A 57671-nucleotide genomic window follows, 5' to 3' on the forward strand; every position below is an offset into this window, starting at 1 on the left:
AGTGCTTCGCCATCTCCGGCAGGTTCGTCTGCCGGTTGATCGCGAGCCCCCCGCCGAGCAGCAGCGTGCCCTGCTTCTTCCGCGAAGGCAGCGGCAGCACGTCCCACCGAAGATCGTGACCGCGGAACTCGTTCATGAAGTAGTACGTCGTCAGAATCATCGCGACGCGTTCCTTCTTGAATAAGCTCTCCGCCAAATACGAGCTTCCGTGCGAATAGATCGGCGACACCTTATATTTGTACATCAAGTCGGCGCAAAACTGCAGCGCTTCGACGTTGTTCGGCTCCGACAGAACGGAAGCGGTCCCGCCCTCTTCGATGAAGCGTCCGTCGTTCTGCAGCAAGAACACCGGCCAACGGTTCGGGGACGCCGAAAAGCAGAAGCCGTACCGGTCGATAATGTCGCTGCCCTCTCGCTTCACCGTGCCGCGCTCCGCGAGCTCCAGCAGATCGGACCAATCGTCCATCGATTCCAGCCGATCCGCGGCGCCGTCCGAAAGCAGCCGCTCGTTGTAACAGATGACGACCGGGGAGAAGACGAACGGCGTCGCGACGATCTCGCCGCCGACGGCGAACATGTCGAATACCTTCCGGTAGCTGTCCCGCTCGACGTCGATCCGATCGGGCACGTAAGGCATCAAGAGATCCAGACGATCCTTCTCGATCAGATGCCGAATATGGAGCTCCGAGAGGATGAACACGTCGGGTCCGAAGCCGTATTCGATCAGATTGACGATATTGTCCACGTATTCCGTCTCCGGCAGCAGCAGCAGCTCCACCCGGACGTACGGATGCGATTCTTCGTACATGGCGATCAACTTGCGGATGATGTCGATTTCGTACGAGGTGGAAAACCAAGCGACGGTCAACGTCTCCCGTCGAATATCCTCCCCGGGAATGCGCACCCGATTGCCCTTGCCCGCGATCTTCTCGATCAAGCCTTCGTCGACGAGCGCGGCCAACACCTTGCGCACCGAGACGCGACTGATCTCGTACTTCTCGCTAAGCGTATTCTCGGGCAGGATGAACTCGCCCGGACGGAGGCCGCCGGTAAGAATCTCGTTCCGCAGCTCCTGCAGCAATCGGTTATACCGATCTTCAAAGCTATTGGTTCTCTTCAGCAAGCCGACCGGCTCCCCTCTCCGCCGCAAGTCAAGGTAGACAGCACGTATACAAGTCTAGTTGGGATTATTGTAGCATATATCCAGTCATTGGTCATCCGTTCCCGCAGTATTCCCTTTCAACCATCGATCCAGGAAAACGTACGCCGCCTCCCGCACCGTGGGAGGGAAGTCGTGACCGGAGTTGCCGAACAGAAACTCCAGCCGATGCTCCGCGTCGAGCGCGCGATACAGCGCGCCGAGCTCCGTCAGCGCTTCCGCCGCCGGACGCCAATGCGGGAAAATCTTGTCCGCCATGCCGTTCCAATTAAAGAACGGGGTCGGCGCGGCCAACGCGGCGATCTCGTGGTATTCGAACGGAACGAAGCCGGCAGCCAAGGAATCGCTAATCTTCGGCAGGTGGGAAAACCAATCGCGCTGCCCCCATCGATTCGGGTCGGGGTCCCCCGCGAACGTCGCGAAGCCACAGCTCGAGACGACCGCTTTCACACGGCGGTCGACGCCGGCGAGGAAGAAGGCGTTGTACCCGCCGAGCGAATGGCCGATCGCGCCGATGCGCGACGCATCGACGTACGGCAGAGCGGTTAGCACGTCAAGGCTCTGCCGATGGTCGTGGAGCATCTTCCCGACCGCCGTGGACGACGGATGCGCGGCATAGAACGGGGCGGTGCGGAACGCTTCTTCGCCTTCGTAAATCCGCTCCCCCATGGAAATCGTATCGGGCGCCAGGACGACGTACCCGCGTCTGACGAGCTCGAGACCGTACGCTCGGTTCTCGCGCGCGGCCGAAGACGCGACGTCGTCTTTGCCCGAGGCATGCGTCGGATGCAGCGCCAACACGGCGGGCAGCTTCCGCGCCGGCGACGGGTCGCCGCCCGGGATCAGCAAATACGCGGGCACCTTGTCGCCGAAGCCGGTCGCGTATCGCAGACGGACGCGCACGTGATCCGCCACCTGCACCGTCTCCAGCACCTCCGGCTCCGGATCGACCGGCTCCGGCACGAATCCGATATACTCTTGCCACGCCGCCTCGATCTCCGCCCGCCGCTTCGCCCACGCCGCCGCAGCGTCCGTGTCCATGCCCGAAGTCAGCGGCGGCACCTGACCCGCATGAAGCTCCGAAATTTTATATTTCACGAGATCCCTCCTCCGATACCTCTCCGTCTCGTTCCAAGGCAAAGCTCCAGAGATGCGAGCCGGCCCCGAAAAACAGCCGCCCTCCGGCGACGGCGAGGCCGGACGTCGCGGGGACGGGCGGTTCGGCCAACTTGACCGGCGCGTCCGAATCGGGATCGAGCCGGAACAGCGCCCGGCTAAGCGCGCCGTACACAAGTCCGTCCTCCAAGGCCGTCAGCCCGACGCGCACCGGCGTCCCCCAGGCGGACAAGTCGGTTTCCGCGACGACCGTCTCCGCATCCGGATCGAAGACGAAATACGAGGACCCCGACGTCATCCCATGGATGCGGCCCAAGCGGTCGGCGTAAACCCAGACGATCTCCCGCGCTTCGACGGGCGACCAAACCCGATCGACCGTCAGGCCGTCCCAGCGCAGTCGATATAGCTTCGCGCGCGTCTCCCGCGGCTCCGCGCCGCCCGGCGTCTCGACGCTCGTGCCGCCGAACACCGCGCCGCCTTTCCCTTCGGCTAGGCAAATCGTGCTCTGGTACGGCACGATCCGCTCGTGCGTCAACAGCGTGTCCACCCCCGTCGCCACGTTATAGACGCATAGCCCTCCGCCAACGGCTCCGTAGCCGGGGTAGCCCCCGTACAGCACATGCTCGCCGTCCGAGTGCGCGAGCATGCAGCGGGGGCGATGCACCTCTTTATGGCTGACGGCGATGCGCGGGTTGCGCGGCTCCCCTTCTTCCGAGACCGGCAGCCTCGTATCGAACAGATGAAGGTGCCCGCCCGGGTACGCGGCGCCGGCCAGCACAGGGCCGACGGAGGCGTACGCGCACAGATTGCCGCCGCCGCCGAACTGGATCGCTTTCCCTCCGAAGCTCCGAAGGCGCTCCTCCGCCGGATCGTACCGGAAGAAGTGAAGCGGATGGTTGCTCGTTCCGTACACGCGACCGTCCGGTCCCGCGGCGAGCGGGGACAGCTGGGCGCCGCCGCACTCGTAGCGGAGCGGAATCGTCCGCACGCCGGCGCCGTCCGCCGCGCGCAGCGTCAGCTCCCGCTCGGCCAGGTCATGCTTCTCGACCCGCCACGCGCCGGAGAGCTGGCGGTGCAGTCGGAAGAACGCCGCCCCGGAATACAGGGAGGGCGGGACGTCCCGCCAATCGACCGGCACCGCCCGCCCGCCTTGGAATCGCATCCAGCGATAACGCTCCGGCGTTTCTTCCTCCCTCAGGTCGGAGAACGCCCAATGCCCGAACACGGCGCCGTCCGCCGAAGCGTGGACGACCCCCATGCCGCGCGTCCGTTCGTCCTCCGGCACGAGCTGAACCGCGAGGCCGTCGGCCGGACGGTACGCGACGATGCCCTTGCGCTCCGTGCCGATGCCCGCATATACCCAACCCTCCGCATCCGCCGCGAGGTGGCTCGGGTATTTTTCCGTCTTGTCCAAGCTGCCGAATTTGGCGACGCGGCGCTCCGAGGGATGGTACGCGAACAGCCGGCAATGCGGGTAGGCCGCGAAGTAAATGGTCCCGTCCGCCGACTCCGCGAAGCTGAAGCCGACCAGCTCCCCCGCCGCGCCGACGTCCTCGGCGTGCAAGAACATGCCCTCGAACGGATCGAACGCCAGAAACTGAGTGCCGGCGCCCGTATAGAAGGTGCCGTCCGAACCGGCGAAACAAATATAAGGGTATTCCTCGTTGCCGTTCGGAAACGGCACTTGCGCGCAGCGTTCCGTCGCAGGGTCGACGACGAGCAGAAACCCTCGCGCCAAGACGACGACGCGCTCGTCGCCGTCTAGGTTTCTGCAGACCGCCGCCGTCCGCGATTCTACCGCCGGCGCGGGAACGCCATGATCCGTAAATTGCTGCCGCATGCGCACCATCCCGTTTTCCATGAGTTATTTCCGATAATACTCCGCGACCTTGCGCACGCCGCGAACGATATCTTCGACGTCCGCATCCGAATAAAACTCTTTGACCGGAATTTGCACGGCCGTCTCCAAAATTTCTTCCGCGACCGGGCAGTGGCCCGGCGCGTAAGAGCGATCCGTCAGATCGAAAGGAAAGTGGCTGTTCAAATATGCCTGCCTCCGTTGGAACAACGGCTGCATGTAGACGACTTGCGGAATGTATCCCGCGCGGTTCGGGATGCCTTCCGCCGCCAGCGCCTCGCAGAACTGCTCCCGCGTGCAGGTGAAGGCCGACAGATCGAGCCTCATCATATAAAACCAATAGGTGCAATCCCCGCCCTCGGTCACCTGATGGACATGAATGCCGGGCGCGCCGCGCAGCCCTTCGCTGATGCGGTCGCCGATCGCTTGACGCCGTTCGCAAATCCAGCGCAGCTTCTTCAGCTGCGCGATGCCGACCGCGCCTTGCAGTTCGGTCATCCGATAGTTCGGAGCGACGTAATGCAGCTCGCGCTGCACTTCCGTCCCGAACCGATGATAGTTCTTATCGGCGAAGCCGTGCGTCCGGTAATAATCCGTCCGCTCGCCGGAATTGATTGTCACCATGCCGCCGTCGCCGGTCGAAATATGCTTGAAGTCGTTCGTGCTGAAGGCGCCGTAATCGCCGAACGTACCGGCGTAACGCCCTTTATATTTGGTCAGGTACGACTGGGCGCAATCCTCGATCACCTTCAGCCCGTGCCGCTTCGCGATGTCCAGGATCGCATCCATGTCGCACGGGTTGCCCGCCAGGTGGACGACGACGATGGCCTTCGTCCGCGGCGTAATGCACGCCTCGATCGAGGCGGGATCCATGTTGTACGTGTGCGGGTCGAGATCGGCGAATACCGGGATAGCGTTCTGGTACAAAATTCCGACCAACGTTCCCTGGTCCGTGATCGGGCTCGTGATGACCTCGTCGCCGACGGTGACGCCCGCCGCGCCGAGCGCCACATGAATCGCCGCGGTTCCGGACGAGGTCGCGACGCTGTATTTGACGCCATAAATCTCGTTAAAGTCCTCAAGAAACTTCTTCACTTTGCCGCCGAAATGATAGAACAACGTCTCTTGCTCCAGCGCCTCGAGAAGCTCGCGCGCTTCCTCGACGCCGAACCGCTTGCCTGCGCTGAACGCCGTCGACTTCGTCTTCGGCCCGCCGAAGAGCGCCAGCTCCTCTGCCTTCGTTCCCATTCCCGTACCCCTTCCGGCCTTCAGCCTTGGTGTAATCCGGATGCCGCAGCGGTCTGCTGCCGCGATTCCGTCGCAAACTCGACTTGGACGCGTACGCATGGAAGACCGAACCGCTCGACGGTCTGCGCGGCCGTCTCCCCGGCCGACAGCGGGCGATACGCGGCGATCGGCAGCGGCGCGCCCTCGACGACCAATCGGCCGTCCGCCCCGAAGCCGGCCACGCGCCGCTCCCGCTTCGCGCGAACCCAATCGTTGATCTCCGCTCCGGTCCAGAAGACGAAGCCTTGCCGCTTCGCCTCGCGCGCCGTGTCCGCCATCGCCCGGCGAACGGCGGGCTGCTCGTAGATATGCTTCTGATGATACAGGAAATGCGCGACGCCGCGCACCTCTTTCACCTTAGCCAAGAACGGAGCGATGACCGTCGTGTCCGACAGGCTCGGATGCATCAAGTCCTGCGTCAAAAACCCGATCTCCAACACGTTGTACAGCCGGTTCTTCTCGTCCGACCAACCGATCGGGAAATACGGATGGCTCGTGCCGAACGGAAAGCCGACGTTCCCTTTCTTGCTCGGCCCGCGGGTTTGATCGGACGCGATGCCGGCCGCCTCGCACCAGCGAAACAGCTCGCCCCAGCCCTCGAACCGGGTGTAGTGGTTCTTGTTGGAGACGGCGCCGCGCAGACCGGTGGCCGACTTGAACCAAGCGAACTGCCGGTCGAATTCGGCCTGCGACCAGATCCCGCGCTCCATCTCCAGCGCGTTATAGTGAAACGCGAGCTCATGGCCCGCTTCCATGATTTTCGGATACAGCGCTGCGGAAAACCCCGGTTCGATCATGCACCACGTCGAGCGCACGCCGCATTCGGCCAACGCCTCGAGCGTCGCTTCGGCCGAAGCGTCGATGTTGAAGTCGCTGTCATGCGAAATCATAGCCACCGCTTCGATCCCCTCGGGCCAGTAATCGACGAACGGCACCGTCAACCCTGCTTCCGCAGCCCCGGCGAGCAGACGCTGCAGCAGCGCCTCGCGCCAATAATCGGCGTACGGATGCTCGAAATACGGCATGCCGGTCGCGGTAAACGCACGGTCGGCCTCCCAATCCATCTGGCATTGATCGTCCGCCTTCAGAATGCCTTCATCGACCGCCCCCGTCCCGTCCTGCGCCGGGATGCCGTCCTCGTAAACCGGCCGCTCGCCTTGCTGCAGCCGCACGATCACGGACGGAATATCCACGGCCCACCGGACGATGGAGCCGGCGCCGACGCGGAACGTCTGAAGCAGCGGACCCGCTTCGCTGACGTCCTCTCGGCTTGCGAGAACGGAGCCTTCCTCCCGGCAAGAAACGGCCGCGGAACGTTCTCCCGGCGCCGGCCGTCCCCAAGGACGCCCCCGGAAATATCGCATCGGACGGCCGCCCGGCGTCTCGCCGGGCAGCGTCGCGTAGCCGATCGGCACTTCCGGCAGCTGCCGGCAGCCGAGCCGCGCCGCCAAGTACGGCAAGCCCGCGAACGAGATGACGATGCCGCCGCGCTCCGCGAAGTCCCACAGCTTCCCTTCGGATTCCGCTCCACCCGTGACGGCCGCGATCACGATATCGAAGCCGCCGGCGCCGATGTCGTCCGCCGAACCGATACGGGTAAACGGGATGCCCGCGTACGTCAGGAGCTCTTGGATATAGAGTTGAAATACGTTGGCTTGATGTCGATGAATTCGTTCCGTCGCCGTTGAATCGAGGTAAATGCCGATTTGAGCCATTTTCATAGAATGAACGCACCTTTACTCTTCGTTGTAGTGACCGTCGAAAGCAAATCGGGCTATGGTTCATAGCCCGATCCGTATGCCGTTATTCCCAGCGGCGATCCGTATACCCGCGTTCCTTGAACACCGCGTTGTACTCTTCGATGATCTGAGCGCCGCCGCGCGCGAGGTATTCCTCGACCATAGCGTCCCAGTCGGAAATCGGGCGTTGGCCGACGATCATCTTCGTCTGCTCGTTCATGAGGAACTGCGTCAGCTCCGCGCCCTTCTGCGCTTCCGTCTCGGAGACGACGCCTACGTTCGGCTGGAAGTATTGCTTATAGTCCTTGCTCAGCTTCACGAGGTCGGTCGTCGCCTGAATCAGCTTCGGCTCCGTGTACGCCGCCTCGAACTCCGGATCTTGGTCCGGGAGCACCCACGCCGTGTTGTCTTGGAAGTAAAGGAACGGCTGGGTTCCCTTCTCCGGCTCGAGCACCTTGCGTTTGCCGTCCGCGACTTCGTAACCGACGCCTTCGCCGCCGTAGAACCAGTCGTGGTCCGGGTTCGACTTGTTCTGCTCCGCCATCGGGTAGAATTGACGGGAGAACTCATGCATGTCGAGAATTTTCTTCAGCTTCTCCGGATCGTCCTTCAGCTTCGCGTTGAAGGCGTTGAATCGAGCGTAGCCCTTGCCGGCGACGAGTCCCTGGGAGCCGTCCGGCGCAAGGAACGGAGGCAGCACCGCGAATTCCGCTTTCGGCGCGATCTCCAGCAAGCTCGTCATGTAGTCTTGGGACATGCCGCGCGGCGCGACCAAGAACAAGCCCGCTTTGCCGGAATAAAACTCGTTGTTCGTATCCGCCCAGTTGAGCACCGCGAAGTCCGGCGTCATTGCCTTCTCTTGATTCAGCTTATGGAAAAATTCGATCAGTTCCTTGCGGCCTTCCGAGATGATGCCAGGGATATAATTGCCGTTCTCGTCTTGGTGGTAATAAGAATCGAACTGCCAGTAAGGACCCATGGCAAAGTTCGGGTTGATGTTCTGCCCGATCGCCATGCCGTACGTGTCGTCCTTGCCGTTCTGGTCCGGGTCGTCCTTCGTGAAGGCGATGAGCGCGGCGGCCAACTCTTCGTAGCTCGTCGGAACGGCCAGACCCAGATTGTCGAGCCAATCTTTGCGGATGAAGTAGGAGCTCGACTCCGTCGGCGACCAGGACGGGATCCCGTAGATTTTGCCGTCGATCGTGAACGGCGCCCACAGCGCTTCCGGAATCGCCTTCAACGACGGATACTGGTCGATATAATCGTTAAGCGCCAGAAACGCGCCTTGCTTCGCCCAGCGGGGGAAGTTGTCGGAACGGCTCGCTTCGAAGCCGATCATGTCCGGCATCGAACCGGTGGAGACGACGGCGCTCAGCTTCTCGGGATACGTCTCTGCCGGCACCTTCTCCACGAAATAATCCACGTTGAATTTCTCGTTCAGCTTCTTCAAGCCCTCGCCGTCGTTCGGCGCCGGGTTGCCGTAGATGTACGTCATGCCGGTAATCTTATGAACCTTCTCCGGCTCCGCCTTAGGCTCTTCCGCCGGGGTCTTCGCCTCCCCTTGCGGCGCCGTCTCTGTCCCGGTCGGTTTCTCTTCGCCGGCGCTCCCGCCGGAGCATGCCGTCGCCAGCGTCATCGCCGCGGCTACCATCGAGAGGAGTAAAGCCTTCTTTTTCATTGTCGAACCCTCCATTTTTTTGTACTTCCCCGACTTTCTTCGTTTCGTCCGATTCTTCATGTTCTACCCATTGCCATGCCGTGCGCCCAATTCAACGAACGGGTCAGCCCTTCACTGAACCGAGCATCACCCCCTTGGCGAAGTGCTTTTGCAGGAACGGGTAGACGATGAGAATCGGCAGCGTGGCCAGCAAAATCGCGGCCATCTGAATCGTAACCGGCGGCGGCGGATTTTCCAGAAGCATCATCGCCTCGTTGCCCAGCGCCGCGGTCGCTTCGTTCATGATCACGATCTGACGAAGCACGACCTGGATCGGCCATTTGGCCGAATCGTTCAAATACAAGACGCCCTCGAAGTACTTGTTCCAGTGCCCCACCGCGTAAAACAACCCGAAAGCCGCAAGCGAAGGTTTGGAAAGCGGGAGAATGATGCTCGTGAAAATGCGCAATTCGTTCGCCCCGTCGATGAGGCCGGCTTCCGTCAGCTCGCTTGGAATGCTTAAGAAAAACTGCCGCATGACGATCAAGTTGAAGGAGCTGATCGCGCTCGGAACGATGAGCGCCCAGATCGAGTTCATCAAGCCGGTTTCCTTGACGATAAGGAACGTCGGGATCATGCCCGCGTTAAACAATAAGGTGAAAATGACGAGCAGCAAAATGACGCGCTGTCCCGTAACGTTCCTCGTGAGCCCGTACGCCATCGTCGCCGTGAGCAACAGGTTGACGGCTGTGCCGAGGACGGTCACATAGCCGGTCACCCCCAACGATCTGACGAAGCTCCGGGAAGCGAGGATCGTCTGGTACGCATCCGTCACCCAATGCGTGGGCCACAGGATGAAGTCTTTCTCCAGGACGTCCCGCAGCGACGAGAACGAAACGGAGAAGATGTGCACGAACGGGAACAGCATCAGCACCGCGATGACGGCGAGGAGCAGCGCGTTGACGCCGTCGACGACTTTATCTAGCATCGACCGATTATACATGGAAGGAACTCACCCGACCCTCTCTGATGTTTAGTACAGCCCCTCTTCGCCGAAACGCTTGGCGATGTGGTTGGCGAACACGACCAGGACCAAGCCGACTACGCCTTTGAACATGCCCACCGCGGTGGCGAAGCTGACATCGCCTTGCTGAATCCCTTTGAAATACACGTAGGTATCGAGGACGTTGCCGGTATCCATATTGAACGGATTGAGCATCAGGAAAATTTGTTCGAACCCGAGGTCGAGCACGTTCCCCAGCCGGATGATGAACAGGACGACGATGACGCTGCGAATGGCGGGAAGCGTCACGTGCCACAGCTGCTTCCACCGGTTGGCCCCGTCGATGACGGCCGCTTCGTAGAGGCTCGGGTTCACGCCGGCGAGGGCGGCCAAGAAAATAATCGTGCCCCACCCGGATTCTTTCCAGATGATCTGCAGCGTAATGAGCGGCTTGAAGAACGCCGGATCGGTCAAGAACGGAATCGCTTCGAGCCCGAACCACGAACCGAGCACCGTATTGACGAGACCCTCGCCGCGAAGAAACACGGTGAAGATGCCGGCGACGACGACCCAAGACAAGAAGTGCGGCAGGTACACCATGGACTGAACGAAGCGCTTGTACGCTTCGTTCCGCACCTCGTTCAGCATGAGCGCAAGCACGATCGATACGGGGAAGGCGACGAAAATTTGCAGAAGCGCGATATTAATCGTGTTCCACAGCACCCTTACGACTTCATCGTCTTCGAAAATGCGGGAGAAGTGGGCCATCCCGACCCACTCGCTCGCCCATAAGCCGCCGAACGGGTTGAAATCTTTGAAGGCGATTACAAGCCCGCCCATCGGGAGATACCGGTAAACCAAAAAGTATAAAATGCCCGGCAGCAGCAGCAGATGTACGTAACGCTCCTTCCATAGCCGCTGACCGATTTTCTTCCACGCGCTCCGCGGCTTCATGCCTCCCTGGATCGGGACCGTCGCTCGTACCATGGCGTGTCCAGCACTCCTCGCTTATGTCATATGGTTTTATAGTGAACATGTATATTACCTGTATATTAAGTTACGATTTCCCGGTTTGTCAATCGTTCGGCAAGAGAAAATATTGCACCCCTTCAAGCGTGTAAGCGGATCCATGTCGAAAGCCGCTCCGGGTCCCTGACGACCGTCGGAACCGGAACGGAGGACGGCTTACCTCAGCCGCTCCGCCGTACCCTCCTCGTCGATCCGAACGCGATCGTCGCCCGCCGAAACGATGACTCCCGCTTCTTCCCAAGCGACCTCCAACGCAAGCGCCGCTTCGCTGCCGACGCTCGGCGCAAGCAGCGTCGCAAGGCGCGCCCGACCGTCCCGGTTCGGTCGCAGCCGTACCTTGAGGTATAAGCCGTATTCCTCCGCGCCGGGGTAGGACGCAACGATCGTCTCGCAATCGCCTTCCGCCAGCAGCCGGCCTTCGACAGCCGCCTTGGCCCCCCGAACGGCGAACGCCGTTCCGCGAAGGCGCTCGCCTTCCGCCAATGGGCGCCCGTCCTGTATGAACGCGGCGGCCGAATGAAACAGAAGCTCCGCTTCGTCTTCGGCTCGGTGCAAGCGGATATCGTCCAAGACGACGTAATACGAGTCCGACACATGGACGATCGTCCGACGCCACCCTCGCAAGGCGCCCTCGTACGCGTCGGACGCCTCGCCCGCGGCGAAGGCGAAGCCCGGCGAGACGTCCCAGGCGGTCAGCCGCCCGCCACCGCGCCTGGATTGCCCCTTGCCGTTCACGAGCAGTCCGTTATGCCCGATCGTTCCGTTCGTATACTCGTGACGCGGACCGGGCCGATAATCTTGGTACCCGGGATCGGTCAAGAGCCACTCCCCGGCTACGTTCAAGATGAAATGGTTCTGGTCGTAATGATTATGATCGCGACTGGACGGGCTCGACGTGAATGCCAGCGCATGATCCCGCTCGCCCCACCCGCTGCGCAGCGCCGCCCATCCAATCCGAGGGAACATCCTCGACGCGCGGCCCGCGAAGAAGACGTCGGGGGAAGCCCCCTTCGGGAGCTCGGGCGCGTGCAACAGGTTCAGCAGGACGGCCGGCTTCGTAGCTTCGAAGCGTTCCACATACCCCATCGCGGCTTCGTGACCCGCATTCGCCGCGAGCAGCGACATGAGGTACGATAAATCCAGCGTCGCGTGACAATCCGACAAATTCGCGAACGTCGCTTCCCCGCCGGCCGCCTGGAAATAAAAGAACAGCTCCGGCACGACCTCCGTCAAGTACCGATGGTCGAGGAGGGATGCGTCCCCGGTCGCCTTCTTCAGGGCGACCGCGGCTTGCGCGGCATGCTTCGCCGCGACGTTGACGTACATGAGCCCCTCCGTTTCGTCGGAATCGGCGCGGAGATCCAGATACGTTTTCAAGTATGAATAGGTTTGATGGATGAATTTGCCCGCCGCGGGCTCCTCGTCGACGATGGCCAGCGCGCCGATCAGCATCGCGACTTGCTTCGCCACGATGATGTTGTGGTGGTCTCCGTTGTCCCAATCGATCGACATCGGACGGAGCCCCTTCTCGAGAATCGCCGTGCGCACGAGCTCGCGTTCGGCCTCCGTCATCGTATCGTACACGGCGTCGTAAGCGGTCGCCGCCCCGATGGCGAAGTGCGCGTTGCTTAAATTCCCCTCCGCGCCGCGCCAAGGGAACTCGTACCAACGGTCGTAGCGCGCGAGATCCAGAAGCATCGCCCGGACCCGATCCGCGTACCGCCGCTCCTCCGTGAGTCCGTACAACGTCGCAAGCGTCACCAGCCGATTTTCGATTTGCCGCGAGTACATCGTCCAGAACGGATAGTCGACGTAACCGGCCGGATTCGGCAGCGGCTCCGGCTGGCGAAGCGGATAAGCGACGTCGATGACATCGGGCGCATTCAAATACGTCACGCGAAAGCCCGACTCCAGCATGTACGATTCGCCCAGCTCTTGCAGCTCCCGCCAGATGCGGTCCACGTCGATGCCGGCGACGGATTCGGGAGCGGCGATCCGCTGCCGCAACCGAAGCCGTTCTTCCTCCGTGTATAGGATCCGAGGGTGGCCGGCGACCAGGCGCCCGAGATCGGGCGAACCCGAAGCGACGACGATCGTCAGCCGCTGCTCGAACGACGGGCCGTCCCCCGCGGAGACGGAGACGCGCACCTCGGCCGAGCCGACGGAACCGCCGACGATCGTCTCTCCATCGACGCGCACGACGGACGAGTCGCTGCTGCTCGCCGTCACGCGAAGCGTCCCGTCGAGATAAACCCCCGGCTCCCGGTACGCCCGGACGCGAAGCTCCGCCCGCTCGCCCGGTTCTAGAACGCGCACCGCCAGCACTTCGATCCCCGTCATCGCCGACAACCCTTGCCGCATTTTGAATAGCCCCCTTAATTATTAAACGCTTACATTATACATGTATTTCACTTGTATTTCAGTGACTCCAAGCCTACCATCGCATGGACCGGGGTGTCAATAGGAATAGGAGAACCCGAAAATCAATACATGTATTTTACTTGTATAAATCCTGGTACGTATGCTACTATGAGCTGGAATTCGCCATTCTACACTATTGAAGGGAGAAGATTTATGAAGAACAGACGCACCCTAGGTTCCGCAGGACTCATCCTTTCCTTGATTGCCGCCTTGATGAGCCCGCCGGCCGCGGCGCAAAGTGAAAGCGCTCTCTCGTTGCCGCCGATATTGGTCAACGGCGGCTTCGAGCCGGCCGCGGACGGCTCCGTTCCGGGCTGGCAGCCGGACGGCGCATCGGAAGCCGTCACCGTCACGCAAGCGGTCTATGCAGAGGGAACGAGCAGCTTATCGGTAGAGGACGGCTCCGCCGCCGCTTCGCACGGCGCGATCAGCGACCCCGTTCCGGTTACGCCGTTCGTCAACGTCGTGCTGAACGCCCAAGTTCGGAAGGGGGCCGGCGCGGGCGGCAAGGTCGAGTTACGTTTCTACAGCGGCGACGGCAAGCTTCTGTCCGTCGTAAGCTCCTTAGTCGACCAAGCCTCAGCGGGCGAAGCTTGGAGCGGCATTCGCGTCGCCGCGGCCGCCCCGAAGGAAGGCGCGGCCGTGCGAGCCGCCTTCTCCTTCCCGACCGAAGCCGTAGGCAGCTTCTATGCCGACGAAGCGACGATCTCGCTTTCCCGTGCGCCGGGGACGATCCGTAATCTCGGTCCGCAATCGGCGAGCCTTACGATCATGACGGGCGCTTACGGGAAGGATAAGCACGGCCGCGACGTCATGTACACTGTCGCTCAAGGCGACCCGGCCCAGTTTATCGTGAGCGATGTGAAGACGAAGGAAATTTACGACCAAGAACCGTTAATCGCGTTGGACGGGAGCAACGTCACCGCCGCATGGGGCATTACCGTCGCGTCCGACGGCAAAGCCTACGCCGGCAGCACCCCGAACGGCACCCTGTTCCAATACGACCCGCAGACGGAATCGATCCGAACGATCGGGAAGCCCGTTCCGACGGATACCGTCATTTGGGTGCTTACCCCCGGATCGAACGGGAAAATTTACGGCGGCACCGGTTATTCGCAATCGGTATTCGAGTACGATCCGGCAACCGATCAAATGAAAGTGTTGGCCTCCTTCAAGACCGCATCGCGAGAGCAGCATGTCCGCAGCCTCGCCTACGACGCGGAGCGCAACGCCTTGTACGTCGGCGGCGCCGACGTGGCGAAGCTGTACAAATACGATCTCGCCACCGGGCAAAAAACGCTGATTACCGGCTTCGGCGGCAAAACGTCGGTGTACGATCTGCAATACACCGCAGGAAATCTGTTCATTCGCGTCGATCCCGGCCCGGTGATGTACGTCTACGACCCTGCGATCCACAAGCTGACGGTAAGCAACAACGCCGAATATAACACTCGCGGGTTTTCCCCCGTCTCCCCGGACGGCCGCGTCTTCTACACCTGGTTCGAGCCTACGCCGGCGGGCGGCACGCAATGGTCGCTTTACGCATACGACGTGAATACCGGCGAATACGGCTCGCTCGGCGTCGACGTGAAGGGCCCCGGCATCGCGTTCGGGTACGTCGAGCTGAACGACCCGAAGTTCCCGGGCACGACGTTAGTCGGCCTTGCGGGCAACGGCGGACGGGCGTTCTACTATAACCTGCAAACCGGGTATACGGAAACGCCGGAGCTGCCGCTTCCGCCTCAATTCGTGGAATTGCACAATATCGGGAAAAGCTTGGACGGGAAAATGCTGAGCGCGGGCTTCATCTCCGGCGGGGGCTTGGGAGTGTATTCCCCGACGCAAAACAAAACCGAGTTTTATCCGTCGCTCGGCCAAGTGGAAGGGTATGCTTCTTTGAACGGGAAATTGTACTTCGGCGTGTACCCGAGAGCGTCCATCTTCGAATACGACCCGACGTTGCCGTGGAACCGGACGGATCCCAGCGTCCCGTATAATCCGCCGCGGCTAGCCCAGCTCGGCGACGAGCAGGATCGCCCGATCGCCATGGTCGGCGTCGAACAAGAAAACAAGCTCTACATCGGTACGTATCCGATCGCCGGCAAAACCGGCGGCGCGCTTACCGTCTACGATCCGGCAGCCAAGACCTTCGACGTGAAGCGCAACATCGTGCCGGAGCATTCGATCAACGCCCTTGTATATCTGAACGGTAAGCTCTACATGGGAACCGGCGCGATGGACGGCGGCTCCGCCAAGCTGGCCGTCTACGATACGGCCTCCGAGACCGTCGAATACGAAACCGTGCCGGCAGCGGGCAAGAAAGCGATCGGTTCCTTGATCGTCGGACCGGACGGCAACCTGTGGGGCATGGCGCTCGGAACGCTGTTCATCTACGATCCCGCTTCGCGCCGAATCGTGTACAGCGACGACAAATTCCCGACCGCCGACTATAACTACGGCAATCCGCGCCTCGAGATCGGGACGGACGGGAACGTCTATACGACGATCTATATCGGCTACGTCGCCGACAAAACCTACACAAGCAAGCTGATCCGAATCGACGCCGCGACGAAAGACGTGACCGTCTTGCTCGAAAGCAACGCGGAGAAGTTGGCGCAGGACGACTTCGGCAACTTCTATTTCAAATCCGGCAGCGATCTGATGCAATATAGCGATCCGAACCTGGTCGTCTCGCTGGAGCGCGTGGAGTTCGAAGTCGACGACGCCCGATTGGCGCCGGGAGAATCCACGGCGACCAGGCTCGCAGCGATTCTTGGCCGCGGCCGCACGACCAACGAACTGTCGGGCGCGACGATTCGATATGACGTTAGCAAGGAGAAGGTCGTCGACATTGACGAGAACGGCGTCATCCATGCGAAGCATCCGGGCCGGACGGAGGTGACGGTAACCGTCACGCTGAACGGCGTCACCGTCGCGTCGGAGCCTGTGACCATCCTCGTCACAGGACCGTCCCCGAAGTAAACCGCCGGCAAGTAACGAATAAGGGCAATACCGCGGGCATTCGCCTTCGGTATTGCCCTTTTTGCGTGTTATTCGACGTCCTCGACGATCGCCGGAATCCGCTCGACCCGCGGGTCGGTGAAGATGTCGAATTCGTCGCGGCTCGTGCTGGAAAACTCCGACACGATCGCCCCGTCCGCCCCCGCCTGGAACCAATGCTTCGTCCCCGGCTGAATCGTATACTGCTGCCCCGGCGCCAGCTCCACTTCGTGGAACACGGTGTAGTACGCTTCGCTGCCCTCGGGCAGCCGCGCCTGCACCCGTTCCGCCGGCTCGCCCTCGACGTACAACAGCACCTTGCCCGCCCGGCAGCGGAACGTCTCGGTCTTGCCCGGATCGTCCCCGACCGGCGGATGCAGATGCTCCGGACACGTCTGGTACGGGAACAGCACCAGCTCCTTCGCGCAATACCGCTCGTTATTCACGTACGTTACGAGCTCGAGCCCTTCCTTCTCCAAGTCGCCGAGCCCGAACGTCGCCACCTCGATGTTCGCGATCTCCTCCGGCGTCATGACGATGCCCGAGCGCGCGAACAGCTCCGCCGTTCTCGCTTGCGCCGCGCGCACTTCGCTGCGCTTGATCACACCCATGCTTACACCCCTTCTCGCTCCGAAAATGTCTCAACCCCCGCGTCCCCCGGCCCCCGCCAGACGCTCGCGCCGGCGCCGTCCGCCGACGCACGGCGGAACGCCGCAAGCTTCGGCGGCCGCTGCGCCCAGCCGGCGGCGATGCGCCGCTGCACCGCGGCCCACGGCGGCACGCCGCTGACGGCGTCCGGCCGCTCCACGTTGCAGGCGCCCGTCCCGACCGCGCCGAGCAGCGCTTCCTCCGGCGCCAGCCCGAGCATCCAGCCGGTCAGCAGGCCGGCGATCGTGCAGTCGCCCGCGCCGGTCGTCCCCGCGACGTGAACCTCGAAGCACGGCGCGTACAGCTCTCGCGACGTCCAAGCCGCCGCGTCGCGCGGCGCGTACCGACCGGCCGACGCCAACCGCTCCGCGGAATCGCAGGTCTTCATATATAAACCGTATTCCCCAAGCTTCAACGCGACAACCGCGGCGCCCATGCCGAGCAGCTCGTCGGCGAGTTCGGAAAGGAGCGCCTCGGTCGCGTACGGCAGCAGGTCCGACGAACCGCCGGAAGCGGCCCACGCGTCGTACGTCTCGCGCCGCAGCATAAACAAAATTTCCTCGAAGCTCGGCAGGAACAAATCCACGCCGGGCAGCGCCCGCGACAAGATCGCCCGCCAATCGGCGCGTCCCGCTTCGGCGTCCGGGTCGGGCTTCGCGAGGTCGAGGCTAACCGTCACCCCTGCCGCCTTCGCCTTCGCGAGCAGCGCCGCAAGCTCCGCCCCGCCGTCCGCCCGCATGCGGCGCATGAGCGGCGGATAGCCGAAGTGGAACAGCCCCGCCTCCCGCAGCAGCTCCTCCCGCACGTCCGCGGCTTCGAACGTATCGTTCGCCCCCGTGCAGTGCAGGAAGATGCGATCGACGCCGGGCGGGCTGATCACGATCGTGTACGAGCTCGCCTCGCCGGCGGCGACGATCATTCCGTCGGCCAATTCCGCGCCGTGGCCGCGCACGATGTCGACGATCGCCTCTCCGAACCGATCGTCCCCGACCTTGCCCATGAGCCGCGCCGGAACGCCGAGCCGATGCAGCGCGAGGCCCGTATTCGAGACGGCGCCTCCGGTCGACAGCATCGCCGGGCCGATGTCGATCAGCTTGCCGGGGACGAGAATGGCGTCCACGCCGGCTTGCCGATCGTACAGCGTCGGAATGACGTCGAGGCAAATATGCCCGCAGACGACCGCGGGATACGGCAAATCCAGACGTTCCTCGAGCGTCAATTTACTCCCCCCAGTTTATGGCGATCGTCTCTCCCGTTCGCTGCGACGCCAGCGCCGCCGTGAACACGCGGTGGCTGCCGGCCGCTTCTTCCGGCGTCGCGCAGCGGAACGGCTGCGTCAGCCGGTCCGGCCCGTTCGCGACTTCGTCGCAAAACGCCGCCCACATCTGCAAAATCGAATCCGAGAAGCCGAATTCGAAAATGCCCCCGGTAATCGTCCCGTACGCCGATTTGTACGGCGCGTCCGCCACGTGCCATGCCTGCGAGGCTCCCGGCGTATACGGCAGCGACGCGACCTGCTTCGGATACTTCGTCGTAAACTCCGCCGACAGCTCCGTCCCTTGTATGCGCAGAAACCATGTATTGGCATGCCCGGGGGCGATGCGCTTCGTCGACAGCACCATCGGGAACGCCTGATCCGCCGTCTCCACGTCGCACGCGAGAATCGCGTTGTCCCACGTCTCGCACGGCGCCAGGCCGCCCTTGCCGTCGGGACGCTCCTCCACGATCTTCGAGAGCAGCGCGCGGACGCTCTTCGGCTTCCAGCCGTACCGGAGCGGCAGATGCAGCACATGCATGCCGAGATCGCCCATGCAGCCGTATTCGCCGTTCGTCGCGATGCGCCGCTTCCAATTGATCGGCTTGTTCGGATCCAGATCGCTCGAATGCCAAAATCCGGCTTCCACCTCGATTATACGCCCGAACCGCCCTTCGCGCACCCACTCGGTGAGCTGCATCGCCCCCGGGAAAAACGGGAACTCCGAAGAGCACCGCACGACGACCTCCGGATGCTCCGACAACGCTTCCATAATCGCCGCGTTCGCGGCCGCGTCGATGCCGAACGGCTTCTCCCCGAGCAGATGCTTCCCGGCCCGGATAATATCGATGTACAGCTGCGCGTGCAGGTGATGCGGCACCGCGCAATAGACCGCGTCCACGTTCGGGTCGGCCAGCAGCTCCCGATAATCCGCGTAAGACCGTTCCACGCTCGGCACCGCCGACTCGAACCAAGCCGCCGCCGCCGGGTTCGCATCGCACACCGCCGTAATGCGCGGTTCGAAGTCGACGCCGGTCAGATGGCACCACCGCGCGGCGGCGCTCGCGAACTCCTTCCCCATGAGGCCGCAACCGATGACGCCGAATCGGATGACCTTTTTCGAACCTTCGCCCGCCATTACGCCTCACCCCCGAGCATCGCGAGCGCCGCGTCCGCCGACGCGCCTTCGTGCACGATATGCATGAGCGCCTTCGTCATTCGGTCCGGATGCGGATGCTGAATGACGTTGCGGCCGTAGACGATGCCCGAGGCGCCTTGCTCCATCAGCTTCACCGTCCGGTTTACAATCTCTTCGTCGGACGCGCGGCCGCCGCCGCGCACGAGCACGGGCACATCGCCGGCGACCTCGACGACGCGATGGTACTCGTCTACGTCGTCGCACGGGTCGGCCTTAATGACGTCCGCGCCGAGCTCGACCGCTTGACGGACGAGCGGCATAATTTTCTGAATGTCCCCGTCCACCATGTACCCGCCCTTCGCCTCGTTCGGCAGCATGACGAGCGGCTCCACCATCAGCACCATGCCGTATTTCTCGCAGTCCGACTTCAGCTTCATCACGTTCTTCACGCATTGGTAATGGAGCTCCGGCTGGTTCGGCAGCAGCAGCAGATTCACGCACACCGCCACCGCGTCGAGGCGCACCGCATGCTCGACCGCGCCGTCGATAATTTCGCTGAAGAGAAAGCGCGGCAGGGTCGTGCCGTAGATGTTCGCCGCATCCGTGCGCAGCACGAGCCCCGGCTTCTGCTTGCCCGAGAGATTCTGCAGAAACTTCGCCTGCCCGACGCTCAGCTGGATGCAATCGGGACCCGCGTCGACGATCGTCCGAATCGCCGACTCCATGTTTTCGATCGAAGAGAGGAACGAGGATTCGTTGAAGAAGCCGTGATCCACCGCGACGTCGAAGCACTTGCCGGCCGGACTGAACATGCGGTTCATTCTCGCTTTGGGCGACATAGGGGAAAACTCCTTTTTCGAAAAATGTAATAGTAAAACAACAAAATGTTCGTTTCTAACATTTATCCTAAATCAGGCGCCGCCGTTTGTCTATATCGTATTTTTCGTTTGGAAAACAAAAAAAGAACCCGACGCTTGGTCGGATTCCCGTTAGTTGGTATGTATGGTGCGGTCGGAGGGATTTGAACCCTCACGCCCAGTGGGCACTACCCCCTCAAGATAGCGTGTCTGCCGTTCCACCACGACCGCATATTCGATTCGCTTGCATCGCCTTCCGAGGAAGTGAGGCGACAAAAATTAATATACCGGATGGACGGCTAAAAGTAAAGTCGGAACGTTTGGTAAGTTTCGGCCTTTCCCGAGGCGAACCCGCTACGACTCCTCAAGGATCTTTCGCGAAAGCCGTCCGATCCGGCTCATCCGGCCGCCGCCGCGGCCGTATCGTTCGCCCGCAGCAGGACGACGATGCCGATCATGATGATGGCCGTGCCGAGCGCTTGACCTAACGACATCTTCTCCTTAAACAATGCGACCGCCACGGCCAAGTTTAAGAGATACGTGATCGATTGCAACGGAATAATCACGGACATCCTGTAATTGGATAGCAAATAAAAGAAAAGTACCATCGAGCAAAAGTATCCCAACCCTCCCAACAGCACTTTCCACGACATGAACGTCCCGGCGATCGAGGCGATCGACGAGAGGTCCAGAGGGTGCTTCGAAAATTGCCACTTCCAGAGCAAATTCCCGAGCGTGCTAAGCAAGGAGGAAACTAATACCAAATAGACGATCTTCATCCCGCGAATCGCGCCTTCTTTCCCAACGTTCGGAATACGGTCGATTATACCACCGATACGCTTTTTCTGGAAACGTACTCTGTCTTGACGAAGCAGGAGTCGCATGTTTTGCCATGCGCCGCGCATAATACCCCTTCCGTCTCCCAGCAGTTTTTATCCGTTCTCCCGTAAGCCGGGCAAGTGCGGCAGATCGTCTCCGGCACGCAGCACATCTCGCTGCAGGCGCCGAGCGCCTTCTTCGCATCGATCTGACTTCTGCGCTTGTCTTGGTACCAATCGATAAAGACGTTCACCATATCGGCGTCGAGCTGCTGGCCGCTGGCGGAGCGAAGCGTTTGAAGCGACTGATTGAACGACATCGGATCCCGATAATTACGACCGTTGATCTTGGCGAGGAACGTCTGAACGACGGCGATGATGCGCGCGCCCGCCGGTATTTCCGCCCCTTTCAGCCCTGCGGGATACCCGTTCCCGTCCATTCGTTCGTGGTGATGGCGAATATACGAGGCCGCCCGCTCGTTGCCGGTCGCGAACGAGACGATCAAGGCGCTGACCTCGGCATGAAGCTTCATCAGTTCGAACTCGGCGTCCGTATACTGGCCCTCCTTCTGAAACAGATCGCTGGACAACGCGATCGTCCCGATGTGGGCGAGGTACGCCGCGATCGCCACGTCTCGGATTTCCCCCGTGGACAGTCCCATCTCCCTTGCGATCACGATGCTGTATCGACTGAGCAGCTCGGAGTATCCGATCGTGTTCGGACTCAGGTCGTCAAGCAAGCGAGCCAACGCTTGCAGCAGCGGGACGTAAGCGCCCGTGCCGCGAAGATAGGCGCCTTGCTCGGCGGCGAACCTGGAATAATTTTCGACTAAGGTTTCGAAATACAGACTGATCCAACGCTTCTCTTTCTCGGCCTTGTTCCAAAAGACGAAATAATGCGGCCCTGTCGATACGAGCAGCACCTGCTTGATGCCCTCCTCCTGGAAATATGAAGGTATCGGTTCCCGTACGTAATGCACGGCTTCCTGCTCGGACAAGGCTCTATATGCGAACAAAGTCTCCTCATCCGTCTCCAGCCGATCCGCTAGCTCCTTGAACGGCCCGGTCTTCCCGATCACCCGATATTCGCCGCCCGCCGCATGCACTAGGCAGCCTCCGGAAAACTTGAGCGTGTTCACGCAAAACGGCAAAACGGTTTCGAGGGCGACATCGACTTCCAACGCGATCTTGCTGATATTTACGATCGCGTTCTTCGACGCCATCGCGATGTTCGATTGCTCCTTCACTTGCTCCGCCTCGATCATCTCTTCCACCATCGGACGGACGAAGTCCATCCACCGCTTCAACCGTCGCTTCTCCCGTCGGGATACGCGATGGATCGGACCGATCCGGATCATCCCCTTGCCGCTGATCGGGAGAACGAGCAGCGGCACTTCCCCTTCCTTCACGACCTCGATTTTGCTCGTCAGAAATAAATTCGACGCCGTCATCGCCGGCTGATACGCATCCGCCGGCGAGGAGATCAACGCGCTTTGCGTCGATGCGCCGGGGCCGCTTCCCGAACGGAACCGCGTCGCCCGCAGCATAAACTTATCGAACCGCTCGTCGCGGATATAGAACGCATATGTTAATGCGCTGAACTGGCCGCCGAGTTCCTCCAATACGACCGTCATCTTTTGATCGAAGTTCGGCTGCGACCGTATTTTATCGAGCTGCCTCTGCACGCTAGACAGCTTCCTCAAATCGATGCGAAGTTTCCGGATATACAGCAGCACGAGCGCGCACAGCAAGACGATGCCGCCCGCGACCGTAACCGCGTAATCGAACGCGATCTCGAAGGATATCCCTTGGATCGACAAGAGCCTCATGCGCCGCCCCCTCCCTTACTCAAGATGAGCCTCTACCCAGATAGAATATTCGTCATGTCTCGATAAATACGTCATGCCCTGGCGTTTTGCCGCCTTCCTGTCGCCCTCAGCTCCCGGCCGCCCGCTCACGGCGAACAGCTCGAGACCGTTCTCCCGCAACGATTGCAGCATCGCCAACTGGCGTTTGCCCCAAGGATCGGCCGCCCATTCCGCCCTCCAGTCCTCCCACAGGAAAGCGTCGACGTCCCTTGAAGCGTTGCCGATGAGTTCGAATCCGCGATTTTGCATCGTCCACAAAGCCGGATGCCTGGCGCGCAACTCGGACAGCCATGCCAAGTACGCATGCATCATCTCGGCCCGATCCACGGGCGACTCTACCCGTTCCTCGATGTCCCCGACGGTGTCCAGGAACGCACCGTCCATGCCCTTGGCAACGATTCGTTGTTCGAGTTCGTCGAATAGAACGTTCTGATAATGCTTCTCGCGAATATCCATCAGATACGCATCCCATTGCGGCAGGTGCAGCTTCTCGCCTGCCGGCCGATAATAGTCCGCGGTCCGCAGCGCGTCCCCGCGCGGGACGTTCCAAGCGGCCCACTCCATGACCGATAGATAACCGATCACTTTCGTGCCCGTTCGCTTTAGCCTGTCGACTCGATCCGCGGTCCAATGGAGCGGCTCGACGACGACCAGATCGAAGCGCGATAACGCCTCCGTCTTTTCGTCGTCCATATGTCCGTAATATATCATGAACTTGCGCTCGTCTTCGGCGGCCTTCCCGCGCCAGCGATCGAACCATCCGGGCGTCACGGCGCGTAATCCCCGTTGTAGCTCACCAAGGATACGTCTTTAATGCCTTCTAACCCCGACAAGTCGTTGACGATCGTCGTCTGGGAGCCCCGGATTTTCACTTCCGCGACGACCTCGATATGATCCCGGCGAATCGTCTTGGACTTCAATACGTGCTTAATCCCGTCCAGCGTCTTATCGACCGTCTCCGTCGCCTGCTCCGTATGATGGATGATGAGCAGGTAGGCGGAATCCTTGAACTTGACCCGCGTCAGCAACAGCACGGTGACGGCCAGCACGGCCGATCCACCGACGCCGACCGCGTACACGCCTGCGCCGTTCGCGATCCCCGCGGAGATCGCCCAGAACATAAAGACGATATCCATCGGGTCCTTGATCGCCGTACGGAAGCGCACGATGCTCAATGCGCCGACCATGCCCAGCGACAAAATGATGTTCGTACTGATCGTCATGATGATCAAGCTCGTAATCATCGTCATAAGCACTAACGTTACGTTAAAGCTGTGATGGTAGACGACTCCGCGGAACGACTTCTTGTACACGAAATAAATAAAGATTCCCACGACCAACGACACCGCCAGCCCGATCCCCACGTTCATGAGAGACACCGGCGTAAACTGACCCACATTTAAAAACGATTCCTTCACGATATCCTGGAAATTAATCGTATTCGTCATCGCGCCCCGCCCTTTCCCCATCCCTTACCCTTGCGGACTCCGACTTCTATCGAAGCGCCGGTTTTACGGCCTCTCTGCACAACACGTATTTGGAAATCGCCGCTCGCTGGTGCGTTCGCAAGCGAAGCGCCTCCGCAATGTAACCCGGCAGAAAATCGTTATACTTGACTTCCATGATCAGCCGCGGCGAGTGAAGAACCGTCGCCGTCGCCGCCTCCCGCTCGAAGATATCGTGCGTATCGACGACGGCCGACAACGATTTATCGAACGTGAGACGAACTTCCCCGGGCTCCGACGTATATGCTTCTCTCGTATAATCCACGATGATGTCCGGCTTCAGACGGTGCACCTGCAGCGCCGTATTCCACTGCTGCATCACCGGTTCCTTCCGATTGGCCGTAGCGTCGAATGCTCCCTCCAAGATCGCCCGGTATTCCGGCAACGACAACGAGGCGGATTCTTTCGATACCAATTCGCCGAATCGGCTTTTCCGCTCCAGCTTAATCACTTTGTCGCTGTGATTATAAATGCGGATCCGATATTTCTTCCGCTGTATGACGCCGTAATTTTTCTCGAGCAACGCCGTTTCCTGTTGATCGCTGAAATACAAGCTGCGAATATGATATCCCTCCGGACTTTGGGCGTTCCGATCCAGCGACATGAACGCCGACAGCCGGTTTCGCAGTGCGTAATACTCGGAGATGTGAATGTAATATTTCAGCTCGTGTCTCAACTTCTTAAACTCGTGCTGCACGCCGAGTCCTCCTCGTTATTCGACGGTGAACTCGTTCACGCCGAAGATGTATGCCCCGTCTTCGCCAATTACCGCGCCGTAGGACACTTGAGTATGGCCCGCGGCGTCCTTCACCGTAACCCGGACGTAATAGGTCCCGGGGGCGGGAGGATCGACCTCGTACGTCGTATCCGATAAACCCAGGACGGATACGATCGGATTCGAAAGATGCGGATCCGTCCCGATTTCGAAGTCGTAAGCGATCGCGTCCCCTTGCACGTCGTAGGATGAATCCCATACGAATCGCAATTTGCCTTCGTTCGCCGAGGGAGTCGCCACGAATACCGGCATCGGCTTCTCGAGCAGCTCGTAAAATTGGTGTTTGTAGAAAGCCGGCATCCCGGCTACCCTTTCAAACTCCTCGTCGAACTGTCCGATCTCCTTCGGGAACGCCGCCGCGTCCGACCCTTGCGTCACAATCGGTTTTACGGCGTTATAATACCCGTTCAAGAGCTCCCGGGTCCGTTCCTCGGTAACGATTCCCCCCAGCGCCTCGATCTTTGACTGTAAGCCTTCCATCAGCTCAGGGGTTTGAATGACTCTCTGATGCAGCTTCACGCCCCACCAGTTCGACAACCCCGCCTTCCAAGGATCCATCGGCTGTTTGCTGCCGCCGAACCACTCGAAGTTTCGGAACGTCCGATCGTAATCCCATGGGATGAAATACCAGCGCTGCGAGTTCGAAGGACTGTAAATATAATAATTGAAGGTGAACGTATCCAGATTGCCGAACAGAATGTTTACGGCCATCCAGGTGAAATAATTGTCGCGATCGAAATATTTGTCGAAGACGCGAACGAAATCGGTCGTCGGATCGTTAACCGCATCCAGCATGGAGATCAGCTTCCGATGATCTTGGCTGCCCTCCACCTCCAACACGGATTCGAACGCGGCCTCGTCGTACGTGGGGTCGGTGACGAGCTTCAGCTGATCCTCGTACCGGAAGAAGCCGAACCCGACCGCCTTATAGAGTTGCCCGTAAGGGTCAAGTTTTCTTGACGCCAATAACGTCTCGTTCACTTCTTCTACATGCGTGTATAACCCATAGTCTTCGAAGTCTCCGCCCTGGACTCCGTCGCTTTCATCCTTCACGTGCAGATGCACGAATTGGGTCCTCAAGCTGACCAAATCCGGAATCATGGCGAAATAATCGTAGCTGAGCTTATTGCGCACGCGCGTCAAATCGCGGTAATGCTTGTTCAAATTCAACGTGTTTTGCCCTTGCCACAGCTCGGTATCGTCGTCCAGCCGAATCTTATAAGATTTCTGTACGTCGTTCAGCGCCATGTTGCCGCGCAGCTCAAGCGTGGCGTTCGCCTCGGTCGACGGCTCCGAAACTTCCTCTTCCGGAGGACCTTCGCTCGTTCCTTCCCGGACGATGACATCGAAGAGCGGATCCTTCGACAAGATATCGGCTCGTCCCATCGCGTTCGTCTCGTCGAATGTGTAACCGTATCGTTCGCCCTTGCCCTTGTCTTGCGGAAGCACCGTCACGTACAAGTGAACGATCTCGTTCGACAAGGGGTACTCCGACTCCGGCTGGAGGAGCGGACTCGGCGCATCGTCGTACACCAGCGTAACGGAACAACCGGAAAGCGCGAGAGCGGCCGTCAGGGCGGCGACTCGCAGCCAACCGTTCGAATGTGTCCGATGATTCACTTCTTCGCACTCCCCCTTGAACGTTCTGCCGCCTCCGTATAGACGAAGCATTGCTTGCAGGACTTTCCATGCGAAGCGCATGCCTGGTTTTCGTAAGTCCAACACGGCTTCTCCCGTTGTCCGTACACGGGACAAACTTCGCATAAAGACGACGGCGTGCAATGCATCTCCCAGCAGACGCCGAGCGGCTCCATCGCTTCTCCCGCATCGGCGCGCTTACGCGAGAACCAGTCGACGAAGGCGCCGACGATTTCCGGATCCAGCATCGTGCCCGCCGCGGCTTCAAGCCTTCCCAGCGCTTCTCCGAAAGCGAGAGGCTCGCGATGCTTCCGGCCATGCACCGCGGCCAAGAACGTCTGGACGACGGCAATGATGCGAGCGCCGAGCGGGATCGCCGAGCCCTTCAACCCGGACGGATACCCTCGTCCGTCCACGCGTTCGTGGTGATGCCGAATCGCATCCGCGATGCTCCCTTTTTCGCCCAGCGTCATCTCCGCCATCGCCGCGCCGAGCTCCGCATGGGACTTCATTCGATCGTACTCGTCATCCGTGAACCGCCCATCCTTCGTCATTAAGCCCGGCTCAAGCGCCCCTTCCCCGATATTGGCGATCCAAGCCGCCGTCGCGATCTCCTGCACCTCTTCGACCGAAAGACCGAGCTCTCGGGCGATGACGGTCGCGTATCGGCTCATCTGCTCCGCATGCCCCGTCTTCCACGGGCTCATCGCGTCGTATAGCGAAGCGAGCCGCTTTAATAACAGGACGCGCTCCGAGCGCGTCGCGCGGTTGCCGGCCGCCGCGGCAAGGAACGCTTCCGCCTGCAAGCAAGCCGTTCGTAAGCAATCCGCAATCCGTCGGTCGTCCATGACGCCTCGTCCGGAGAGCGACCGGAAGATGCGCTCGACCGGCCCCGACGAGGTCCGATACCGGCACGCGAAGACCGCGCGGCCGTCTTCCCGATCCAGCGACACCGTCGCCTCGCCTTGCAACGCATCGTCCGCCGCGGGAACGAGCTCCCCGCCCGTCAGCTCCATGACATCCATCGCGACGCGGAACGCTTGGTCGACGACGGTTTCGGGCTCCGCGACGAGCAGGAGCAACCTTCTCCAGGATGCCTCGGATTTGCGAGCCGCCTCCTCGCTGCGCATCGACGCTTCGACTTGCACCAGCCAGGACACGACCGGCGCAAACCAGCCGACCGTCTCCCCAACCGTCGTCTCCGGACGGCCCGAACGCTTCTTTCTCGGCCCGGCGCGCAGGATCCCGCCGCCTTGGAGCGAGATGTGCAGCAAGGCGGTTCCGTTTTCCTCGATCCATCTTGCGCCTTCGGGCATGCCGGCATCCGCAGGAAGCGACGTCGGAGGCAGATACGGCTGGGCGGAGTACGGCGCAAGTCCGCTGTATGACGGCGAAGCCTGGCCGATATTCGACTTGCTATGTCTTAACGCCCTCAACGTATATTGCTTCTTCTCCGGTTGCAGCAGATAGAAAGCGTACATCGACGCTTCTGTCGAATGGGAGAACGCTTCGAGCAGGACATCCAAGTTGTTCTCCACGCCCGCGAGCGGTTGGATTCGCTCCAAAGCCCGTCTCGCGGAGCTCCACTGCGCTTTCAGCCGCGCTTTCTTCCGCCGCTCAGCGACGTATAGGCCCGCCATCGCGAACATCGCCGCCAGGAGCATGACGACGATCGACAGCGTCATGGACGGCATCATGCTCCCCCCTCCCTTTTCGCGAAAATCTCCGCTAGTCCTCTTCCTTCTTGCCGGCTTGCTCCGAGATCGAGATATGCTGCGCCAGTTGCTTCAACTTTTCGTTCAAGGCCGAGATTTGGGTTGATTGATGCAGCACCAAGAGCAATAAGATTAGGTTGGAGAACAAAAACAGCAAGGAGGGCGGATACTGAATGCCGACTCTTGCGGCGACCCAATCCAACCAGCCGGGATTGGCGGAAACGAGCAGGATCGATCCGGCGCCGAGAAACCAGACGATCGAATTCCGTTCGTTAATTTTCCGTTTCAATAATAGGTTCAACACGATGAAGGTGAAAACAAGCCCAGAGAAAAACACGAACAGCTTGGCGATTAAGCTCATACGGCCCTCCTGCCTCTGGACAACTTATCGTTCAATAAAACGATCAGCACGCTCAGCAATACCTTCAACATGTACATGACTGGCTTCAGCCCGCTATGCATGCTCACGCCTAACTCCCGGGGGCGCATCCGCACCGGAATCTCCTTAATCTGGAATTGCTGCAGCAGCGTTCGGATCAGAATGTCGGCATCGGGAAAATCGGACGGGAATTCCTGCTGCTTGGCATATTGAGAGAAGAGGGCATGAGAGATTCCCTTGAACCCGGAGGTCGGGTCGGATATTTTCTTCCCGGTCGTCCGGTAAATCAACCCTCGGAAGAACGCGATCGCGATGGTCTTCATCGCGCCCATCTTCATTCCGCTTTCGCGATCCAGAAACCTGGAGCCGATGACGATATCGGCGTCGTCCCGTCGGACGGCTTCGATCATCCCCGGCACGTCTAAGGCGTCATGCTGCCCGTCCGCGTCGAATTGCAGACAGTATGCGTAACCCCGGCGCTGCGCGTACCGGAAACCGGTTTGCAGCGCGGCGCCGTACCCTAAGTTGCACGGATGGGAGAGGACCGTAACCGGGAACGCGGATGCGACTTCTTTCGTCCGGTCCGTCGATCCGTCGTTCACGACGAGGATATCGGCGTCCAGCCTCATCGCCAGCAGCTCCTGCAGCACGCCCGCAATATTCAATTCCTCGTTGTAAGCAGGGATAAGTATTAAGATCGACTTGGGATTCACGACGCCGATTCCTCCAGGTACGCATGTACTCATTGCAATAAATTATCCAGCAGTTCGCTAAATTCCGGCTTCGCCCATATCAACTCGTCGTTAGCTTCTTGATCGGTGCCCCGGAAGATGTAATGCACCTTGATCACATCGTCTTCGTAGAAGGTCTTCAAGTCCCCGTTATACTCTTGATACAATGCCAGCCACTGTCGAAGCTCGCGGTACTCCCGTTCCTTGCGTTCGTATTCCGGGGCCAGCGCATTATAAATGCTTAGTCGAGGATCGTGACGGTACACTTGTTTTTCCTCGATGATATAAATGTGGTATGCGATGTTGCCGTCCGGCTCCGTCTCGTCGGTCCGGGTCAGCGGAAACTTCCTGGGATCGAAATCCTTGATCAACGTACCGATGTAATCGTGTACGCCGGTACCGTAAGTGAGAGAATACCCTTCGCTTTGCGAGTACACGACCCAGGTCATCGGCAGATGCCGCTTCGCGATCGAGACGTATTGCGTCGCCGAGCTGTCCCACATCATCTTATACGGGATAATCGGCTTCAGTCCGCCGGCGAACCCGAGGCCGCCGACGATCGCCGCGCACGAGACGACGTGAACGGCAGCCGCGATGCGGCCCTCGTCCGGCAACACCGCCTTCCAGACGGCGTACCATACGATGCCGAACGCCAGACAGGTTGCTACGGTCCAGACGCTCTCGCTTCGCGTGGCCAGGACGACGCTTTGACTGACCGGTCCGCCGTAAGCGTAAAGCATGAAACAAGCCAACCCGAACAACGTTGCGAACCGATAGACCCTTCGTTCGCCGCGGGGCGCGACCAAGCTCCATAGGGCAAGGGCGGCGATGCAGGCGAGCCCGGCGTAATCCCAACCGTTGAGGGGCGGGGGATCGATCTTCGCCGTCTCCGCTAAGAAGCTCGACGACGAGCCGTGGAACGACTTCCCGATGATCAGGCCATACGCGAGGGGGACGATCGACACGATGACGCAAGCGACGCCGGCGATCGCGCCCGTCCAAAACCGTCTTCTCCCTTCCTCTCCCGCCGTCAGCCCCAGCAGCATCAAGATTCCTAGCCCCAACCCGCCGTACGCGAACGCGATCGTGTGCGACAGGCCCATGACGGCGCAGCCCGCGGCGCCTGCCCATAGCGCGTGTTTCGAGCCGTTCTCGAAGTACCGGAAGAAGAAGTACAACGTCGGCAATAGAAATAACAGCGCATATTCCTGCGGGATCGTCGCCGCCTGACGTTCCCAATCGCCTCCGTGCAGCGCGGTGCCGGCCAGTCCGTACGCAGCCGCTCCCGCAAGCGCGGCCCAGCGGCCTCCGGTCAGGCGCGATATCATGAAGTACAGACCGAATACGATCAGCAATGTGTTGACACCGCCCGTATACTTCAGCACGTAGATCGCATTGATCGCGGCGAATTTTTGCAGATACGACATCATGATAAACATGCCTTGCGGGTAGACGCCGTCATGGAACAGCTCGCGCATGCTAATATATTTCGTCCAGGCCAGAATGACGGCTCCGTCCGACATCGAAGGCGCGGCGCTCGTGAATGCGTCGTACAGCCGCACGAAGCCCGACATGCCGAACACGGCGATCGTTAGCACGCCGGCAGCTGCGGCCGTGAACGTCGTCTTCGGCAGGCGAACACGCTTGTCCGTGAACACGCGTTTGCCCCGTAAATATTTCCACCCGAGCTTCATACGGAACGCGATTTCGAGGAAATCGTAAAACTTCGCGCCAAGTTCCGTCAACGCGTCGCCGCGTTTGCTTCGATGCTTCGGCAGCACGTACGATCGGAGAATTAAGAACGTAAGTACTGCGAGAATCGACAACACCTCGAACAGCTTGGTTACGACTAATACGTATGCGATCACGATATAGAGGAACGTCATTCGCATGGCATTCGAGACGATCCGCTCCAGCTTATCCGGGGATGACGGCGAGAAAATGAATTTCGGCACGAGAATCAGAAGAAGCCAGAAGGCGAATACGTAGTGTCCCATATGGAACAGCTGATTCAGAATGCCGTCGTACATGTCGCCCTCCTCCTTCTTCTCTCGCTAATTCGCCGCGTATAAGTAATAATCCAGCTTCTTGAGAACCCGTAGCATCTGTATTACCGTTAACGTCGCGAAGATGATGGAACCGACCAATAGACCGAAGATGGCAAAATGGTATTCGAACCACCGGCTAAGCAGGAAGCCGACCGTCATGTTCGCCCCGACCGCCGGGAGGATCGACCGATTGACCAAGTCCGCTCGGGACAGCGAAAACAGAATGACCGCGTTCATGAGCGCGACGGCAAGGATCACATAGGACGCCACGGATACGATGAAGACGAATTCCGTCACGGTATCTTCCCGAATTAACGGTTTTCCTGCAAACTCGATATATTTTTCGTTAGCCATGAACAGGCCCTTCCAAACGACCGCGCCGCTCGCGACGGACGCCGTTACGATGACGGCCATCATCTTGTAATACACTTTGAGGAAATGCCGGTTCATCGACTCCGTCTCGGAGCCCCAGTAGCGCTTCTGCGCATCCTCCATATCCAGCATCAGCTTATGCACGATGACCTCGCTGACGCCGAGCGGAATCATTAGCGCCAACAGCGCAAAATCCAATCCCAGCTCGTATTCGCCCCGAAACCAGATGAAATACGGCATATACCACTCGTGCGCCGACCATGCATTGATCCGATCGACGAACAAGAAGTAAAAGTACAGGAAGCCATATAAGAAATACGGCATGACCGAGTAAATGGTAATCGACATTCGCGGCAGCTGCGGAGCGATGCCCTTCTCCTCTTTCCGCTCCGCCAATCGAAAGTAGTGCACGACTAAGACCATGCCGACGACGGATACGAAAAAGATCGAAATCAACTGGGAGAATATGATATCCAGCGGCGTATAACTCATCAATATATAGACGAGAATAATGCCTAAAATGATTAATCCGGTAAACGTCAGTTCTCTTCGTAAAATATACATGACCGTCACGGACAGCCAGATCGACGTGAGAAAGAAAAAATACAAAACGATATAGATAAACATGTTCGACGGGAAGATGTTAAACACCAGGTTAAATCCGTAAATCAAGACGCAGGTAATCAGACAAGTGATATAACCCAGCCGAATAAACTTGAAGGTGACCTTCCGCCCCATGTTGTAATACCCTTGAAATAAGTAAAAGAAGCCCCTTCGAGCGATCGCTTGCGTGTACCCGCCGACCACAATAAAGCTAAGAATCGTACCGATCGCGATGCACGTCGCCAGCTCGACGCTAAGAAACTCGTACGACCAAAGAGAGAACTTCAACGTCAGCATCGATAACACCGATATCGCCATCGGCAAGGCGAAGATTACGCCTCGTAAGAAGCTCTTGGACAGTTCGACGATCATGTACTTCAGATCCCGCTTCGGAGGGGGCTCGAACGGGGTGACGACGACGCGTTGCTGGATTTGCTCCCAGATCGCGTCGGCCAGCTCGAACACGTCGTGCATCCCGAATTTATCTCCGACCCGGCCGTCATTCCAACCCATCGATTCCAATAAAGCGGCGACCTCGTAACGATCCTCCGGGAACATGTTCCGCTTTTGCACATCCCCTACGATGCGGTCGAACAGCTCGGCGCGCGATTCGAATTCGACGATCATACTTCCCCGCCCTCGATAGGAACGATCATATGGATAATAAGCTCCGGCAGCTTCCCTTCCTTATCCGCCTCCTGTACGATCGCCGGCGTAATGCGTTGGTTTTTGTTAACGATTACCCTGCCGTCGTAGCCGTGCAGCGTTTCGCCCGCCAGCTTGCCGACGATGTAGCGATTTCGAATCGATAAAATTTCTTCCGTCAGCGCTGGGCTTTCCCGACTTGGCTCCTCCCCGGGCGACGGCCGTCTCGGAGAAGCGGCGATGACGCGATCCGGGGGAGGCGAAGGGAGAGAAGCGGTTTCCGACCTGCGAGAAGGCGCATCGGCGGGGGATGAAGGCATATCGAAAAAGTCCGATTTCCGCTCGAAACCTCCGTCGCTCACGATCTCCTCGCGATCGTCGCCCGCCGCCTCCGCGGTGTCCCCGACGTCTAAATACTCATTCATATCGCCCCAGAAGCCGGATGGCTTCGCAGGCGATCGAGACGCACGACGCATTTCGTTCTTGCGTGCCGGAGTTCGCTTCGAGGGCGGTGCGACCGGAGCGGACGCCCCCCAGGACGACACGGCGGCCAACTCCAAGTTTTCCCGAGTGTCTTCGCGGCTTGCGCGGGCGTGCTCCGACTCCCGCCTCTCCGCGAGATCCGCCGCTTCGCGGCGTTCGAGTTCGAGCGCTTCGACCGCCGGCTCCGCCTTCGTCTGCGCTTCGCGACGGTCGTCTTCCCGGGCCGCCGGCTTGAGACGATCCGTACCCGCTGCGTCCTCCGCCGCCTCCGAACCTTCCGTCTCCGTCTTCCGTTCCTCTACGATCTTGCGAAGCTTGAATTGAATCACCTTCGCCCGTCTTTGGAGCGCCTCCAATTCCTCTTCATGAAGCTCCGCCGGAGTCGGCGCCTCGTCCGCATCTTCTTCGAGCAACGACGCTTGATCAGCGTCTCGCTCCTCCTGAACCTTGGTGGCCGCAACCTCGTAGAACGAAGCTCCCGCCGAATCCTCGGCCGACGGATCGACGCCTTCCTCCTCGATCGTATCGAGCTCGCGATCCATCCTGCCGACTTTGCGGACAAGCTCTTTCAGCTCCTCGAGCAGCGATTGGAACGTCTCCTCGTAACGCGCGCTTTGCGCTTCGATGCGCTCTATGCGCTTCCGATGCCGTTCTTCTTCCGCCTTCATCCGGTCCCCGATCGATTTCGCCTCGGCTTCGCCCAACGCGCGAATCGCCTTCTTACTCGCCGCAAGACGCTCCGCCGCCGCTTGGTACAGCGCGTCCGTCCGTCGTCGATCCGCGAGCTCCGCCTCGAGAACCGCCGCTTCCCGCTTCAACGCAGCGTTCAGCTTCTCTTGCGACTCCACCTGATCGCGCAGTTCCTCGACGGACTGTTGCTGGTATTGCTTAAGCTTTCTGATAAAGTCCGTCGTCTTCCTGGGATGCAGGCCGAACAGCTTGCGTTTCGTCTCCCGCTTCCATTCGCTCATGCCTCTCTTCCTCCCCTCCCGTCTGCGCTTTCTCCTCGAGCCACCCGCTCAGTTCCGCTTTGATCCGGGACAAGGCGGATTCCTGTCTCTCCGCGACGACCGCTTCATCCGACTTCATACGCGCCGCCGATAGGTCCCGCATCCTCTTCGCTTCCAACACGTCCTCCGTCGCCGCGAAATGCACTTCCATCAGCTGCTTTGCCATTTCTTCGCCTCGATCCGGCGCTTCCAGCTCTCGCCGCAGCCGAGCGACCGTCTTCTCCAACTCCGTATGTTCCCGCTTCAATCGATCGAGCTCGCTTCGGAGTACCGAGCACGCCGCTTCGTGGTCGGCGTTCAAGCGCGCCACCGCGCGCTCTACCGAATCCGGCTCATATCCCCATAAGGATCTCTTCGTCACCTTGATCACGGTATCCCCTCCTCCAGTTTGCCGCGGCTCGCTCGACGCTCTTACGCCGTCCTGTTTTTGCCGGCCACCAATTCCATGTAGGCCTCATACTTATAAAGTTCTTGGAATGCACGGTCGTGATCTCCGATCCGGTTGAACGCCTGCGCGATCTCTGCCAGCAAGACCGGCGCCAGCACGGAATCCGGCTGCATCCACAACGCCTTCTGGAATAACGCGATCGCCTTCTGGTCGAAGCCATGCGCCGCAAGCGCGTATCCCTTCTCCATGTAGGCTTTCTGCTCGGCGACCACCGATATCCGAGCCGCGGGCCGCTCTGCGCTTTCGCTCGCCGCGGCCGCCGGAAGCCGTTCTTCCGCCCGCGCCGCGAGTTTGACATAACTCTTGAAATGAAGCTCAAGCACCCGATCCAATGTAAACAAGCTTAGTGCGCGTTGGCGGGCTTCCCGTCCCAACTCCACGGCTAATTCCCGATTGCGCAGCAGCTTCTCGAAGCCATCCGCCATCGCCCGAGGGTCCCGAGGCTGTACGAGCACGCCCGTATCCGCAAGCGCCTCCTTCACGCCGCCGACGTCCGTCGCGACGACCGGCTTTCCCGTCATCATCCCTTCGACGACGGAGTACGGGAACGCTTCGGAAATACTCGACAAGGCGATGACGTCGCCGCTCTGATACGCCGCCGAAGTATTGCTCGTGTGTCCGGCGAAAATAAAGCTGTTGCCGAGCTGCAGTTCTTCCTTCAGCGCTAGACATTGTTCGTAATATTGCGGGACCGATACCGAGCCGTATACGACGAACTTCGCCTCCGGCATTCGCTCCCTCAACAACGCCGCGGCATGCATGAAGGTCATGATATCTTTGATCGGATCGATCCTCGCGACCATCACCACGGTCGGAACAGGTTGCGGAGCGCCGGCCGCTTCCGCGAACACCCGTTGATCCACGCCGTTATAGATAACCTTCACTTGGGACAGCGGAACGCCGAAGCGGGTCTCCCATCTCATATTGTACTGACAAACCGGCGACACTTGATCCGCGAAGGCGTAGTTCAGCGTCGTAACGGATTGAACCAACCGAATCAAGAAAGTGCTTAAGAACGAAGAGTATCCGTTCCTCGATAACGACAAGTACTGCTCCCGCAAATACACGCCATGCTCGGTCAACAAGTATGGCGTATTGTTCGCAAGCTTCGACAGCACGCATGGAATGCCGCAAAACGCCGCAGCGGAGGAGTGCGTCACATGCGCCTCCGGCAACGGCGTGTTCAATATATTTAAGAAACGATAAACCCAACCGAGACTTTGGCTCAAGCCGAAGATGTCCGGTTGCCCCAATCGATTGTCCTTGTCTCCGGCGGCTTTGAGAATGATTTCCTTGTATACGTTCCAAGTGAGTTCCGATTTGAACGTCGCTTTGTACTCGTAATATTTGAAATACTCATGCATCTGCAGGAGCAATCTGCCGAAGCGTTCAGGATTTTTGCTCTGGGCTAGAATTTCAAGGATCAACTCGCGGAACAAGGGGATGAAACGTTTTCCGATATCCTCCGGCAAAGTACTCTTCTTTAGCTTATATATATGAGAAAACGGCGTCTCCAAATGCTCCGCCGGTTCTTCCGTCCCCCACAACGGCATCTTGATCAGAGCGTCCTGATTCGATAGCCTGAACTTCTGCGTAACGAATGGATTCATGAGTACGCTAAAGATGATGTAATCCACGGAACGCATCTTTTGGATGAGGATGTCGCACCAAGTGCTAACGCCGCCTTGATGAAACGGATACGTCCCTTCCGTGGCAAGCAATACTTTTATTTTGTCACTCATTCGTAACCACCGCAATCTCATTATATGCAAGCCAATTGTGAAGAGCAAAGTAAAAACAGGTCTTTAGCACTAACTTCAAGTTTGGAATGAATGTAGAAAAAATTACAACGCTGTCGGATTAAGTCGAGACCGAATCCGACTCGCATAGCACATCTGGGCCTAATTATACAATACTCTACTATACAATTTCTGAACATGAGAAGATTCATGGAAAATGCGACAGTTCGACAAATGCAAAAAGCCCTTACCGATGACTTCGGTAAGGGCCTTCTGCGATATGCGGTCGGAGGGATTTGAACCCTCACGCCCAGTGGGCACTACCCCCTCAAGATAGCGTGTCTGCCGTTCCACCACGACCGCGCGTAACTACATATATAATGAGGAAAAAAAGTGAGCCATGAAGGACTCGAACCTTCGACACCCTGATTAAAAGTCAGGTGCTCTACCGACTGAGCTAATGGCTCATGCAATGGTGACCCGTAGGGGATTCGAACCCCTGTTACCTCCGTGAAAGGGAGGTGTCTTAACCCCTTGACCAACGGGCCTTGTTTTTGTGACAACAAAAATGATTATAGCAGGTACTTGTCCGTTGCGCAAGCCCCCTTTTTCATTTTTTCGTCGTGAAAACAAAAAAAAGACCGCCCCGAAGGACGGCCGTTCGTTGTCGTTGAATGGCGGAGAGAGAGGGATTCGAACCCTCGCACCGTTTACACAGTCTAACCCCTTAGCAGAGGGTCCCCTTGAGCCACTTGGGTATCTCTCCAAATAAAAATGGCTCCCCGAACAGGACTCGAACCTGTGACAACTCGATTAACAGTCGAGTGCTCTACCAACTGAGCTATCAGGGAACGTTACATGCATTAATTTATCACGGGCCCCTTGTGTTCGTCAAGTTGCAGCTGTTGTAAACGCCCCCTGCATTTGCCACACCGATATCGTCTCGGGTCCGTCTTCCGCTTCCGCGGATACTGCATGGCGCAATCGACGCACCGCAGCACGTATCGGTACGGCAGGGTGACGCGCGCGCCCGGCACCGCCTGGCAATAGCGGGATCCGCCGACCTTCGCGAGCAGCCGCTTGAAGTCGTCGTCCGCGTGTTTGTATCCTCGCCGCTGCAGATGCAAATGATAATGGCACAGCTCGTGTTTGATGATCTTCTCCGTTTCTTCCGCCCCGTACGTGTCGTATTGTTTACGGTTGATTTCAATGTTATGCGTCCTCAGCAAGTATCGGCCGCCGGTCGTCCGGAGCCGCGAATTGAAAGTCGCCTTGTGCCGGAACGGCCATCCGAAGGAATCGATCGAAACCTTTTCCACCCAAGCCTGCAGTTGTTCGTCCGTCATATTCCGCCTCGCTTCTCGATCCGTCCCTTGAATTGTACCGAATGAGTAAGCTACACTGTCAAGTAGAACAATTGGGAAAACGCCGTTCGGCGTTTACGGAGGGAGAATTCCAGGTGTCCAAGCCTACCATGCGTTATCACGTGCTGCTTTACGGGGATCGGCTCGAATTCGTCGAGATGCCCGCGTCTCACGCGTACCAGCTGACCGCGCTGCACCAGCGGCTGCACAAGGAGATCGGCAAGCTGACGGCGGAGAACGTGCCGAACCTGCCCCAGGCGATCGCGGAGTGCGATGCGCTGGAGATCGTGAACAAGGATTACGTCGCTCTAAGCGGCTTGGAGTATATGAACCAGCTCGAGCAAGCGTTCGCTTCGGTGCAGGAGAAAAGCTATCCGCTCGTCTCGCTGCTGACGGAAATTCGCGCCCTCCAGGCGCAGCTGGAGCAATGGTACGAAGAGGAGTACGAATAGAAGCGCGCCGTATCGGGATGGACCTGCACGACGTGGGCGCCCCCTACGTATAATGGGTAACAAACCAGGGAAAGGGGCTGGCCACGTTGCCGCAATGGCTTCTCAATCAGATGATGCGCGCTTACCGGAAAAAGGACCGGCGGCAAATCCGTCTTCTGAACGATTGTTGGTTCTTTTACCGAACGAAGGAAGACCCTACACATAGATAGCCTGCGGGCCGGCCCTCCCTTGCGAGAGGCCGGCCTGCGCCGTTCTCCCCTTCCCTCGTTCGTTGTGGTATTGTAGTTGCTAATATCGCGGAAACGCTAAGGTCGGAGATGAACGCGCGTTGACCTATCGACAAATCAAATGGCTCATCCTGATCGTCCCTTCGCTGACGATCGGCATCTGGGAATTCGTTCGTCACGAATTCCATATCCCTTACCTTTCAATGGAGCTTGGCAACATTCTAGCCCCCTTCATTGTGCTCGGCGCGACGCTCGCGATCTCGCTGCCCCTGTTCCGCATGCTCGAGCATTCGCAGCGCCAGCTGCAGGCGGCCCGCGAGCTCCAATCGACGCTCGAGGAGCGCGAACGGATCGCGCGGGAGCTGCACGACGGCATCGCGCAATCGCTGTTCCTGCTGGCGGTGAAGGCCGACCGGCTCGAAAGCGGCGACGGATCGGCGGCGGAGTCGATCCGGCAGATCGTGCATCGCGTGAACGACTATGTTCGGCAAGCGATCGCGAGCCTCCGCTTCGCCCCGGCGACGCAGTCGCTCCCGTGGACCGAGATGCTGCACCGGCTGTTCGCCGAAGCCGGGGACGCCGGCCTCGACGTCCAAGTCGACTGGCGTCTGCCCGAAGCGACCCTGTCCGTTCGCGAGAAGGTCGAGCTGTACGCCTGCCTGCGCGAAGCGCTCGCGAACGTACAGAAGCATGCGGACGCGCGCGCGGCGTTCGTGCGCAGCGAGGCGACGGACGGCGGCTGGACGTGCTCCGTCGCGGACGACGGGCGCGGGCCGGACGCCGCGAACGAGGCGGCGACGGGCGACGGGCGCGGGCGCTACGGCCTCTCGATCGTGCGCGAGCGCGCCGCCGCGATGGGGTGGCGCTTCGCGCTCGAACGCGAGGCGGAACGAACGATCTTCACGATTTGGAAGGAGTGACCGGTTTATGAGCGACTCGCGCGTGGCGACTTCGGTTCGCATCGTCATCGTGGACGACCACGAGGACGCCCGCTTGGGCATCCAAACCATATTGGAAGCCGAGCCGACGTTCGAGGTCGTCGGCCTTGCGGCCAGCGGCGAGGACGCCTTGCGTCTCGTCGCCGAGCTCTCGCCCGATCTCGTGCTCATGGACATTAACTTGCCGGGCATGGACGGTTTGGAAGCGACGAAGCGCGTCAAGGAGCTCGCCCCGGAGACGAAGGTCGTCATGGCGACCGTCTCCGACGACGTCGCGCATCTCTTCGAGGCGATCAAGCGCGGCGCGCAAGGCTATGTACTGAAAAACCTGCAGCCGTCGGCGTGGCTCGAATATTTGCGCGCCGTCGCGTCGGACGAGGTGCCGCTGTCCAAGGAGCTCGCGACGCGCATTCTGCGGGAGTTCGGCGCCGCGTCGCCCCCGGCCGTCACGTCTCCGGATGCGCCGCCTTCTCGTCCGCCGCTGACCGCGCGCGAGACCGAGGTGCTGCGACTCGTCGCGAAGGGCCGATCGAATCGCGCCGTCTCCGAGGAGCTGCATCTGTCCGAGCATACGGTCAAGAATCACCTGAAGAGCATCCTTCATAAGCTCCAGCTGCAGAACCGTGTTCAGCTCGCCCGTCTCGCGGCGGAACGCGGATGGGTCCGCGAAGAGTGACCGAACGGTAACAGAACCGTCACAGGAATAGCCCGAACGGGTCATACCCCTCCTTATAACCGATGTACTACACTAAGGCTATTCCGAACGCTTCGTGCGTTCATCGATTCTATGGAGGGGTTACTTTATGAAGAAAATGGTCACCGCCGCGCTCGCCGCCGCGCTCTTCTCGACAGCGCCGATCGCGTCCGCTCACGACGGATGGTCGCAAACGTCGCCGATCGTCGCCGCGGGCGAAGTCGCCTACGTCGAGCTGCTGTTCGGCAATCACAGCAACGAGCATGGCAGCTATCGCATCGAAGGCAACTGGAACGAGGAGACGACGAAGACGTACGCCGTCACGCCCGCCGGCGACAAGATCGACGTCACCGGAACGACGTTTTACACGGGGGAAGTCGTAGAGTCCGACAACGCGAAGATCAACAACGGCTACATCGCTTCGTTCTCGGCCCTGACGCCCGGCGCGTACATCGTGTCCGTCGAAGGCGACAGCATCTTCGCCCACGGCGGCGTCGCCAGCCGAACGCTGCGCAGCGCCAAGTCGTTCGTCGCCGTGGCGGACGTGCCGCTGCTGCGCCGGGTGCAAGACCTGCGCGGCTTCGGCAAGGTCGTCAGCCCGGATCGCGCGGAGTGGGTGCCCGCGTCGAACCCGGCCGCGGAGACGACCGGGGGGACGGTGTCGGCCCGGCTGATGCTCAAGGGAGAGCCGCTCGCGGGCGCCGAGGCGACGCTCGTACGGCGCAGCACGTCGGAAGCGGAGCGGCTGACGACCGACGCGGACGGTTACGTCACGTTCGAAGCCGGTCCGGCCGACTATTACTTGCTGCGGGCGAAGCCGGCGACGGACGAGAAGGTCGAGGGGAAATACGACAAGACGAATTACGAAGCGACGATGACGTTCGTCGTGCAGAACGGCCGCGCGGCCGCGCCGAAAGGCCAGCCCGCTTCGGGGCTGCCGACGGTGTACGTCGACGGCAAGGAAGTCGACGCCGCGGCGTCCGGCTTGCGCCTCGCGGACGGCGCGCTGCGCGTCGATGCGGCGTGGCTCGCCGAAGCGACGAGCCGGAACGTCGACGCTTCGGGCGAGGCGAGCCTGCGCAGGGCGGCGGAGGCGGCCGGCGTCGCGGTCGAATATTTCCCGGCCGTGGGCGGGGTTCCCGCGGCGGTTCACCTGTACGCGAACTAATGTTTATGAGATTTCGGCGGTCGGCGCTCCCGATCGCCTTCTTGCTTCTCTGCCTGTTCTGGACGCTCGCGCCGGCCCCGCCCGCGGCGGCGCATGCGTATCTCTCCGCTTCGTCGCCGAAGCAGGAGAGCGTCGTGTCCTCGCCTCCGAGCGAAATTTCCGTGACGTTCACGGAGGAGATCGAGGCCGGCGTCAGCTCGCTCGCGCTCTTCGACGAAGCCGGGAACGAGATGCCCGGCGCCTTGTCGTCCGACGGCTCGAAGACGCTTCGACTCGCCGTGGACGGCTTGGCGGATGGCGTCTACCGGGTGCGGTGGCAGGTGCTGTCGGTCGATTCGCATACGACGGACGGCTCGTTCCGCTTCTCGGTCGGAACGCCGCTCGAGTCGTCGCGGCCGCAGGAGACGGTCTCGCTGGACGGCGAGGCGCCGACCGTCGAAGCGCCTGCGAAGCCGACGGAGGAGCCGGCTGCGTCGACGCCTCCTGCGCAAGCACAGCCTCCTGCGGAGGAGGCGCCCGACGAGCAGGTCGCGTCGACCGCGCCCGATGCTCCGCCGACTGCGAGCGAGCCGCCTCTTCCGTCGCGGACACCCGCCGACGCCCCCGTCGTCGGCGACAAGTCGGAAGGCGGCGATCGACCGGAAGCCGCCGACGAGCCGTCCGCTCCGAGCGACGGAGTCGTCGCAGACGCTCCTTCCGACGATGCGCCCGACGGCGCAGCCGCGGATGAGCCGGTCGCGCCGACGTCCGCCGTCGACGCCCCGGCATCCGCCGCGATCGAACACGATCACGCCACGCACGAATCGGCGTACGGCTCTCTGCCGATCCCTACGCTGCGCACGTTACTGCGCATCGTCGACGTCTTGACGCTGGCGACGCTAGGCGGCGTGCTCGCGTTCCGCGCGCTGCTGTTCGCCGCTCCCGCCGCAGCCGGCTTAGCGCCGGCTGCCGACGACTGGCGGCGCCGCACCGCAGCTAGCGCCTTCGTCGTCTTCGCGCTCACCGGCACGCTCCACGCCGCTCTGCTGTCGTCGCAGCTGGACGCCGTCTCCTTCGGCGACGTCTGGCTGCGCACGAGCGTCGGCACCGCCGCGCTCGCGCGGATCGGCTGCGCCGCCGCGATGCTGGCGCTCGCCTGGCGACGAGGCGGCCGCCCGTGGACGATCGCGCTTTCTGCCGTTCTGTACGCGCTGCTCAGCTGGACGTTCCCGGCGACCGGCCACGCCGCCGCGGCCGAGGCGAACCGCGCCCTCGCGCTCGGCGCGCACGCCGGGCATATCGTCGCCGCTGCCGCCTGGTACGGCGGTCTGCTCGGCATCGCCATCGCCGCAGTGCGAACGACGACCCAAGGCGCGCTGCAACTCGTCGGCGCGTTCTCGAAAGCCGCGCTGCCGCTTATGCTCGTCGCTGCTGCTTCGGGACTACTGCTCGCGAACGCGCAGCTCCCGTCGATCGCGGACTTAACGACGTCGACGTACGGCGGCATTCTGCTCGCGAAGCTCGCCTTGTTCGCGCTCGTCCTTGCGCTCGGCGCGTTCCATCGATGGGTTCTCCTGCCGGGACTCCGGCCGGAAGCCCCGACCGACCGCCGCCTCGTCGCCGGCATCCGTATCGAGGTCGCGCTCGCGATCGCGCTGTTCACCGTCGCTGGCTGGCTGTCGACGACGTCGCCTCCCACTGCCGCGACGTCCGCCGACAAGGCCGGGCCGTTCCACTGGCACGTCATGGGCGACATCGCCCATATGACGATCGACGCGACGACGCCCGTCGCGGGCGAGACGACGCCGCTCACCGCCGATATTTGGGTTCCCGACGGGACAGGCGGCGCCCCGACCGAGCCGCCGGAGCTCGTGCTCGTCACGCTCATTCCGCCGGGCGCGAGCGGCGGCTTGCAATACGAGCTCCGGCCGGCGCCCGACGAAGCGGCGCCTTACGTCTTCGAGGGATACACGAAGACGCACTACGCCGCGGCGCAGCCGATCGCGCTCGACCGTTCAGGCGACTGGGCGATCGCCGTCGTATTCGTCGTCCCCGGCCAACGAGCGATCATGTACGAAAGCAAGCTGCCCGTGCGCTGAAGGGAAGGGCCCTGCAGGCAACTCTTCCCGGGGTCCCGGCCCCTAACGACGAAAAGCACGCCTCGCGCTTCCATAGCAGGAAGTCGAGGCGTGCTTTCGCGCGTTATCTAGGTTTCTTCATCGTGAGCGACACGCGTCCCTTGTTCGCGTCGACGCCGAGCACCCATACCGTCACGTTGTCGCCGACGGAGACGACGTCCATCGGGTGCTTCACGAACTTGTCCGCCAGCTGCGAGATGTGGACGAGGCCGTCGTTCTTCAGGCCGATGTCCACGAACGCGCCGAAGTCGATGACGTTGCGTACCGTCCCTTGCAGCTCCATTCCGACGCGCAGGTCTTCGAGCTGCAGCACGTCGGTCTTGAAGATCGGCGGCGGCAGCTCCTCGCGCGGGTCGCGCCCCGGACGCTTCAGCGAGTCCAGGATGTCGCGCAGCGTCGGCACGCCGACGTCGAGCAGCGAAGCGACCGCCGACGGGTCGACGGCGTCCAGCCGCGCGCGGAGCTCCGCGGAGCCGAGCGACGCCAGCTCCAAGCGCAGCTCGCGGAACAGCTTGTCCACGACGCCGTACGACTCGGGGTGAATCGGCGTGTTGTCGAGCGGATGGCGCGAGTCCGGCACGCGAATGAAGCCGATGCACTGCTCGTACGTCTTCGCGCCGAGTCGAGGCACCTTGGACAAGTCCTTGCGCGACGTGAACTTGCCGTTCTCCTCGCGGTACTTGACGATATTGCGGGCGGTCGTCGCGTTCACGCCCGCGACGTACGACAGCAACGACGGCGACGCCGTGTTGACGTCGACGCCGACGTGGTTGACCGCCGACTCGACGACGGCGCCCAGCGACGCTTCCAGCCGCTTCGGCGACACGTCGTGCTGATACTGCCCGACGCCGATCGCCTTGGGCTCGATCTTGACGAGCTCCGCGAGCGGATCCTGTACCCGCCGCGCGATCGACACGGCGCTGCGCTCCGCTACGTCGAAGTCCGGGAACTCCTCCTGCGCCACCTTGGAGGCGGAATAGACGGAGGCGCCCGCCTCGTTGACGATTAAGTACTGGAGCTTCTTCCCGCCGTCGGCATGAATTTTCCGAATGACCTCGGCCGTGAACTGCTCCGTCTCCCGCGAGGCGGTACCGTTGCCGATGACGATGAGGTCGACGTCATGCTTCGCGATCAAAGCGCGGAACGTTTTCTCCGCCTCCGCCGTCTTATGATGCGGCGCCGTCGGATACGTCACCGCGATGTCGAGCACCTTGCCGGTGTCGTCGACGACCGCGAGCTTGCAGCCCGTCCGGAACGCCGGATCGACGCCGAGCACGGCTTTGCCGCGAACCGGCGGCTGAAGCAGCAGATTTCGCAAATTTTCCGCGAAGATGACGATCGCATGCTCCTCGGCCTTCTCCGTCAGTTCGTTCCGTACTTCCCGCTCCACCGCCGGCGCGATCAGACGCTTGTACGCGTCCTCCACCGTCGTCAACATCGCGTCCCGCACGACGCTTCGGTCCGCGACGAACCGCTTCCCGATGTACATATGAATCGCCGCCGGATCGAGCTCGAGCGACACCTTCAGCACGTCTTCCTTCTCGCCGCGGTTGATCGCGAGCGTCCGGTGCGGCGGCAGCCGCTTCACCGGCTCCCGGTACGAATAATACATCTCGTATACCGATTCTACGGAAGCGTCCTTCGCTTCCGTCGCGATCGTCGCATATTGGAACGTATGCTTGCGCACCCACGCGCGCACGTTCGCGTCGTCGGCGATCGTCTCCGCGATAATGTCCATCGCGCCCTGCGCCGCGTCCTCCTGCGTCGGCACGCCGCGCTCCGCGTCCACGTACCGCGCCGCTTCGGCGAGCAGCGCGCCGCTCGTCGGGCCGCTCAGCATCCACGACGCCAGCGGCTCCAGCCCGCGCTCCTTCGCGACGCTCGCGCGCGTCTTCCGCTTCTGGCGGTATGGCCGGTACAGGTCTTCGACCTCCTGCAGCTTCCCCGCCCGCTCGATCGTGCCGCGCAGCTCGACCGTCAGCTTGCCTTGCTCCGCGATGAGGCGCAACACCTCGCGCTTCCGCTCTTCCAAGCCGCGCAAATAAGACAGCCGCTCCTCGATCGCGCGCAGCGCGTTTTCGTCGAGCTCGCCCGTCATCTCCTTGCGGTACCGCGCGATGAACGGGATCGTATTGCCTTCGTCGAGCAGTCCGACGGTCGTGCCGACCTGCTTCGGGCTCGTCCCCGTTTCGACCGCGATTTGCTTCGCGATGCGGTCCTTCGCCGCGCGCTCCTGCGCGTCCGTCCATACCAGCTCCTCCGGCGCGATCGTCGCGGCGGCTGCACCCTGTTCCGAAACCATATGTATGTATTCCCCTTCCTCTCCACACAAAAAAAACGAGGGCTTCGCGCTCCCCCGCTCAGGCACACCTAAAAATCGATCAAGCCCACACTGATCTGCAGCGCGTCGTCGACCTTACGCATCGTTTCTTCGTCCAGGTGCGTAATTTTGTCCGTGAGCCGCTGCTTGTCGATCGTACGGATTTGCTCCAACAAGATAACGGAATCTCGGTCGAACCCGTGCGATTCCGCATCGATCTCGACGTGCGTCGGGAGCTTCGCTTTCTGAATTTGCGCCGTGACGGCGGCTACGATGACGGTCGGGCTGAACCGGTTCCCGATGTCGTTCTGAATGACCAATACCGGGCGAACCCCGCCTTGTTCCGATCCCACGACCGGAGAGAGATCCGCAAAGAATACGTCCCCGCGTTTGACGATCAAGGGCTACACCCCGCTAACTAAGCGGCCTAAAGTGTTGTCGGCTTCTTCTTCGGCCAAGAACGCTTCGGTACACATCGAGAGATTGATCTTCGCCATCTCCATGTACCCGCGCTGCATGGTCTCGCGAAGGTGTCGCTTCTTCCGCTCCGTCAAATACAGCTTCATGGCCTGACGAATGAACTCGCTGCGGTTGGAGTTTTCCTTCTCGACGATGCCGTCGACCTCCTGCAGCAGGTGATCCGGTAAGCTTATCATAATTCTCTTGGTGTTGTGAACGTTGGACACCGCGTAACGCACCCCCAGAACATTCCGACCTCTACTCCCATTATGTCGTAAAGGAAGGCAAAATATACAAAACTAAGTATATGCCGCCGGTATATCAATTATGTTGCACCTTAGTAATGTGTAATTGATGGAACCTTTTCTACGGCTTTATACATATTCGGCAAACGACGGAAAACTCCTCTAAGACCTTATGCTTTTCTCGTTGGTAAAATGCAACAGCGGATTGTCGAACTCCGTCACCCGTCCGCCCTTCACGTACACGCGAGGCACGCGGTGCGACACCATGCACGTAATCTCGTAATTGATCGTTCCGAGCTTTGCCGCGAGCTCTTCCACGGGAATCGTCTCCCCGCCTTGCGTTCCGAACAACACGACTTCTTCGCCGACTTCGGCCTCGCCGTCGTCCACCCGGACCATGCACTGGTCCATGCAGATGTTGCCGACGACCGGCACCCGCTTGCCGCGAAGGAGCGCCTCCGCCTTCCCGGTCAGCAGCCGGGAATACCCGTCCGCGTAGCCGATGGGCAGCGTGGCGATCGTCTCGCCGTCCCGCGCCGTCGCGTAGTTCGCGCCGTAGCTGACGGTGCTGCCTTGCGGCAGCCGCTTCACCATTACGACGCCCGACTTCAGCGACATGACCGGCTTCAGCTGCACCCGCTCATGGTCGACCTCTTCCGACGGATACAACCCGTACATGCTCACCCCGAGGCGCAGCATGTTCCGCGTGTAATCCGGCGTATCGATCCCCGTCGCGCTGTTGCCGGCATGCACGTACTTGAACGATATTCCTTGCCTTTGAAAATGATCCGCGATCCGCGCAAACTTCCGATACTGCTCCGTCACATGCGTCTTGTCGCATTCGTCGGCGCACGCGTAATGCGTGAACAGCCCTTCGACCGCGACGCCCGGCGTCCGAAGCGCCTTCTCCACGAAGCGGATCGCGTCTTGCTCGTCGGTCAGGCCGATACGGCCCATGCCGGTGTCCACCTTCACGTGGATGTTTACCGTCTTCGTCGGGTCTTGCGACGCCGCAGCCTCCAGCACGTCGTCGTCGAACACCGTCAGCGTAATGCCGCGGTCTCTCGCGACTTCGACGCCGGCCGCCGGCGTATAGCCGAGCACCAGAATCGGCGCTTCGATGCCGAAATGCCTTAATTCGAGCGCCTCGTCCAGGAAGGCGACCGCCAAATATTCGACGCCGTGGCGGATCGCTTCTTCGGCGACCTTCACCGCGCCATGGCCGTACGCATTCGCTTTCACGACGGCCATAATCTTTATATCGGGACCGAGGGCGATTCGGAACTGCTCCAAATTGTGGTGCAGCGCATCCAAGTCGACCTCGGCCCGCGTCCATCGGTACGTATCCACAGGGAAGTCACATCCGGAAACAAGTTTTCTTAGAACCTAAGTTGAATCTAAGGGTCTGCCACTGTATTATCTTAGAATCTAAGAATGGCCGTGTCAACGAACCGCGTCATCCGTTCCCCCTGCTTACTTCCCGGTCTGATCGAATACCGATTGCGCCACCTTCACCATCTCTTCGTAAGGAAGATTGCCGGTGGAGAGGCGGTAATCGACGCCGTCGTGCGTCCATAGGAGCGTCCGCTGCTCGTTCTCGCCGATCAGGACGCCGACCGTTCGGCCGAGGTCGAGCTCGATGACCGTGCCGATCGAGCTGGACGCCATCCGCTCTTCCGCCGCCTTGGACTCGACGAGCGTGTAGTCGTATTCGCCGACGTACCGGATCATAATCGCGTCGCGCTCGCCGAGCTTGAAGTCCGCCGCCGACCGCTCCTCTACGCCTTCCGGCACGTATCCCGGATAGATGATGCCGAAGTGCTCGTTCGCCTCCGCGGATGGTTCGCCTTGGCCTTCGCCTTCGGTCGCCAGCACCGGCACCGACTGGATCGACACGCTCGTCATGTTCCGGTTCATATCGAACCAGTTGTCCTCGAAGCTCTTGTCGAATTCGAAGGAGCTGAACGTCACCGTGACCATCTCGTTCGCGTCCGCATCCGTCACGACGACGCGCTGCGGCTTATAGTCTTCCTTGCTCAGCCAGATTTTTTGGCGGACGAGCGAGGCGTTCTGGTAGTTGGCCAGGACGTCGAAGACGTATGCGTTTTCCTCCGCGGTGAATTGACGCTCGTCGTCGTGAATGATCGATTGCGCCAACGTCTCGAACAAGTACGCCTGCCCTTGATTGTTCGGCCAGTCGCTCTTGAAGCGGAAGCTCTTATTCAGGTGAGGCGTCAGGACGAACACGCCTTCGTCGTTGCGCAGCACGATCTGCGTAATGTCGTTCGCCTCGTTCGTAAGCGCGATGCGGTAATACTCCGGCTTCTGATAACTGACGACGACGCCGTACTCTTGGGGCTCCTGTCCCGTATTCAACACCATGGTGCCTTCCGCGTGATAACTCTCCAGCTTGCCCGTCAACTTCTCGATGTCGCTTACGACACCCGCTGCATCCTTCGCGCCTCCGCACGCCGCCAGCAGCAGCGTCACCGCCAACGTCAGCGCCAAGGTCATGACCCACTTGCTACGTCTCATGAGGTCCACCCCTCCGATCGATTTATGTTCTAGACCGCGTGGCTCCCGGCGCGAGCTAGAACAATGGTACTCGATAACATGTCTATGAGGGGGGTTGGCCATTTATGCAGACTAGCATGACGAGCATGACAAGCGATCGGCGAATTGTCAGCCCCAGCCTCCAAGCGCCTGCATAAGTGCAGGTATCTACTCGTCCGGACGCCCGTTGTGACGTTCTACCTGCAAATGTACATCTATTTGTCCGTTCCGAGGCGCTTCCGCCCCGGATTACCTGCCATCTTTGCAGGTATTTGACGGACATAGGCGATTTTCGTGCGAATTACCTGCACTTCTGCAGGCGACCCGCCTAAGCCACCGCCCCAACCGCCAAGCGCCTGCATAAGTGCAGTTATTTACTCGTCCCGAGCGCCCGCAGCGACGCTTTACCTGCATAAGTGCAGCTAATTAGCCGCTTCTCGGCGCTTCCGCCCCGGATTACCTGCATCTTTGCAGGTATTCGACGGACATAGGCGATTTTCGTGCGAATTACCTGCACTTCTGCAGGCGCCCTGCCTAAGCCACCGCCCCAACCGCCAAGCACCTGCATAAGTGCAGTTATTTACTCGTCCGAGCGCCCGCAGCGACGCTTTACCTGCATAAGTGCAGCTAATTAGCCGCTTCTCGGCGCTTCCACCCTGGATTACCTGCATCTTTGCAGGTATTCGACGGACATAGGCGATTTTCGTGCGAATTACCTGCACTTCTGCAGGCGCCCAGCCAATATCAGTTCCCCTCGTACCCTCATCCGTGCTCCCAGATTTCCAGCTTCGCAAGCTCGTACCGCACGATTCGTTCCCCATTCGAACCGTTCCGCACCGGCCGAAGCCAACCCGATTCGCACATGTCCTTCAGTTGACGCACCGCCGTCCGATGGTTCACCTTCAGGTGCCTCTCGACATCCAGCGGTCGAATCGTTCCTAGCTGACTGCGGGCAAGCAGTAGAATTTCCTTCTCCATCCAACGCGACCTCGTGACCGGCTCCCCCGCCGCGCGAAATCGGCTCAGCACCATGCGCAGCAACGATTGCACCACATCCGGGCGGCTCGCCACGTCGTCGTGCGGAATCGAGACGACGCGGTACCCGAGCCCTTGCAAGAACGTCTCGCGGTTCAACTCTTCGCAATACCCCCTCCGATCCATCTCCGTCACGTGCGGTCCGAACCCCTTCACCTCGAAGACGAGCTTCTCTCCCGATCCCGGCAGCCAGACAAAGTCCGCGAAGTACGACCTCCCCCGCCAATCCGCCACCTCGTACTCGGGGTGAAGCGCATCGAAGCTTCCGAACAACGGCCACCACACCTGGCGCAAAAACAACGTCTCGGCATACCGCTTCCGCGCAAGCCGTCCCCGCCGTTCTCCCGTTCGTCGATCCAGATGCGATTGCAGCCAGCGCTCGTGCGCGCTTTCGAATTTTTCCGCCAACCTGCGCCCCTCCTTCCGCGGACAACAAAAAAAAAGCGCCCCGCCGTCCCGGAAGACGGACGAGGGCGCGCTTCGCCACTCCATAGAAATCTATCATTTGAATTTCAACATTAATAAATGCGTATTCAGCCGGGACCGCAACCGGAAGCTGCGCTCCAACACGCCCTTGCCCGTCGCGTTCTCTCGCCGGTTCCGCTCCGGAGCCGAATCGGCTTGGTCCGTCGACGCCGGCGCCACGACCGCATTAAGCCACGACGCCCGCTCCGCCGCTTGTTCCAGTTCGCCCGGTTGTCCGAAGCGCGTAACCATCGCCGTCAAGAGCAGGACACACAACATCTTGAATAACATACGATGCATACCTACCTCCTATAATAGACATAGAAAAAGCCCACTCCACAGCTGCTGCTGCAAGTGAGCCGGTACGTGCTTCGTCCGTCACGATGACTGGCCCGGTTTGCGGCAACTGGCTGGCATGCTTACCTGTAAGCGTAGCCCCTATAGCTTTGCGTCCCCACCTTTCGATGGGTTTGCCTTGAATCAACAAATCGGATATGTAATTGGTTTCGATATCGTTATGCCCCTTCGATCTCGCCGGCGCCGGCCCAACCGCCGCCGATATCGAACTTCGGCAACAAGTTGGACATATTGTAATTCGATTCGAAGGTGATGCTCAACCGCAGCTTCCCTTGCCTGACGGCGAACTCGAATTGGATTTCGCCGTGGGTCCATCCTACTTTATGACCCAACGCCTGGATCGCCATTCTGCGGAAATCGTTCCGCTGCGACTCCGTCAATCCGCTTGTACCTTGGAACGGCCGAGTCTTGCTCGTCTCGAACGGATCGTGCCGGATGCCGAACTTCCCGATCACGTTGCTGCGTATTTGAACGAACACAATGCCGGACGAAAGATTCGCGAGCTCCTCGCTCAGCTTCCCGAACACCATGTTTAACTGCTTCGTTAACGACTCGGTCATCTCCATACATTACTTCCCCCCCTTCTGTCAACAATAGTCTGCGCGTGTCAACTCTAGTGGGTCGTGTGTCCTATTATAGTAGAATGACCAATTTGTGACAATAGTAATTTGGCGAAATTGCGAAAAAATTCTACACGATGCGACATCCCTCGGGAAAATGGACCCAAAACGCAAACGACCGTTCCCGAGTTCCCGGGAACAGTCGATCGCTGCGTAATTATTCCGTAATGATAACGCTTTGCGTCTCGGCGTCGAATTCCACCTTCGCATCGAACGCTTCGGCCAAGAAGCGCAGCGGGATGACCGTGCGGCCTTCTACCGACTCCGCCGCGACGTCGAGCTTCACGGAGACGTCGTTGACGTACGCCGTATCGCTGCCGAGCGTCAGCTTCACCGTAACGTCGCCGCGCACGACGGTCACCGTCTGCGTCGTCGCGTCGAACGACACGTCCGCTTTCAACGACGCCGCGATCGCGCGGAACGGCACCAACGTGCGTCCGTTCTTCGCGAACGGCTTCACATCGAATACCGGCTGCTTGCCGTTGACGAACGCCTTAATTCCCATGTGGCCGGCCTTGTTAAGCAGCTTCGCGAGCTTCTTCACGACCTTCGCGTCGGTCGGGTTTTGCACCGCCGCTTCCTGTTGAGCGACAACCGCCGCTTCGATTTCGCCGTCCGCCTCGAGCTCGAGCGCAAGCGCCGCCGCGTCGACGGTCCGGTCCGCGAGGATCTCGAGAATAACCTCGGCCGACGGCTTGCCTTCGAGCTTGAGAAGCGCGTTTTCCAGACCTTTGGTGTTGCCCTGCCCGTGATCGCCATTCTTTCCGCCGCTATAGACATCCGCCGTTACGCTCGTCTCGGCTTGCACGCTCGCCTCGCTCTTCTTTTCTGCGCCTTTGCCCTTGTTGCCCTCCGCCGCGCCGACGACCGCGGATCCGATGCTCATGCTCGCCACCACCGCCGCAAGCGCGAGCAGCGTTGCCTTCTTCGAACCTGTTTTCCGATTCATGTAACCCAGCCTCCTAGTGTTTATGTAGTCTTGTCTTGATGAACATACCATTCGGAAGCCAGGAACGGTTTCAGGGGGTCGCGAATTTGGTACAATAGAACAAACCATGAACCAAGGGAGCTTGTTGACCGAAAATGACCCCCACCCTCGCCGTCATCGGCAATGCGTTTTTAGATTTAAAGGGGTATGCTTTGCATGCCTATGACCCCGTCGGGAAGAACGTGGGCGACGTTCGCTTCGTCCACGGCGGCGTCGGGCGGAACGTCGCCGCCAATCTGGCCGCGCTGGGCGGGGCGACGCGCTTGCTCGCGACGGTCGACGACGGCGCGCTCGGCCGAGAACTCGTCGACCGGTTGGACGCGCTCGGCGCGGATACCGGCTTCGTGCGTCCCGCCGACCGCGGCATGGGCATGTGGATGGCCATTCTGGACGCCGCCGGGAACCTGGCCGGTTCGATCTCGCGACAGCCCGACTTCGCCGGTCTCGCCCGCCTGCTGGAGGACGCCGGGGAAGAGGCGCTTCGGGATGCCACGCATCTCGTCCTGTCGGTCGATCTCACCGAGGCGATTACCCGCCGGGCGATCGAGCTGGCGCAACGCTTCGACATCCCCGTCTACGGACTTCCGAACAACCTGCAGGTGATCGGAGAGCATCCGTCGCTGCTCGCCTCGCTCGAATGCTTCGTCTGCAATCATATCGAAGCCGAGCGGCTCAGCGGTCGCCCTTGGGGCGCGATTTCGAACGAGGAGCGGCTTGCGTCGCTCCGCGCCTTCGTCGACGATCAAGGCCCCCGCGCCATGGTCGTCACCTTGGGAGCCGAAGGCTCCGTGTACTACGACCGCATTGCGGGCCGCTCCGGCTTCCAGCCCGCGTTCCCCGCGCGGCTCGTCGATTCCAGCGGCGCGGGAGACGCCTTCGCCGCCGGGACGGCGTTCGCCTTGTCGCGCGGACTGCCGCTCGATCGGGCCGTCGTCTGCGGCGCGAAGGTCGCCGGTTGGGTCGTCGAATCCGACCGCAACGAGTGCGCCGACGCGCGGGAGCGGATGGGGCGGGATGACTTTTTCAAGAAAATGGGTTTGATATAAAGGAGGAGAACGGCTTGGCTATGCCCGGAAGGAACGACCCGTGCCCGTGCGGCAGCGGAAAGAAATTTAAGAAATGTTGCATCGACACCTATCAAGAGGAACGACCGGAGCGACAGACGGCGCCCGAGGCGAACCGGTTGACGCGGGACAAGCTGCCCGCCTGGATCGACCGCGAGCTGAAGTGGGAGTCCGAGCTGTACCGGCTGCAAGCGCAGCACTACGTCGAGCATGCGGATGCGGCCTTCGACCCGGAGGACTTGCGCGCATTGGTGCGGTTTTGGCATGATTTCGCGCACGCGACCCGACCGATCTTCCAGAAGTACGGCGCGTTCAGCGCGGCGCTCGAGTACTTCACCCCGGGCGACGAGGGACGAGGCGTGACGCAGACCCGACTGGCCGCCAAATACGGGGTCTCCTCGGGGACCGTCTCCAAGCGGTACGCGGAGCTGGCCGATTACGCGGAAGCGCTCGACGCGCCATCTGAAACGGGCGGCGCTTCGCAGCCGAACATGGAGCGTATGTACCGCGATATCGACCTGCTCTTGAAGGAGCGGCAGATCGAATCGATCGAAGAAGCCGAGGCGTTCGTCCGCGATTACATGGATCGAGCCATGGCCGGGAAGCCGGTGCCGACGCCGCAAGGCGTCTCCGCTCGCGAGCGGGCGCAGGACTTGCTGTTCGACGCGGCGGACGCGACGACCTCCGCGGAGCGCGTCCGTCTCGCTCGGGAAGCGATAGCGCTGTACCCGGACTCGCCGGACGCGTACGTCATCCTCGGCGAGGAGAGCTCGGACCTGGAGCAAGCGCGGGCTTACTTCCGCCAAGGCGTCGAGGCCGGCGAGCGGGATCTCGGAGCGGCGTTTTTCGCGGAAAACGAAGGGCATTTTTGGGGGCTCAGCGAAACGCGGCCCTACATGCGGGCGAAATACAACTACGCCGAGTTCAGTTGGTACGCCGACGACGTCGCGGAGGCGGAGCGGCACCTCGAAGAGATGCTGCGGCTGAACTTCGGCGACAACATGGGCGCGCGGTATTTGTTGGCGGCCGCGTATTTGCGGCTCGGCAAGCTCGACGAAGCGGAGGCGCTGTTCGCGCGATTCGAAGACGAAGCGTCCGCCTTCTTCGCTTACGACCGGCTCGCCTTAGAATTCATTAAGAACGGCGCCTCCTCCCGCTTGAAGCTGTTGTATCAGGCCGCGACGCAAGCGAATAAGCATGCGCTGACGTACCTGCTCGGGAAGAAGAAGCTGCCGAAGGGCCTTCCGGAGCATTACGTCGCCGGCAGCCCCGACGAAGCGGTGCACTACGTCACGACGCACGCCTCCCTCTGGGCGCAGCAGCCGAAGCTGCTGCATTGGCTGATGGAGCAGCAGTAACGCAAACAAGGTCGCCCGGCGAAGTCTCGCTCGGGCGACCTTGTTTGTGTTATATGAAATCTACCCATTGCAGCATCCGCTTCAAGACGACGGCCGCCTGCGCCCGCGTGGTCGATTGCTCCCCGCCGAAGCGATCCGTCGCGACCGCGCCCATGATACCCGCGGACGAAACCTCCTCGACCGCGCCGCTCGCCCAATCCGGTATGCTTGCCGCATCCGCGTAACGAAGGATCGGGCCCGACGTCGGCTCCGGCTCCGGCGTCGGCTTGCCGACGAAGGCGAGCGCCCGGGACATGATCACCGCCATCTCCTGTCTCGTGATCGTCTTGTCGGGACGGTACGTGCCGTCCGCATACCCGGCGATCAGCCCGGCCTTCGCGGCGGCGCCGACCGCACCCGCATGCCAATCGCCGGAGCGTACGTCGCCGAACGTCGCATGCGCCGGCGCCTCGGACAGGCTTAGCGCTTGCATCAGCATCGCGGCGAACTGCGCCCGCGTGACGGACGCTTCCGGCGCGAAGGTCGTATCCGACATGCCCTTCAGGATGAACTTCGACGCCAGCAACTCGACATCCGCCTTCGCCCAATGGTTCGTTACGTCCTCGAACGACTTCGACATCGAAGCGACGGCATACACGCTGTTGCCGGGACGCCGCAGCGTCGCCGTCATTGAATCGCCTTCGCGGGCGAAGCGGGTCGGAACGAAGCGATAGGAAGCCGTCGTTTCGTCATACCAGACGCCGACCGCGTTCGCGTCGATCTCGCCCGCAGGCAGCGGCAATGATCGCTCTACGTATTCGTTGCCGAAGTCGGCGACCGGTGTCGTCACCCCGCCGGAGGCGACCGCAACCTGGAAATGTACACCTCCGGTAAGTAGACTCGCTCCGATGCCTTCCGCCGTCGCCCGCATCGAACGATCCTTATCCGATTCCACGGCCTCCATCGAGAGAATCAACTCCGCATCTGCTCCCGTACCGACGCCGAACGTCGACAGCAGGGTCAGCGGCAAACGATACGCCCCCAGCGGGCTTACGACGGATACGTTCCCGCGGTTCGTCCCGTTGGAGAGGGCCTCCATCGGCAACCGGACCTCGAGCCGGCTCTCGGCTTCCGGGATCCGCACCATGATCGTCTCCCCCGCCTTCCTCTGCTCCGCGATCCAGGCTTTATCTACCTTCACGCTTGCGGCGGCGTCCTTACCTCCTGCCGCCAATGGTGCTGGAGGCAGCCCCCCGCCGCCCGGACCTCCCGGAGCGCCCCCCGCCCCTGGCGCGGGTCCGCTCGCGATCGTTATCGTACGCCCTACCTCGGCGTCGGACTGGAACAAGGACGAGTCGGAATCGGAGTACGAAGCGCCCGCAGTCAAGCGAACGCGAGCTTCCCCGCTTCCGGACTTCGCCTTAAGCCGTACCGTAAACAGAGGCACGTCGCCGGACGCCCCCTCGGATGTCCCGAGTCGTACCGCTACGACCCTAAGCTCGCCGCCGGTTTCGTATTGCATGAACGACGCGTCGGAACCGATCGTACCGAATTCGGACCGGAGCGTCGCATCGACGACTTCCAGGCGATCGGCGTCATACGCTAGCGACGCATTGAATCCTTGCACGTCTTTCCCGCCTTGAACGCCGACGGTAACCGTCGCTGTTCCGCCCGGCGTCAGCCGCTCGGCGGATACCCCCAATGTAAACCGGGCCGGCTCGGCCGCGGCTGCCTCGACGCTCCCGGAGGCAACGGTCGCCGTCGCGAGAAGGAGGCAAAACGATATCAGCATGTTCCTAATAGCCATCGTCTACGTTTAAAATCCTTTCCTCTCAGTTGAACGCTCGAGGTTCGACTTGCTGCAGCACGTATACCATATCCGACTTATCGGCGGTTCCGTCGCCGTTAAAATCGATCAAAGCTCCGCCTGCTCCACGGATCAGACTCAAAGCGCTCTTGATCGAAAATTTCGTCTCGTCCGGAGATTTCGGCAGCACCGGTCCGACCCAAACCGAGGCGCTCGCTTGCGTATTTTTTTGAATCGAGCTAGACACATAATTCGTGACCGAAATTTGCTCCAATTGCACCTGCACGCGCTCCGACGTCAAAGGAATGAACGTCGCCGTCATCACTCTCGAGTTCACAGACGCAGCGACCAACGGCTTATCGTATAACAACGGATATGCTAGTGTCCCCGTCGTTTCGTTGACCGTGCTGCCGCCGAAGGATTGGAACCCCGACGCGAACTGCACCATCGGGTCGCCGTTCGTCTTCTTTGCGAGCTGCAGCTTCGCCGGGTCGTATCGCAGCCGGAAGGAAATCCC

The 57671-nt window shown here is 60.6% G+C and carries 48 protein-coding genes, 6 tRNA genes and 1 riboswitch (2 of these 55 cut by a window edge); of the genes, 9 read left to right on the forward strand and 45 right to left on the reverse strand.

Translation table 11 applies throughout. From position 1 onward, the window contains the following. From RIN49_RS13885 to RIN49_RS13925, 9 genes are all read right to left on the reverse strand, one after another. Window positions 1-1123: the 5' portion of an extracellular solute-binding protein gene (locus tag RIN49_RS13885; protein ID WP_309120768.1), read on the reverse strand. Its footprint begins 323 nt before the window's first position; only the first 1123 of its 1446 coding nucleotides appear in the window; its start codon is at window positions 1121-1123; the stop codon falls past the left edge of the window. Window positions 1124-1207: 84 nt separating this feature from the next. After that, window positions 1208-2257: an alpha/beta hydrolase family protein gene (locus tag RIN49_RS13890; protein WP_309120769.1), complete on the reverse strand. Its 1050-nt coding sequence runs from the start codon at window positions 2255-2257 to the stop codon at window positions 1208-1210. After that, a complete protein-coding gene (locus tag RIN49_RS13895) occupies window positions 2247-4136 on the reverse strand; it encodes an NHL repeat-containing protein (RefSeq protein ID WP_309120770.1) in 1890 nt (629 codons plus the stop codon). Before RIN49_RS13895 ends, RIN49_RS13890 begins: the two co-directional genes overlap by 11 nt. 3 nt (window positions 4137-4139) lie before the next feature. After that, window positions 4140-5381 carry a DegT/DnrJ/EryC1/StrS family aminotransferase gene (locus RIN49_RS13900; RefSeq protein WP_309120771.1) on the reverse strand — a complete coding sequence of 414 codons (1242 nt, stop codon included), beginning with the start codon at window positions 5379-5381 and terminating at the stop codon, window positions 4140-4142. Between the two features lie 20 nt (window positions 5382-5401). Further along, window positions 5402-7141, reverse strand: coding sequence for a polysaccharide deacetylase family protein (locus RIN49_RS13905; protein ID WP_309120772.1), 1740 nt, complete (start codon window positions 7139-7141; stop codon window positions 5402-5404). 82 nt (window positions 7142-7223) lie between these two features. Continuing rightward, window positions 7224-8837: an extracellular solute-binding protein gene (locus RIN49_RS13910; protein WP_309120773.1), complete on the reverse strand. Its 1614-nt coding sequence runs from the start codon at window positions 8835-8837 to the stop codon at window positions 7224-7226. A gap of 103 nt (window positions 8838-8940) precedes the next feature. Next, window positions 8941-9819 carry a carbohydrate ABC transporter permease gene (locus tag RIN49_RS13915; RefSeq protein ID WP_309120774.1) on the reverse strand — a complete coding sequence of 293 codons (879 nt, stop codon included), beginning with the start codon at window positions 9817-9819 and terminating at the stop codon, window positions 8941-8943. A gap of 30 nt (window positions 9820-9849) precedes the next feature. Next, window positions 9850-10773 (reverse strand): ABC transporter permease, encoded by a 924-nt coding sequence (locus RIN49_RS13920; RefSeq protein WP_309120854.1) that lies wholly within the window; start codon window positions 10771-10773, stop codon window positions 9850-9852. Between the two features lie 231 nt (window positions 10774-11004). Continuing rightward, the gene (locus tag RIN49_RS13925) at window positions 11005-13209 is read right to left on the reverse strand and encodes a heparinase II/III domain-containing protein (protein ID WP_309120775.1); all 2205 of its coding nucleotides are present in this window, start codon (window positions 13207-13209) and stop codon (window positions 11005-11007) included. Between the two features lie 213 nt (window positions 13210-13422). Here RIN49_RS13925 and RIN49_RS13930 point away from each other — a divergent pair, with 213 nt between their 5' ends. Next, window positions 13423-16251, forward strand: a complete 2829-nt coding sequence (locus RIN49_RS13930) for a ligand-binding sensor domain-containing protein (RefSeq protein WP_309120776.1) — start codon at window positions 13423-13425, stop codon at window positions 16249-16251. Between the two features lie 68 nt (window positions 16252-16319). On the opposite strand, the gene RIN49_RS13935 is transcribed toward RIN49_RS13930, so the two are convergent. The 25 genes from RIN49_RS13935 to RIN49_RS14055 all read right to left on the reverse strand — a co-directional run bounded on the left by RIN49_RS13935 (window position 16320) and on the right by RIN49_RS14055 (window position 38290). Continuing rightward, window positions 16320-16880, reverse strand: coding sequence for a D-lyxose/D-mannose family sugar isomerase (locus RIN49_RS13935; protein WP_309120777.1), 561 nt, complete (start codon window positions 16878-16880; stop codon window positions 16320-16322). Window positions 16881-16882: 2 nt separating this feature from the next. Further along, on the reverse strand, window positions 16883-18136 hold the full coding sequence (locus RIN49_RS13940) for a carbohydrate kinase family protein (RefSeq protein WP_309120778.1): 1254 nt from the start codon (window positions 18134-18136) through the stop codon (window positions 16883-16885). 1 nt (window position 18137) lies between these two features. After that, a complete protein-coding gene (locus RIN49_RS13945; protein WP_309120779.1) occupies window positions 18138-19310 on the reverse strand; it encodes a Gfo/Idh/MocA family protein in 1173 nt (390 codons plus the stop codon). Next, window positions 19310-20149: a class I fructose-bisphosphate aldolase gene (locus RIN49_RS13950; RefSeq protein WP_309120780.1), complete on the reverse strand. Its 840-nt coding sequence runs from the start codon at window positions 20147-20149 to the stop codon at window positions 19310-19312. Before RIN49_RS13950 ends, RIN49_RS13945 begins: the two co-directional genes overlap by 1 nt. 164 nt (window positions 20150-20313) lie before the next feature. Continuing rightward, a tRNA-Leu gene (locus RIN49_RS13955) sits at window positions 20314-20398 on the reverse strand. A 167-nt stretch (window positions 20399-20565) separates the two neighbouring features. Further along, complete coding sequence (locus tag RIN49_RS13960) at window positions 20566-20946, reverse strand: EamA family transporter (protein ID WP_309120781.1); 381 nt, start codon at window positions 20944-20946, stop codon at window positions 20566-20568. A gap of 44 nt (window positions 20947-20990) precedes the next feature. Continuing rightward, entirely contained in the window at window positions 20991-22814 is a 1824-nt protein-coding gene (locus RIN49_RS13965; RefSeq protein ID WP_309120782.1) for an HD-GYP domain-containing protein, read from the reverse strand. Window positions 22815-22829: 15 nt separating this feature from the next. Further along, entirely contained in the window at window positions 22830-23624 is a 795-nt protein-coding gene (locus RIN49_RS13970) for an endo alpha-1,4 polygalactosaminidase (protein ID WP_309120783.1), read from the reverse strand. After that, entirely contained in the window at window positions 23621-24301 is a 681-nt protein-coding gene (locus RIN49_RS13975) for a DUF4956 domain-containing protein (protein ID WP_309120784.1), read from the reverse strand. The genes RIN49_RS13970 and RIN49_RS13975 overlap by 4 nt, the downstream gene beginning before the upstream one ends. Before the next feature lie 46 nt (window positions 24302-24347). After that, on the reverse strand, window positions 24348-25055 hold the full coding sequence (locus RIN49_RS13980) for a polyphosphate polymerase domain-containing protein (protein ID WP_309120785.1): 708 nt from the start codon (window positions 25053-25055) through the stop codon (window positions 24348-24350). A 15-nt stretch (window positions 25056-25070) separates the two neighbouring features. Next, window positions 25071-26753, reverse strand: coding sequence for a CotH kinase family protein (locus tag RIN49_RS13985; RefSeq protein WP_309120786.1), 1683 nt, complete (start codon window positions 26751-26753; stop codon window positions 25071-25073). Then, on the reverse strand, window positions 26750-28468 hold the full coding sequence (locus RIN49_RS13990; protein WP_309120787.1) for an HD-GYP domain-containing protein: 1719 nt from the start codon (window positions 28466-28468) through the stop codon (window positions 26750-26752). Before RIN49_RS13990 ends, RIN49_RS13985 begins: the two co-directional genes overlap by 4 nt. A 31-nt stretch (window positions 28469-28499) precedes the next feature. Next, window positions 28500-28847 carry a DUF2304 domain-containing protein gene (locus RIN49_RS13995; protein WP_309120788.1) on the reverse strand — a complete coding sequence of 116 codons (348 nt, stop codon included), beginning with the start codon at window positions 28845-28847 and terminating at the stop codon, window positions 28500-28502. Then, window positions 28844-29578, reverse strand: a complete 735-nt coding sequence (locus RIN49_RS14000; protein ID WP_309120789.1) for a glycosyltransferase family 2 protein — start codon at window positions 29576-29578, stop codon at window positions 28844-28846. The genes RIN49_RS13995 and RIN49_RS14000 overlap by 4 nt, the downstream gene beginning before the upstream one ends. Before the next feature lie 29 nt (window positions 29579-29607). Next, window positions 29608-31626, reverse strand: a complete 2019-nt coding sequence (locus RIN49_RS14005) for a hypothetical protein (protein ID WP_309120790.1) — start codon at window positions 31624-31626, stop codon at window positions 29608-29610. 24 nt (window positions 31627-31650) lie between these two features. Then, entirely contained in the window at window positions 31651-33246 is a 1596-nt protein-coding gene (locus RIN49_RS14010; RefSeq protein ID WP_309120791.1) for a hypothetical protein, read from the reverse strand. Further along, complete coding sequence (locus tag RIN49_RS14015) at window positions 33243-34718, reverse strand: hypothetical protein (protein ID WP_309120792.1); 1476 nt, start codon at window positions 34716-34718, stop codon at window positions 33243-33245. The genes RIN49_RS14010 and RIN49_RS14015 overlap by 4 nt, the downstream gene beginning before the upstream one ends. Then, window positions 34636-35127, reverse strand: coding sequence for a hypothetical protein (locus RIN49_RS14020; protein ID WP_309120793.1), 492 nt, complete (start codon window positions 35125-35127; stop codon window positions 34636-34638). Before RIN49_RS14020 ends, RIN49_RS14015 begins: the two co-directional genes overlap by 83 nt. 41 nt (window positions 35128-35168) lie before the next feature. Next, complete coding sequence (pelF, locus tag RIN49_RS14025) at window positions 35169-36947, reverse strand: GT4 family glycosyltransferase PelF (RefSeq protein WP_309120794.1); 1779 nt, start codon at window positions 36945-36947, stop codon at window positions 35169-35171. A gap of 278 nt (window positions 36948-37225) precedes the next feature. Beyond that, a tRNA-Leu gene (locus tag RIN49_RS14030) sits at window positions 37226-37307 on the reverse strand. A gap of 31 nt (window positions 37308-37338) precedes the next feature. Beyond that, window positions 37339-37411: transfer RNA gene (locus RIN49_RS14035), tRNA-Lys, on the reverse strand. Window positions 37412-37417: 6 nt separating this feature from the next. Continuing rightward, window positions 37418-37492, reverse strand: a tRNA-Glu gene (locus tag RIN49_RS14040). Window positions 37493-37619: 127 nt separating this feature from the next. Then, window positions 37620-37710, reverse strand: a tRNA-Ser gene (locus tag RIN49_RS14045). Window positions 37711-37719: 9 nt separating this feature from the next. Then, a tRNA-Asn gene (locus RIN49_RS14050) sits at window positions 37720-37795 on the reverse strand. 12 nt (window positions 37796-37807) lie between these two features. Beyond that, window positions 37808-38290 carry a SprT family protein gene (locus tag RIN49_RS14055; protein WP_309120795.1) on the reverse strand — a complete coding sequence of 161 codons (483 nt, stop codon included), beginning with the start codon at window positions 38288-38290 and terminating at the stop codon, window positions 37808-37810. Window positions 38291-38418: 128 nt separating this feature from the next. Between RIN49_RS14055 and RIN49_RS14060 the strand changes: the two genes are divergently transcribed. From RIN49_RS14060 to RIN49_RS14085, 6 genes are all read left to right on the forward strand, one after another. Further along, on the forward strand, window positions 38419-38760 hold the full coding sequence (locus RIN49_RS14060) for a hydrolase/acyltransferase (protein ID WP_309120855.1): 342 nt from the start codon (window positions 38419-38421) through the stop codon (window positions 38758-38760). Between the two features lie 86 nt (window positions 38761-38846). Further along, complete coding sequence (cmpA, locus tag RIN49_RS14065) at window positions 38847-38969, forward strand: cortex morphogenetic protein CmpA (RefSeq protein ID WP_309120796.1); 123 nt, start codon at window positions 38847-38849, stop codon at window positions 38967-38969. Between the two features lie 119 nt (window positions 38970-39088). After that, a complete protein-coding gene (locus RIN49_RS14070; RefSeq protein WP_309120797.1) occupies window positions 39089-39907 on the forward strand; it encodes a sensor histidine kinase in 819 nt (272 codons plus the stop codon). 7 nt (window positions 39908-39914) lie between these two features. Continuing rightward, entirely contained in the window at window positions 39915-40601 is a 687-nt protein-coding gene (locus RIN49_RS14075) for a response regulator (RefSeq protein WP_309120798.1), read from the forward strand. 127 nt (window positions 40602-40728) lie between these two features. Further along, complete coding sequence (locus tag RIN49_RS14080; RefSeq protein WP_309120799.1) at window positions 40729-41787, forward strand: DUF4198 domain-containing protein; 1059 nt, start codon at window positions 40729-40731, stop codon at window positions 41785-41787. A 5-nt stretch (window positions 41788-41792) separates the two neighbouring features. Then, a complete protein-coding gene (locus RIN49_RS14085) occupies window positions 41793-43865 on the forward strand; it encodes a copper resistance CopC/CopD family protein (protein ID WP_309120800.1) in 2073 nt (690 codons plus the stop codon). Window positions 43866-43968: 103 nt separating this feature from the next. On the opposite strand, the gene RIN49_RS14090 is transcribed toward RIN49_RS14085, so the two are convergent. From RIN49_RS14090 to RIN49_RS14130, 9 genes are all read right to left on the reverse strand, one after another. After that, window positions 43969-46206 (reverse strand): Tex family protein, encoded by a 2238-nt coding sequence (locus RIN49_RS14090; protein WP_309120801.1) that lies wholly within the window; start codon window positions 46204-46206, stop codon window positions 43969-43971. 68 nt (window positions 46207-46274) lie between these two features. Continuing rightward, window positions 46275-46625 (reverse strand): type II toxin-antitoxin system PemK/MazF family toxin, encoded by a 351-nt coding sequence (locus RIN49_RS14095; protein ID WP_138194280.1) that lies wholly within the window; start codon window positions 46623-46625, stop codon window positions 46275-46277. Window positions 46626-46628: 3 nt separating this feature from the next. Further along, window positions 46629-46910 (reverse strand): CopG family ribbon-helix-helix protein, encoded by a 282-nt coding sequence (locus RIN49_RS14100; protein WP_138194279.1) that lies wholly within the window; start codon window positions 46908-46910, stop codon window positions 46629-46631. Window positions 46911-47090: 180 nt separating this feature from the next. Then, window positions 47091-48278, reverse strand: a complete 1188-nt coding sequence (gene alr / locus RIN49_RS14105) for an alanine racemase (RefSeq protein ID WP_309120802.1) — start codon at window positions 48276-48278, stop codon at window positions 47091-47093. Window positions 48279-48401: 123 nt separating this feature from the next. After that, entirely contained in the window at window positions 48402-49463 is a 1062-nt protein-coding gene (locus RIN49_RS14110; RefSeq protein WP_309120803.1) for an outer membrane lipoprotein-sorting protein, read from the reverse strand. Window positions 49464-50243: 780 nt separating this feature from the next. Then, window positions 50244-50924: a hypothetical protein gene (locus tag RIN49_RS14115; protein ID WP_309120804.1), complete on the reverse strand. Its 681-nt coding sequence runs from the start codon at window positions 50922-50924 to the stop codon at window positions 50244-50246. A 93-nt stretch (window positions 50925-51017) separates the two neighbouring features. Beyond that, a complete protein-coding gene (locus RIN49_RS14120) occupies window positions 51018-51281 on the reverse strand; it encodes a hypothetical protein (RefSeq protein WP_309120805.1) in 264 nt (87 codons plus the stop codon). Between the two features lie 98 nt (window positions 51282-51379). Beyond that, window positions 51380-51466: riboswitch (cyclic di-GMP riboswitch) on the reverse strand. A gap of 30 nt (window positions 51467-51496) precedes the next feature. Beyond that, entirely contained in the window at window positions 51497-51904 is a 408-nt protein-coding gene (locus RIN49_RS14125; protein WP_309120806.1) for an O-methyltransferase, read from the reverse strand. A gap of 211 nt (window positions 51905-52115) precedes the next feature. After that, window positions 52116-52907, reverse strand: a complete 792-nt coding sequence (locus RIN49_RS14130) for a copper amine oxidase N-terminal domain-containing protein (protein WP_309120807.1) — start codon at window positions 52905-52907, stop codon at window positions 52116-52118. Between the two features lie 134 nt (window positions 52908-53041). Here RIN49_RS14130 and RIN49_RS14135 point away from each other — a divergent pair, with 134 nt between their 5' ends. Then, window positions 53042-53992 carry a carbohydrate kinase family protein gene (locus RIN49_RS14135; RefSeq protein WP_309120808.1) on the forward strand — a complete coding sequence of 317 codons (951 nt, stop codon included), beginning with the start codon at window positions 53042-53044 and terminating at the stop codon, window positions 53990-53992. A 20-nt stretch (window positions 53993-54012) separates the two neighbouring features. Then, window positions 54013-55368, forward strand: a complete 1356-nt coding sequence (locus tag RIN49_RS14140; RefSeq protein WP_309120856.1) for an SEC-C metal-binding domain-containing protein — start codon at window positions 54013-54015, stop codon at window positions 55366-55368. A 49-nt stretch (window positions 55369-55417) separates the two neighbouring features. On the opposite strand, the gene RIN49_RS14145 is transcribed toward RIN49_RS14140, so the two are convergent. Both RIN49_RS14145 and RIN49_RS14150 read right to left on the reverse strand, forming a co-directional pair. Continuing rightward, window positions 55418-57154 (reverse strand): S-layer homology domain-containing protein, encoded by a 1737-nt coding sequence (locus RIN49_RS14145; RefSeq protein ID WP_309120809.1) that lies wholly within the window; start codon window positions 57152-57154, stop codon window positions 55418-55420. Between the two features lie 25 nt (window positions 57155-57179). Continuing rightward, window positions 57180-57671, reverse strand: partial view of a cohesin domain-containing protein gene (locus RIN49_RS14150; protein WP_309120810.1) — the 3' portion only. Its footprint extends 174 nt past the window's final position; 492 of the gene's 666 nt are visible here — the last part of the coding sequence; the start codon falls outside the window, past its right edge — the gene reads right to left on this strand; the stop codon is at window positions 57180-57182.

It is taken from the genome of Paenibacillus sp., from assembly GCF_031177825.1.
Taxonomy (GTDB): domain Bacteria; phylum Bacillota; class Bacilli; order Paenibacillales; family YIM-B00363; genus Paenibacillus_AE.

Bases quoted from the DNA above. Each gene is read 5' to 3' on its own strand.
- RIN49_RS13965 (WP_309120782.1), bottom strand. From the start codon at position 22,814: ATGAGGCTCTTGTCGATCCAAGGGATATCCTTCGAGATCGCGTTCGAT.
- RIN49_RS14110 (WP_309120803.1), bottom strand. From the start codon at position 49,463: ATGAGACGTAGCAAGTGGGTCATGACCTTGGCGCTGACGTTGGCGGTG.
- RIN49_RS13910 (WP_309120773.1), bottom strand. From the start codon at position 8,837: ATGAAAAAGAAGGCTTTACTCCTCTCGATGGTAGCCGCGGCGATGACG.
- RIN49_RS14090 (WP_309120801.1), bottom strand. From the start codon at position 46,206: ATGGTTTCGGAACAGGGTGCAGCCGCCGCGACGATCGCGCCGGAGGAG.
- RIN49_RS14130 (WP_309120807.1), bottom strand. From the start codon at position 52,907: ATGAATCGGAAAACAGGTTCGAAGAAGGCAACGCTGCTCGCGCTTGCG.
- RIN49_RS13950 (WP_309120780.1), bottom strand. From the start codon at position 20,149: ATGTCGCCCAAAGCGAGAATGAACCGCATGTTCAGTCCGGCCGGCAAG.
- RIN49_RS14075 (WP_309120798.1), top strand. From the start codon at position 39,915: ATGAGCGACTCGCGCGTGGCGACTTCGGTTCGCATCGTCATCGTGGAC.
- RIN49_RS13905 (WP_309120772.1), bottom strand. From the start codon at position 7,141: ATGAAAATGGCTCAAATCGGCATTTACCTCGATTCAACGGCGACGGAA.
- RIN49_RS14120 (WP_309120805.1), bottom strand. From the start codon at position 51,281: ATGCATCGTATGTTATTCAAGATGTTGTGTGTCCTGCTCTTGACGGCG.
- RIN49_RS14060 (WP_309120855.1), top strand. From the start codon at position 38,419: ATGCGTTATCACGTGCTGCTTTACGGGGATCGGCTCGAATTCGTCGAG.
- RIN49_RS13935 (WP_309120777.1), bottom strand. From the start codon at position 16,880: ATGGGTGTGATCAAGCGCAGCGAAGTGCGCGCGGCGCAAGCGAGAACG.
- RIN49_RS13945 (WP_309120779.1), bottom strand. From the start codon at position 19,310: ATGGCGGGCGAAGGTTCGAAAAAGGTCATCCGATTCGGCGTCATCGGT.
- RIN49_RS13930 (WP_309120776.1), top strand. From the start codon at position 13,423: ATGAAGAACAGACGCACCCTAGGTTCCGCAGGACTCATCCTTTCCTTG.
- RIN49_RS13900 (WP_309120771.1), bottom strand. From the start codon at position 5,381: ATGGGAACGAAGGCAGAGGAGCTGGCGCTCTTCGGCGGGCCGAAGACG.
- RIN49_RS13895 (WP_309120770.1), bottom strand. From the start codon at position 4,136: ATGGAAAACGGGATGGTGCGCATGCGGCAGCAATTTACGGATCATGGC.
- RIN49_RS14135 (WP_309120808.1), top strand. From the start codon at position 53,042: ATGACCCCCACCCTCGCCGTCATCGGCAATGCGTTTTTAGATTTAAAG.
- RIN49_RS14005 (WP_309120790.1), bottom strand. From the start codon at position 31,626: ATGTACGACGGCATTCTGAATCAGCTGTTCCATATGGGACACTACGTA.
- RIN49_RS13990 (WP_309120787.1), bottom strand. From the start codon at position 28,468: ATGATGCCGTCCATGACGCTGTCGATCGTCGTCATGCTCCTGGCGGCG.
- RIN49_RS14140 (WP_309120856.1), top strand. From the start codon at position 54,013: ATGCCCGGAAGGAACGACCCGTGCCCGTGCGGCAGCGGAAAGAAATTT.
- RIN49_RS13960 (WP_309120781.1), bottom strand. From the start codon at position 20,946: ATGAAGATCGTCTATTTGGTATTAGTTTCCTCCTTGCTTAGCACGCTC.
- RIN49_RS14125 (WP_309120806.1), bottom strand. From the start codon at position 51,904: ATGGAGATGACCGAGTCGTTAACGAAGCAGTTAAACATGGTGTTCGGG.
- RIN49_RS13920 (WP_309120854.1), bottom strand. From the start codon at position 10,773: ATGAAGCCGCGGAGCGCGTGGAAGAAAATCGGTCAGCGGCTATGGAAG.
- RIN49_RS13915 (WP_309120774.1), bottom strand. From the start codon at position 9,819: ATGTATAATCGGTCGATGCTAGATAAAGTCGTCGACGGCGTCAACGCG.
- RIN49_RS14080 (WP_309120799.1), top strand. From the start codon at position 40,729: ATGAAGAAAATGGTCACCGCCGCGCTCGCCGCCGCGCTCTTCTCGACA.
- RIN49_RS14010 (WP_309120791.1), bottom strand. From the start codon at position 33,246: ATGATCGTCGAATTCGAATCGCGCGCCGAGCTGTTCGACCGCATCGTA.
- RIN49_RS13925 (WP_309120775.1), bottom strand. From the start codon at position 13,209: ATGCGGCAAGGGTTGTCGGCGATGACGGGGATCGAAGTGCTGGCGGTG.
- RIN49_RS13995 (WP_309120788.1), bottom strand. From the start codon at position 28,847: ATGAGCTTAATCGCCAAGCTGTTCGTGTTTTTCTCTGGGCTTGTTTTC.
- RIN49_RS14085 (WP_309120800.1), top strand. From the start codon at position 41,793: ATGAGATTTCGGCGGTCGGCGCTCCCGATCGCCTTCTTGCTTCTCTGC.
- RIN49_RS13975 (WP_309120784.1), bottom strand. From the start codon at position 24,301: ATGACGAATACGATTAATTTCCAGGATATCGTGAAGGAATCGTTTTTA.
- RIN49_RS14145 (WP_309120809.1), bottom strand. From the start codon at position 57,154: ATGGCTATTAGGAACATGCTGATATCGTTTTGCCTCCTTCTCGCGACG.
- RIN49_RS14015 (WP_309120792.1), bottom strand. From the start codon at position 34,718: ATGAGCGAATGGAAGCGGGAGACGAAACGCAAGCTGTTCGGCCTGCAT.
- RIN49_RS14055 (WP_309120795.1), bottom strand. From the start codon at position 38,290: ATGACGGACGAACAACTGCAGGCTTGGGTGGAAAAGGTTTCGATCGAT.
- pelF (WP_309120794.1), bottom strand. From the start codon at position 36,947: ATGAGTGACAAAATAAAAGTATTGCTTGCCACGGAAGGGACGTATCCG.